Source organism: uncultured Bacteroides sp., from assembly GCF_958445495.1.
Lineage (GTDB): Bacteria > Bacteroidota > Bacteroidia > Bacteroidales > Bacteroidaceae > Bacteroides.
In genome coordinates, this window is sequence record NZ_CAUCSQ010000007.1 from 1 (window position 1) to 57671 (window position 57671).

The window sequence follows — 57671 nt, forward strand, 5'->3', positions numbered from 1 at the left end:
AGAGTTCTGCTGTCTGATACAAGAGGATAAATTGAATTGATAGAACTCACCTTTATATATATTGGAATTTCAATAGCCTTCCCGGAAATCACAGGACGATTTCCGGGGAGGCTGTTTTTTTTATATCTGAACACACCCTTTTCAATAACTCCTGTCATATTCTCCCGGTCTGTAAATATCCGGTCTTTCTAAAAGCTGCCCTCCGTTCCAATATGGAGGAGAGGAAATGCAATCTCCTCCCTCCCGTACAAAGTGTGAGAATTATCGTATTTTATGATATTAACCGTATATAAAAATAACCATAGATTTGTACCCTTGAAAGTACAATCCTGCAAAAATCTATTTGTGCGCAATAGGCCGGATATGAATGTTAGTAACAACCTGAATTACATTAGTAATAATAAAAAGAGAGAAATTATGGAACAGCAAGTAAAAGAAGATTATCAGTCTCCCATGATTGAAACAATCTGGATTAATCTGGAAAACGGATTTATGACAGGGTCTGTAGTCGAAAGACAGACTAATATTACGGAAGAAACCTGGGAAGATGGAAATAATGAAGAAAGTGATGACATATATACAGATATTTTATTTTAGAATAGAATTATGAAACCATACTTATTGAAGACAAATTTGCAGATACTACTGTTTATTTTTACAGTATTGTCAACTTTATCCTCATGTACAAACGAAGAAGGAGAGAAGTTCTCCGGTTCATTGCCGGGAGCCATTGATTTACAAGTGAGTTTGGGAAATTTTGACGTGCCTTCCACTAGTACGAGAGCAGAAACATCGGTTATAAGTTCGCAAACCGTAGAATTGGCGGAACAGCTTTATGCACAAGTCATCGTGTCTGAAGAGGATGGTCCGGCCACACGTGCAACTACGGATAATGTGTTGACGGAAAATATGAAATTCCGTATACAGGCTTATGAAGATGACATTCTGAAAACGAGCATTCTCTATCAGGTACTCGGTGAAGGAGCGGTGTCCATTATAGACGGACAAAATTACGACATTGAGCCGGAATACGGATATATAGAAACCGGAGGACATAAGTTTTTCCGTCTGGTACCAGGCAAGTCCTATAAATTAGTCGGTTATACGGACGGTACGGAGAATGATCCGGGAGCTGTCCCAGGAAACTTATTCACTTATACATGGCGAAAGAATTATATGCAATTCGTGAAGGATAACGTGACGATAAATAATGGAGATAATACTCTTGCCGCAGTTTTTAAACACATGAATGCCGCTATCCAGGTCATAGTTAATACGGATGATTTATCCGGTAATGTGGAAAATGCCCAAGCGGTTATATGGCAAGAGTCTTCCATGCCCTATATGAATTCATGGGACTTCCTCTCCTGCAGTTTTACGGATACGCCGCTAACGGTGGACGGAAGCACAGATAACGGAGTATTGATTGATTGGGATAATGTTGCAGCAGCCACAACGTTTAAAAGCAACCTTTCATATTTTGTTCCGGGGGAATACGGAGCGTTAAAAATTAAATTTAATTCGATAAGAGTAAACGGTTCTGATTTCTCCAATACCAATACCATCTCATTATCGTCAAATACCTTCAATACACTGTCGAGGAATAAAAAATACGTTGTGACGATTAAGTTCATACCTCCGGCAAAATTGGAGTATAACCAAGTTGATTTGTATTGGGGAAATGATGATACCAATGGGGATGGTATCGTTGACGTAAATGGAACCAATTACGTATTTAATGTACTGAATCAGATAACAGCCAATAAGTCCGATCTTTGGTTACGTTTGCCGGAAGGGATGTATTGGGCAGGAAATTCCGGGTTAAAGGTGAATGAAACTCCTGTTATAATAAAAGTTGCCGAAGGAACTACTGTCGATATTACCGTACAGATGAGTCCGTCCTTACGTGGCAGGAGTGTGGATGTAACGGTACATACGACTTTGGCGGACGCTATCGCAGGCGTACAGGCCAAACAGATAGTACCTGTTGCCTGGTATAACAGGCTTGGGCATCTTGCACAGAAAGTAGGAAGTGAAGAAAATAAGCAGTATTCTTATTCGAAGTATGTGAAAGGGGAGTCGGCAGGTACGAATACCTCATTGAGTTTTAGTAATGATAAGGGATATGTGGCTATCGGTAAAAATCCGGCGCAGCCTGAAGTAAATGCAGTCCTCACTAAAGTATTGCCGACTCGCGAAGGAATATTTTATTGTGAAGAACAAGATAAGCAAGGTAATACGAAAAAGACCAAAGTGTATGTACAACAGAATACTTTGGGATTTGTAGCCAGCGGAATTTTCGTTAGAGATGGAAAATATGTGATTACAGAAGATGGAAAAAAAGAAGAACGAGTCTTCTTCATGCCTGGATGTGATGTCGGCATACAAGGGTACAGTACAAATTCCAGCTTCTCTGCCGAAGGAGTCACCTGGCAGGCCTGGCGTCCCGTTGATTATTATTATACGGTAGATTCAGTTGGAAACCTGACCGCCCATAGCGGTCTGAGTCTGGCGGACTTTAGAAAAGGTGTTAATATTGACCATAGAGGAGACCCTTGCAGTAAAGTATCTCCCATGTATTCATATAGATATGCCACTGCCTCTGAGATAGATTATCTGATAAAAGGAGCTACACACTCTACAAAGTACATGACAAGGATATACATGCCGGTTCTCAAACAGTATTTATATTCCGAGGGAGCATGGAGAATTTCTATGAATTCGCAAAAGACCAATGGCTGTCTCAGTGAAGTAAGTGCAAGATGGAGTGGAAAAGGATGTGCAATTGATGGTTATGCCGGATCGGTAATAAGGCAGAATTCGTTTTATCATGCAGCCCGTGCCTTATGTGTCAGGAATTAGCGATTGAAAAAGAAACCGGAATATCCCGAATTTTATTTTGAGAGGAGCTTGATTTTATAGATTAAGGTCATTTAAAATCCCCTTGTTTTTAACTTATTGTAATCCAAGATTAAAAACAAGGGGATTATTACGTTTCAACATGCAGATTATTTATTAAATAAGCCTGCTTCATTTTCCTGTTTCGGAATATTGCTTTTGCAATTTAAACACCACCGGTTTTGTATCCGCATGATTTAAGAGGAACAGTTACAGTGAATTCCTCGCAGAAACAACCTCTTCCTGATAAGAATAATTATCAGGAAGAGTTCTATTATTTCATTTATTTGATTTACAGTACATTATTTTATAATGGTCCTTATCGTATTCCGATATTTGAACCGCTAAATTTCCGTCCAGGCTGGCCCATTTCCCTTTACCGAGCCCCCAGTATCGTTCAACAAAAAAGGTATATAACTTTTCCTCTGTCATTTTCTTTCTGTCCACGACCGAATATGAAGCGGAAAGCAGTCCGGTTTCTTCGTTGAAGAAATAATATTCACCTGTCGGTTCGGTTCCTCCATGCCTGTAATAGAACACATTCAAATCGGTTTGCAGTTCATAACCGTCTCCCTTCTGCCGAATCAATTCTTTTTTCGTCAAGTTAAAGTCGTGTAAAGGCTCCATAAATTCCGGACTCCTGGGGATAACCGTCACTTTTACTTTAATGCTCTTGGTGTCTCCCTGAACTATGACATAAGTAATGCCGGCACACATACCGAGCACCTCTCCTTTGGGAGTGACTTTTGCGATACGTTCATTTTCAGAAGTAAAAGATACCTGCCTTGTGCCAGAGACATTGATTCTCTGGCTTTGGGGCGGCCAATCCACATCCACCCACAATGTACTTAAAATAATATCGGACACATCTACCGTCATTTCAACCGGCTCATCTTCCCTATTGCTGCAAGAAGTGAATGAAACGAAAAGCAAGACAAATACACCTGCCATAAGCATCACAATAATTACTGCGGCATAAAATAAATTCTTCATAAACATACGAAAGTTTTAATTATATAATTCAGATTTAAATCGCTGGATACAAATGTACCGATAAAGAACTCATCGGAATATATCCAAAAGTCCGATAGCTTTCTCCTTTCATACGGCTGGCATAATTTATGAGAGAAAAAGGGAAGATTCACCTACTTGCCATGCCTTTATATCGTATGAATGGAAAGAAAGTAGGATTCTCGGCAGATATTTTGTATCACTGTTGATTACAAATCTTTTTCTCTTTCGTCTTATTATTGTATTTTTGAATTTACTATTCACAAAACCCAATAAAAATGAAGAAGAAACATGCACTTTTGGCAGCTTTTGCTGCAACAATGTTGGCTCCGAACGTTGTGTGGGCGCAATACCCGCAATTGACCGACGAAGCCAAAGAAAATTATAAAAAGATGATGACAGAAGAGCGGAAACGTTCGGATGAAGCATGGGCAAAAGCATTACCTATAATCCAGAAAGAAGCAAAAGAAGGACGTCCTTATATTCCTTGGGCCAGTCGTCCGTATGATTTACCCCAGGCAGACATTCCGGCATTTCCCGGTGCCGAAGGTGGCGGTATGTATAGTTTCGGCGGGCGTGGCGGTAAAGTGATTACCGTGACAAATCTGAACGACCGCGGGCCGGGTTCCTTCCGTGAAGCCTGCGAGACAGGCGGTGCGCGCATAATCGTGTTCAATGTTGCAGGTATCATCCATCTGGAATCTCCGATAATCGTCCGTGCTCCCTATGTCACTATTGCAGGACAGACAGCTCCCGGCGACGGAGTATGCATTGCCGGCGAATCCTTCTGGGTAGATACGCATGATGTAGTGGTGCGTCACATGCGTTTCCGTCGCGGGGAAACGAAAGTCTGGCATCGTGACGACTCTTTCGGAGGCAATCCGGTGGGCAATATCATGATAGACCATTGCTCTTGTACATGGGGGCTGGATGAGAATATCTCTTTCTACCGCCACATGTACGACCCCAGTGAAGGACAATATGAAAGCAAAGACCTGAAACTCCCGACTGTGAACGTAACCATTCAGAACACGATTTCCGCAAAAGCGCTGGATACCTACAACCACGCTTTCGGAAGCACGCTAGGAGGTGAGAACTGTGCATTCGTCCGTAACCTTTGGGCAAGCAATTCCGGACGTAATCCCTCCATCGGATGGAATGGAATTTTCAATTTCGTTAATAATGTCGTATTCAACTGGGTACACCGTTCTTCCGACGGCGGCGATTATACAGCCATGTTCAATATGATTAACAACTACTACAAACCCGGACCTGCCACGCCTAAAGATACGAACGTGGGACACCGCATCCTGAAACCGGAAGCCGGACGCAGCAAACTGGACCACAAAGTGTACGGACGTGTATATGCCGACGGCAATATCATGGAAGGGTATCCGGAAATAACCAAAGACAACTGGAATGGCGGCATACAGATTGAAAATCAATCGAATACAGACGGATATACGGAATATATGCGCAGCTATAAACCGTTTGAGATGCCGTATATCAATATTATGGGAGCGAACGACGCTTATGACTACGTATTGAAACATGCCGGCGCTAATATCCCATGTCGTGACATTGTAGACGAACGTGTGATCGAAGAAGTGAGAACCGGCATTCCCTACTATGAGAAGAAACTCCCGAAAGACGCTTACGGCGATCTTACCGGCCTGGCTCCGAAATCCATGGGCGAAGACGGACAGTTCAGATACCGCCGTCTGCCGAAAGATTCGTATAAACAAGGAATCATCACAGATATCCGCCAGATGGGAGGATATCCCGAATACAAAGGCACTCCGTACGTAGATACGGACGGTGACGGCATGCCGGACGAATGGGAAAAAGCCAACGGGCTGAATCCGAACGACCCGAGCGATGCCAATGAAGATTGTACGGGCGACGGATACACCAATATCGAAAAGTATATCAATGGCATCAGTACGAAACACAAGGTAGACTGGAGAGATTTGAAAAACAATTACGATACCCTGGCTGAAAAAGGAAAATTAATGTAGTTGGCAACAAAGATGCCGGAGAGGCAACCCCCCTTTGCCGGCATCTTGATAAAAAAAGCAAAATCAATGAAAAAGATTCTGATAGTATCACTTCTTTTTATTTCCGGTTGGATGTCTGCACAGACAGTCGGGCTGAACAAGGAAAACCGTGATTCGAAGTACGTGGAGTCCATTGTCAACCGGTCGCAAAAAATCGTTGACAAATTAGGGCTTACGGATGCGAAGGTCGCCGAAGATGTCCGTAATATCATCGCCAACCGTTATTTCGAGTTGAACGATATTTATGAAGTGCGTGATGCCAAAGTGAAAGAAGTAAAAGAGTCCGGATTGACGGGCGACGCTAAAAAAGAAGCCTTGAAAGCCGCCGAAAATGAAAAGGACGCAGCCCTGTACCGTTCCCACTTCGCTTTCCCCGCCAATCTGTCCCTCTTTCTGGATGAAAAACAGATTGAAGCGGTAAAAGACGGAATGACCTACGGAGTAGTCAAAGTGACCTACGACTCGCATCTCGACATGATTCCGACCTTGAAAGAAGAAGAGAAAGCGCAGATATACGCCTGGCTTTTGGAAGCCCGTGAATTTGCCCTGGACGCTGAAAATTCGAACAAGAAACATGCCGCCTTCGGCAAATATAAAGGACGCATCAATAATTATCTGGCAAAGCGCGGATATGATTTGAAAAAAGAACGTGAAGAATGGTACAAACGTGTAAAAGCACGCGGAGGTTCTCTCTGAATACAATAAGAGCGGAATTAATTCCCGAATTAAATGGTTAGTTTGTTTGATGGTGAAAAGGGTGGCTCGGAGAGTCGCCCTTTTTGGCGTGATAAAACCGGATTCTTATGAGTCCGTTTGAGTACAAACAGCCCTTTTCATCGTCTCCCTTGTAAAAGAGTGTAGTTTTTATAGAATAAAAGAATCATAGAGAAAAGAAATGGGAAAGTTAAGGAATACATTCATTGCGTTAAGCATCTTGTTTTTGGTTTCTTGTGGGGGAAACAAAGACTATTATATGTTCACTTCATTCCGCGAGCCTGCCGACGGAGGTCTGAAATATCTGTACAGTGAAGACGGAATCCATTGGGACAGCATACCCGGCACATGGCTGAAACCGGAACTGGGGCAGCACAAGCTGATGCGCGACCCCTCTATGGCACGCACCCCGGACGGAACCTACCATCTGGTATGGACAACCAGTTGGAAAGGAGATTTAGGTTTCGGATATGCACATTCCAAAGACCTGATTCATTGGTCGGAACAGCAGATGATTCCCGTGATGGCAGACGAACCGGCCACTGTCAACGTGTGGGCGCCGGAAATTTTCTACGATGACGAGAACGAACAGTTCATGGTAGTATGGGCGTCATGCATCCCCGGCCGTTTCGAAAAAGGAATAGAAGAAGAAACCAACAACCATCGCCTGTATTACATCACGACAAAAGACTTCAAGACCGTCTCGAAAGCCAAGCTGCTGTACGACCCCGGATTCAGCTCGATTGACGCCGTTATCGTGAAACGGGCGAAGAAAGACTATGTGATGGTGCTCAAAGACAACACGCGCCCCGAACGCAACCTGAAAGTAGCCTTTGCCGATTCTCCGGCAGGGCCTTATTCACCGGCGTCCCAGCCTTTTACCGAATCGTTTGTAGAAGGTCCTTCCGTGGTGAGGCTGGGAGACGATTACCTGATATATTTCGATGTGTATAAAAAGAAAATATATGGAGCCATGCGTACGAGAGACTTTCTGAATTTCACGGACGAAACAAAGAATGTCAGCGTGCCGGCGGGACATAAGCACGGAACCATTTTCAAAGCCCCGGAACCTGTCGTGAAAGCACTCCTGGAAGAAAGCAAGAAGAAATAAATTATAAAACCTGAATAAATCATGAACAACTCTGCCAAAATCCTATTTGTACTGGCTGCCGGGTGGCTGGCCGCTACGGCATCCGCCCAGGACAGAATACATTATACGGGAAAAGAATTGTCGAATCCCGCCTGCCATGACGGACAACTGTCTCCGGTGGTGGGAGTACACAACATACAACTGGTGCGTGCCAACCGTGAACATCCGGACGCATCGAACGGAAACGGGTGGACTTACAACCACCAGCCCATGTTAGCGTATTGGAACGGCCGGTTCTACTATCAATATCTGGCAGACCCTTCGGATGAGCATGTCCCGCCCTCACAGACCTTTTTGATGACCTCGGCAGACGGCTACCGATGGACCAATCCGGAAATCGTGTTCCCTCCATACCGGGTTCCGGACGGATATACCAAACAATCCCGTCCGGGCGTGCAGGCAAAAGATTTGTACGCCATCATGCACCAGCGCGTCGGTTTCTACGTCTCCAAGTCCGGCCGTCTGATAACGATGGGAAATTACGGAGTGGCCCTGGACAAAAAAGACGACCCGAATGACGGCAACGGCATTGGCCGGGTGGTACGCGAGATAAAGAAAGACGGTTCGTTCGGGCCGATTTACTTTATCTATTACAACCACGGATTCAGTGAGAAAAATACGGACTATCCCTATTTCAGGAAAAGCAAAGACCGTGAATTCGTGAAAGCATGCCAGGAAATCCTGGATAATCCGCTCTATATGATGCAATGGGTAGAAGAAGCCGACCGTGAAGACCCCATCATCCCGTTGAAAAAAGGCTATAAGGCATTCAACTGCTATACGCTGCCCGACGGACGCATCGCCAGCCTGTGGAAACACGCCTTGACTTCCATCAGTGAAGACGGAGGGCGTACATGGGCGGAACCCGTGCTTCGTGCAAAAGGCTTTGTCAACAGCAATGCGAAAATCTGGGGACAACGGTTGAGCGACGGCACTTATGCCACCGTATATAACCCGTCGGAATTCCGCTGGCCGCTGGCTATCTCTTTAAGTAAAGACGGATTGGAATATACGACGTTAAATCTGGTACACGGCGAGATAACCCCGATGCGTTACGGCGGAAACTATAAATCCTACGGTCCCCAATACCCCCGTGGCATCCAGGAAGGAAACGGCACGCCTGCCGACGGCGATTTGTGGGTTTCCTATAGCGTGAACAAAGAAGACATGTGGATTTCCCGCATTCCCGTTCCCGTAGAGACTAAAGCCGCTGCACATGCAGACGATGATTTCTCAAGATACAAGGCAATCTCCGGCCTGACGAGCTGGAATATCTATTCTCCGGTCTGGGCCCCCGTCTCTTTAGACGGGCAATGGCTGAAATTGCAAGACAAAGACCCCTTTGACTATGCCAAGGTGGAACGGAAGATTCCGGCTTCAAAAGCGCTGAAAGTATCGTTTGATTTGCTGGCGGGACAAAACGACAAAGGCACGCTCCAGATTGAATTCCTAGACGAAAACGGCATCGCCTGTTCCCGCATGGAACTGACGGATGAAGGCATTTTCCGTTTGAAAGGCGGTTCCCGGTTTGCGAACATGATGAAATATGAAGCGGGAAAAACCTACCGCGTGGAAGCAGTCCTTTCGGTTGCAGACCGCAATATACAAGTATATGTAGACGGTAAGAGAGTCGGATTGCGCATGTTCTACGCTCCCGTAGCCGCCATTGAACGAATCGCTTTCCGTACCGGTACGCCGCGTACCTTCCCGACAATGGATACTCCCGCCGACCAGACTTATGATTTGCCCGATGCAGGAGCGCAGGCCCCCTTGGCGGAATACCGCATAGCCAACGTAAAGACCTCCTCCGCTGATAAAGACGCCTCTTCCGCCTTTCTGAAATACGCGGATTTCAGTCATTATGCGGAATATTTCAACGGCATGGAAGACGAGAATATCGTGCAAGCCATTCCGAACGCCGAAGCTTCGGCATGGATGGAAGAAAATATCCCGTTGTTCGAATGCCCGCAGCGCAATTTCGAAGAAATGTACTATTACCGGTGGTGGTCGCTACGCAAGCACATCAAAAAAACGCCGGTGGGATATGGCATGACGGAGTTTCTGGTGCAGCGTTCGTATTCCGACAAATACAACCTGATTGCCTGCGCCGTCGGACATCACATCTATGAAAGCCGCTGGCTGCGTAACCCGGAATATCTGGACCAGATTATACATACCTGGTATCGCGGCAATGAAGGCGGGCCGATGAAGAAGATGAACAAATTCAGTTCGTGGAATGCGGATGCGGTGCTGGCGCGTTATCTGGTAGACGGTGACAAAGCTTTCCTGCTGGACATGACGAAAGATCTGGAGGCGGAATACCAGCGCTGGGAACGTACCAACCGCTTGAAGAACGGGTTGTACTGGCAGGGAGACGTCCAGGACGGCATGGAAGAATCAATCAGCGGCGGGCGCAGGAAAAAATACGCGCGTCCCACCATCAACAGCTATATGTACGGCAATGCCAAAGCCCTTTCGCTGATAGGGAGCCTTTCCGGCAATGAAGGAATGGCTATGAAATACGGCATGAAAGCCGATACGCTGAAAAACCTGGTAACGGGCAAACTGTGGAACACGCGCCATCAGTTCTTTGAAACCCTGCGTACCGACTCCTCGGCCAATGTGCGGGAGGCAATCGGATACATTCCCTGGTATTTCAATCTGCCGGATACGGCGAAAAAATATGAAACCGCCTGGAAAGAGATAATGGATGAAAAAGGATTCTCCGCCCCTTACGGGCTGACCACCGCCGAACGCCGTCATCCGGAGTTCCGTACCCACGGGGTAGGCAAATGCGAATGGGACGGAGCCGTCTGGCCGTTCGCTTCCGCACAGACATTGACCGCAATGGCAAACTTCATGAACAATTATCCGCAGACAGTCCTGTCCGACAGCGTTTATTTCCGTCAGATGGAGTTGTATGTCGAGTCTCAATATCATCGCGGCCGGCCGTATATCGGCGAGTATCTGGATGAAGTGACCGGCTATTGGCTGAAAGGCGACCAGGAACGCAGCCGTTACTATAACCATTCCACTTTCAATGATTTAATCATTACGGGACTGATAGGCCTGCGTCCGCGCCTGGACAATACGATAGAGGTGAACCCGCTGATTCCGGAGAACCAATGGGATTGGTTCTGCCTCGATAATGTGCTGTACCACGGCCATAACCTGACAATTCTCTGGGATAAGGACGGCGACCGTTATCACTGCGGAAAAGGATTGCGCATATTCGTTGACGGGAAAGAAGCGGGACATGCGGACACGTTGACAAAAATCATTTGCGAAGATGCGCTTCAATGACCTTTCCCTCTCTTTGTCGTTCACAGCAACTAAAAGACAATTGAAAAAAATGGACTTCTTGAAATATTTTCTCCTTCTCTGCCTGCCCTGTTTTGTACAGGCGAAGAATATAACGGTGACCCGCCTCACCTGTGAAATGCGGGAAGGCCTGGCAGTCGTCGAAGACAGTCCGCGTTTGGGATGGGCGATGGAATCGCCGGAAAACGGGACACGGCAGACCGCCTATGAAATAGACATTCGCGAAGCCTGCACGGGGCGTCCGGTATGGAATAGCGGCAAGGTAAAATCCTCCCGTAGCCAACTGGTCTCCGTCCGTGACGCGGAAGTCTGCCGCAATAACCCGTTCAGCTATGTCTGGCGTGTGCGTGTGTGGGATGAAACCGATACTCCTTCCGGATGGAGCCGTGAGGCGAAGTTCCGCATGGCTCCGGAAGGGTTTCCCGGAGCAAAGTGGATAGGGGCGATTACGCGGAAAGACGCACGCCTGCCGGAAGGACGGAAATTCCACGGGAGCGAATTGAAGAAACCCGAAGCGAAAGCCGCATGGGCGGCGGTGGATACGCTGGCAAAGAAAAGCATTTGTTTGCGGAAAAGCTTCCGGACAGACAAAAAAATCGCGGAAGCCACGGCGTATGTCTGCGGCCTGGGCTTTTATGAATTCTCCCTGAATGGAAAGAAAGTGGGCGACAGCGAATTTGCCCCCCTCTGGAGCGATTACGATAAAAGCGTCTATTACAATGCGTATGACGTGACAAAAGAGCTGCAGAAAGGGGAAAATGTAGCCGGAATCCTGCTTGGAAACGGATTTTACAATGTGCAGGGAGGACGTTACCGTAAATTGCAGATTAGTTTCGGGCCTCCGACCCTTCTATTCTCGCTGGTTGTCAATTATGAAGACGGAAGCCGGGAAACGATACAGTCGGACGAGACCTGGAAATACGACCTGAGCCCCGTAACTTTTAATTGCATTTACGGAGGAGAAGATTACGATGCGCGCCGCGAGCAGAAAGGCTGGAACCGGACGGGTTTCGATGACAGCCGATGGCGTCCGGCAGTTGTCCAGGAAGCGCCGAAAGGAATTCTCCGGGCGCAGATTGCCGCCCCGGTGAAGATAATGGAACGCTACGGCATCCGGAAAGTGACGAAACTGACCCCCGGACAAGTGGCGGCAGCCTGCAAATCCACCAAGAGAACGGTAGACCCTTCCGCCTTCGTATTGGATATGGGGCAGAACATGGCGGGCTTTCCGGAGATAACGGTACGCGGCAAGCGGGGACAAAAAGTAACCTTGCTGGTTGCCGAAGCTTTGACGGGCGAAGGAGCCTGCAACCAACGCCAGACAGGACGCCAGCACTATTATGAATATACCCTGAAAGGAGAGGGAGATGAAACCTGGCATCCCCGTTTCTCCTATTACGGTTTCCGGTACATACAAGTGGAAGGAGCCGTGCTGAAAGGGCAGGAAAATCCTCATAAACTGCCTGTCTTGAAAAACATCCAATCCTGTTTCGTCTATAACTCGGCAAAGAAAGTCTCTTCGTTCGAGTCCTCAAATCCCATATTCAATGCGGCCCACCGGCTGATAGAAAAGGCGGTCCGCAGCAATATGCAGTCGGTATTTACGGATTGCCCCCATCGGGAAAAGCTCGGTTGGCTGGAACAGGTACACCTCAACGGGCCCGGACTATTGTATAACTACGACCTGACAGCCTACGCCCCCCAGATAATGCAAAACATGGCGGATGCGCAGCATCCGGACGGAGCGATGCCGACCACCGCGCCGGAATACGTTGTCTTCGAAGGCCCCGGAATGGATGCGTTCGCAGAATCCCCGGAATGGGGCGGTTCGCTGGTAATCTTCCCGTTCATGTACTACGATGCTTACGGAGACGACTCGCTGATTCGGAAATATTACCGGAATATGCGCCGTTATGTGGATTACCTCTCGACCCGTGCAGACCGCCACATTCTCTCTTTCGGGTTGGGCGACTGGTATGACTACGGAAACTACCGTGCGGGCTTCTCCCGGAACACGCCCGTGCCGCTGGTAGCTACCGCACATTATTACATGACCGTGCAATATCTGGTGAGAGCCGCCGAAATGGTCGGAAACGATTACGACGTCCGCTATTACGGCTCTCTGGCGCGTCATATCTCGCAAGCGTTTAACGAACGCTTCTTCAACTCCCGGACGGCGCAATACGGTACGGGAAGCCAGTGCAGCAACGCTCTGCCGCTGTTCCTCGGCATGACGCGGGACGCCGGTGTCCTGGCAAACCTCATCAAAGACGTAAAAGCACACGGCAACCGCCTGACTACCGGAGACGTCGGTAACCGGTATCTGATTCAGACTTTGGCAGACAACGGAGCCAATGACCTCGTTTATGAAATGTTCAATCATGAAGAAGCGCCCGGATACGGCTTCCAATTGAAATTCGGGGCTACCACCCTGACAGAACAGTGGGACCCCCGCCAAGGCTCCTCCTGGAATCATTTCATGATGGGGCAGATTGACGAATGGTTCTTCAATTCGCTGGCGGGCATCCGCCCGTATGTCCCCTCGCTGCCGCAATCGGCCGGCAACGGGAAAGAACCGGAGCGGGGTTACCGGAAGTTCCTCATCGCCCCGAAGCCGGCGGGAGATTTGGAATATGTGAAAGCCTCCTGCGAGACGCTGTACGGTACGGTTGCCGTAGACTGGACCCGCCGGAACGGACGTTTCACCCTGAATATATCGGTTCCGGTCAATACGACGGCGGTGGTCTGCCTTCCGGGTGAAGAAGAGCCGAAAGAAGTGCAAAGCGGAACATATGAGTTCGTTTGCGCCGAATAAGAAAATATTTGCCTATCTTGCAGGCGTAAAAACAAAGTGCCCGTTGAAAAAGACACGGGGCATCATCAAAGGAAAGCACGGCAGTGATTGTAACCGGACGACAGGAAGGAAGAATCCGCCGGCATGATTTTCCAAACTAAGAATATGTATTTAATTTGACGATAAACTATGAACCTACGAACCGCTCTTTTGGTTTTTCTCTGCCTCTGCGCAGCCAATACCCTTCATGCCGAACGTGTGGATATGCTGAAGGCAGGCGCGAAGGCAAACGGCAAAACGCTCAATACGAAGTTAATCAATTCCACGATTGACCGCCTGAACCGTGCGGGCGGAGGCACTCTCTTTTTCCCCTCCGGGACCTACCTGACGGGAAGCATCCGCCTGAAAAGCAACATCACGCTGGAACTGGAAGCCGGCGCCACCTTGCTTTTCTCCGATAATTTCGACGACTATCTTCCCTTTGTGGAAGTCCGCCACGAAGGAGTGATGATGAAAAGTTTCCAACCCTTGATTTATGCGGTGGATGCGGAAAATATCACCATCAAGGGAGAAGGCACGCTCGACGGGCAAGGCAAGAAATGGTGGATGGAGTTTTTCCGCGTGATGGTCGATTTGAAAGACAACGGCATGCGGGACATCAATAAATACCAGCCCATGTGGGATGCGGAAAATGATACGGCGGCAATCTATGCCGAGACAAACAAGGATTATGTGAACACCCTGCAACGCCGTTTCTTCCGTCCTCCGTTCATTCAGCCCGTCCGCTGCAGGAATGTGAAGATTGAAGGAGTGAAGATTGTCAATTCCCCTTTCTGGACTGTCAATCCCGAATTCTGCGAGATTGTGTCGATAAAAGGAATTACGATTAATAATGTCCCTTCGCCGAATACGGACGGCATCAATCCCGAATCCTGCCGGAACGTGCATATCAGCGATTGCCATATTTCGGTCGGCGACGATTGCATAACGATTAAGTCCGGAAGGGATGCGCAGGCACGCCGTTTGGGAGCGCCGTGCGAGAATATCACCATAACCAACTGCACGATGCTCTCCGGACACGGCGGTGTCGTCATTGGCAGTGAGATGAGCGGGGGAGTGCGCAAAGTGACGATTTCCAATTGCGTATTTGACGGGACCGACCGCGGAATCCGCATCAAATCGACCCGCGGCAGGGGAGGAGTCGTAGAAGACATCCGTGTCAGCAATATCGTAATGAGCAACATCAAACAGGAAGCCGTCGTGCTGAACCTGAAATACAGCCGGATGCCGGCAGAGCCTAAGAGCGAACGCACTCCGGTATTCCGCAACATCCATATCAGCGGAATGACCGTGACGGACGTGAAAACCCCAATCCGAATCGCAGGACTGGAAGAAGCCCCGATAACCGACATCGTGTTGAGGGATATCCATATCCGGGGGGCGCGCCAGAAATGCGTTTTTGAAGATTGCGAACGTATCGTTACGGAAGATGTAACCGTCAACGGCGAGACGGTGCGGTGGCAACGGAAATAACTCGCGGGAGCATCAGGTCCCGCACTAGAACGAACAGACATATAAATATAAAATCAAATTATCAGGCTAATGAAACGGATTATTTTCTCCGTGCTTCTTGCCGCATCCCTTTCGGCGGAAGCGCAAACGCAAACATACGAGACGGAATTCGCCCGTCCCTTGAACGAAGTCCTGGCAGATATCCAGAAACGTTTCGGTATCCGTTTGAAGTATGATATCGATACGGTAGGAAAAGTATTGCCTTACGCCGACTTCCGGATTCGCCCCTATTCGGCGGAAGAGTCCCTGACAAATGTACTGGCTCCTTTCGACTACAAGTTCGTCAGGCAGAAAGGAAACATGTATAAGCTGAAAGCCTATGAATATCCCCGCCGTACGGATGCCGACGGCGAGAAGATGCTCGCCTATCTCAACACCCTTTACTCCGACAGGCAGTCTTTCGGGCTCCGCGCCGATTCGTTGAGAAAAGAAGTGCGCCGGCGTCTGGGAGTGGATACTCTGCTGGCGCAGTGCGTGAAGTCGGAACCGGTTCTTTCGAAAATCAGGAAATACGACGGTTATACGGTGCAGAACTTTGCGCTCGAAACCCTGCCCGGACTCTATGTCTGCGGTTCCGTCTACGCTCCCCGTTCGAAAGGCAGGCATGCGCTTATCATTTGCCCGAACGGGCATTTCGGCGGCGGCCGTTACCGGGAAGACCAGCAGCAACGCATGGGGACATTGGCGCGTATGGGAGCCGTGTGCGTGGATTACGACCTGTTCGGCTGGGGAGAGTCTGCCCTGCAGGTAGGGAGCGCGGCGCACCGCAGCAGTGCGGCGCATACCATCCAGGCAATGAACGGCCTGCTGATTCTGGACTATATGCTCGCCTCCCGCAAGGATATAGATTCCGCCCGTATCGGAGTGAACGGAGGTTCCGGCGGCGGCACGCAAACCGTTCTGTTGAGCGTGTTGGACAACCGTTTTACCGCTTCCGCTCCGGTAGTCAGCCTGGCTTCCCATTTTGACGGGGGATGCCCTTGCGAGAGCGGCATGCCGATTCAGTTGTCGGCGGGAGGTACTTGCAATGCGGAACTTGCCGCCTTGTTTGCTCCCCGTCCGCAATTGGTCGTATCCGACGGCGGAGACTGGACGGCAAGCGTGCCCACCCTTGAATTTCCCTATCTGCAACGTGTTTACGGATTCTACAATGCCGCGGACAAGGTTACCAATGTGCATCTTCCCGGAGAGAAACATGACTTCGGACCGAATAAGCGGAATGCAGTCTATGATTTCTTCGCGGACGTGTTTGGTCTGGACAGGGAAATGCTGGATGAAAGCAAAGTCACCGTCGAGCCGGAAGCTGCCATGTACAGCTTCGGGGAGAAAGGGGAGCTGCTGCCTGAAAATGCAATCCGTTCCTTTGACAAAGTGGCCGCTTTCATTGACAAGAAGGCCTTTGCCAAGCTGAAATCCGACGCTTCCCTTGAAAAGAAGGCGACAGACTGGGTTGCCTCCCTGAATCTGGACGACGAGAAAAAGGCGGGATTCGCCGTAACGACTATCTATAACCACCTGCGCCAGGTGCGCGACTGGCATAATGAGCATCCCTACACGACTATTCCCGCCGGTATCAATCCGCAGACGGGAAAAGCGTTGAGCAAGCTCGAACGTGAAATGATTGCAGATTCCGCCATGCCGAAAGAAGTCCATGAAAGACTGATGAAAGGCCTTCGCAGGGTGCTGACGGAAGAACAGGTCGAACAGATACTTGACAAGTACACGGTCGGCAAAGTCGCTTTCACCTTAAAAGGATACCAGGCAATTGTTCCGGACATGACGGAAGAGGAAACCGCATTCGTCTTGGAACAGTTGAAACTGGCACGGGAGCAGGCTGTCGATTATAAGAGCATGAAGCAGATTTCCGCGATTTTCGAAATCTATAAAACCCGGTGCGAACAGTATTTCAATGAACACGGGCGCAACTGGCGGCAGATGTTTAAGGACTATGTGAATAAGCGGAAAGCGGAAAAGAAAGCGCAGGGAAAGAAATGAAAAAGAACCGTTCTTTCCGGTAAGGTAATTCCGGTGAGGTAAAGACTGGTAATGCTCCGGGACAAACTCTGAAAATAGGAAATTCCTTTGTCCTTTTCCGTATGCATGGCAGCTTTTCTCTCCGCGTTTTGCCGATACCGTTATTGGGAGCGTACCGAAACTAAGATGAATGCTCGGAATAGTTACAGAATCTAACTGATAAACATAAGAATAGCCGTATCATTACTCACAAAATAGAGTTGATACGGCCTTTTTATTGCTGATGAAGAGTGCCAGGTTTCAAATGAGAAGTTTATTTCCTCTAAAATTGAATTTTGCCCTTCCCCTTTTTTATTACCGATAAAGAGTGTCGAGTTTCAGATGAAAAGTTCATTCCCTCTTGAAATTGAATTTTACTACCTTCTTTTATTACCGATGAAAAGTGTCGAGTTTCAGATAAAAAGCTCATTCCCTCTGAAATTGAATTTTACTACCTCCTTTTATTACCGATGGAGAGCGTCAAGTTTCAGATGGAAAGTTCGTTCCCTCTGAATTTGAATTTTACCATCTCCTTTTATTACCGATGAAGAGTGTCGAGTTTCAGATGAAAAGCTCATTTCCTCTGAAATTGAATTTTACTACCTCCTTTTATTACCGATGAAGAGCGTCAAGTTTCAGATGGAAAGTTCATTCCCTCTGAATTTGAATTTTACTACCTCCTTTTATTTACCGATGAAGAGCGTCAAGTTTCAGATAAAAAGTTCATTCCCTCTGAAATTGAATTTTGCCCCCTTTTTATTGCCGATGAAGAGTGTCAGGTTTCAGATAAAAAGTTTATTCCTTTTGAAATTAGGTATTGCCTTCCTTTTTCTTTTTATCCATTATTTTCCGGCAAGTTTTTTTTCAGTCAGCGGAAGCCTTTTTCTGCGGTCAGCAGGATTAATTAGGTTGAATTAATCATCTTTTACGAAGGAAAAGTGTTATTTTGCAAGTGGAATAACAGAATGATTATTGAGATGGGAAAACAAAAAGCAGCATTGGTACTTTCAATGGGAGGTGCGCGCGGCATTGCACATATCGGAGCCATTGAAGAGTTGTTACGTCGTGGTTTTGAAATAACCTCTATCGCCGGGAGTTCGATGGGGGCGATGGTAGGAGCCATGTATGCTTCGGGAAAGATGGAGGAATGCAAAGAATGGCTGTACAGTTGGGACAAACGTAAAATGTGGGAACTGGCGGACCTGACATTGAGCCGGGACGGATTGGTGAAAGGAGACCGTTTTATCAAAGAACTGAAACGGCTCATCCCTGATATGAATATCGAAGATTTGCCCGTTCCCTATGTCGCGATGGCTACGGACATTACCCGTGACCGGGAAGTGAGGTTTGACAGCGGCAGCCTGCATGAAGCCATACGCGCATCCATTTCCATCCCGATGCTTTTCCGTCCCTTGAGGAAAGACGGCATGGTGCTGATTGACGGAGGAATCCTGAATCCGCTTCCGCTGAACCACGTGCATCGTACGGAAGGAGACTGGCTGATAGCGGTCGATGTGAATGCCCCGGCAACCTGCGGGAAGAAAAAGAGAATGAGCCCCTACAACCTGCTGACGGAATCTTCAAGGATGATGATGCAGCAAATCACCCGCTACCAGATAGAACGCTGCCGTCCGGACCTGTTAATCCGGATGTCCGGCGATGCCTACGACATGCTCGAATTCCATCATGCGGCCTCCATTGTGGCGACCGGGGTGGAAGTCACGAAACAAGCCCTGTCCGCTTGTCACTTGGAGTCGGAAGACTGCGGCGGTTGAGCCTTTCCCGTTTTGCCGTGCGCCGTTTTCTTCTTGCCGTACTTTTTCATTTTGAGCCAGGCGGCTTTTCGGGCCTCATATTGCTCTTGTTGCCTTTCAATGTAATTGTCTGCCATCTTTTTCCTATTTGCCGGCAAATGTAAAATATAAAACGGATAAATGCAAAAAAACGACCGCTTGATTGGGTGGGAATGACCGCTCCTTCGGATGCAAACAACCGTATGATTACAATAAATCGACCGCTCGTTCCGACAAGAACGAGCGGTCGATTCGTTATCAATGACCGGGCAGATGCCTTACCGGAACTTCGCCGGGTCTATTTCCGCGTATTTGACCCGTTGGCGGCGCCAGGTATAGACAGCATGCAATTTGCCGTCTTTCCCTTGGATGATGCTCGGATAAGAATACTGGCTAATCGGGCTGTCCTCCAGGGTAAGCACGGGTTTCCAGTGAATCCCGTCTTCCGAAACCGCGATGCAGAGAGGAGTGCGGGGACCCTTCGGTGTGCCGGGCAACGTGGAAAAACGGTTGTAGATAAGCACATGGCGACCGTCGTCCAACGTAACGGCATCCGTCCCCGAATTGTTGTTCGGGACGTCCAGGAGCGTCACCTTGCTCCAGGTGTTTCCGTTGTCGTTGCTCCAGGCGGTGGCTATCTTCGCATTCCGCGTGCGGCAGAGCACTTGCAGCCTTCCGTCCTTATGTTTCAGGATACTCGGTTGTATTGCGTAGACAGGTTTTGCGCCCTCTCCCTCAATGGCCTCTCCGCCTTCCGGGTCGTCCGTATTGATTCCTCCCTTTTTACGGTTCTGGGTGGGAACGGACAGTTCCGCATCCAGCGGGCCCACCATCTTCCATGTTTTTCCCCGGTCGTCGGAAATCTCGAAATGAACGCGCCATCCCTTGCCGCCTTCCGTGCTGGAAGGGCAGATGATGCGCCCGTTGACGTATTCCGGCTTGTTTTTGATAGGGCCTAGGAAACCTTCGGGAAGCGGTTCGCGCTTGCTCCACGTCTTTCCCCCGTCGCGGGAACGGACAAGCCATCCCGACCAGTCGCTGACTTTCAGACCTATTTTATAGAACAGGAGCAGCTCTCCTCCCGGTATCTGGAAAAGCACCGGGTTCCAGCAAGCTTTCCGTCGGGCAATCAGCTTCCCTTTCGCATCCGTCACGGGAGTACTTGCCGAGTCAATGCCTGCCAAGGCAGCCTGCGGGTCTTTTAATGAAAATACGCCGTCGGCGGCAAGTTGGGGAGCGCTCCATTCCTTAGCCCCTTTAGGCTTGCGGCAGACCCAGATGCAACAGTCCGGATTGCGTTCTTTAGTACCGCCGAAAAAAGCGGCTACCAAATCACCGTTCTTTAATTCCGCGACCGTCGCCCCGTGGCATTCGGGGAAAGAAGCTTTCTCGTATAAAAACTCGTCGCTGAGAATTGCCGCGTCGCGGGTAGGGATGTCCACGCTGAAATGATGCTTGCCCGAACCGACCTTTTCTTTCCTTCCGTCGGGCAGATGTACTTCTCCTGTCGTATTGGCGGGAAGTTCGATGTCCCATTCCAGGTGCGTCGGAGTCTTGTTCCAACGGCTGCTTATCTTGCCGTAGATGCTGTTGTAAGATGCATCCACGCTGCTCAATTCCTGGATTTCGAAAGCCGGCTGGAAAACAATGTGCCTGTAGCCCGTTTTCCAACGGTCGGCGCGGATACCCGCCAGGTTATTGAAACACCAGGGGAGCAGGTCGCCTAACAGCATGACGTGATTGCCGCTGTTCATCTCCGGTCTGGCGGTGTCTCCGTTCCACAATTCCCAGATGGTGGTGGCTCCTTTTTCCACCATATATCCCCAGGAAGGATACGTCTTGTTGGTAGCCAGCAGGTAAGCCACATCCGCATGGCCGCGGCGGGTCAATTCGCGCAGCAGCCATTGTACCCCGATGACTCCCGTACTGATGTGCCCTTTGTTGGCGGTAATGATGGAAGCGACCGCATTCTTCGCTACTTCCTTGACGTAGTTCTTGGGAACGAGGCCGAAGGCGAGCGGCAGGATATTGGCGGTCACCGTATTGTTGCCGTAGAAAATGCTGTCCGGATACAAGGTATGCCCCGGCACGGGGGAAGTCCCCTCTTTCACGTGCAGGAAACGCGCATTGAATGCGTCTTTCATCCGGTGTTCCAAATCCTCCCATTCTTCCGCATCGGCTTTCAGCCCTTGCAGGCTGGCGAAGCGGTGCATCAGTTGCAGGATTTTCAGGTAATAGGCGGTAGCGATAAGAGTGCCGTCCGTTTTGCGGGCGGGGTCTTTGCTGTGTATCAGTTCCGGCGATTCGGGAGGCACGCACCAGTCACCGTATTTGTCTTTGGTGATGATATAATCCTCCGTCATATAATATTCACGGATATGGGACAGCCATTTCTTGATGGCCGGATAATTCTCCTTTATCGGACGGATGTCCCCGAAATGGGTGAAAAGCATGTCGCATGCCATCGGCAAGGCGGCCGGCCAGGTCACGTTGTCCGAATAATAATTCCAGAATGCCGGAGCCACATCGGGGATGCAGCCGTCTTCACGTTGCGATTCGCGGATGTCGCGCGTCCATTTGGCATACATCGCGTAATTGTCGAAAAGCATGCTTTCCCCCCAGCAGCCCATCGTGCGGTCGCCTAGCCAGGGCTGGCGTTCGTTGCGCTGCGGACAGTCTACCGGCATACCTTTATAATTGCTCCGGATTCCCCAGAAAGCGTTGCGGACAATCCGGTTCAGGGTTTCGTCGGAACACTTGAAAGAACCCGTGTGCTCCATCTCGTCTTCCACCACTTCGGCTGTGAAATCTTCCGCCTTCGCATCCGGATAGCCGCTGACCTCTACATAACGGAACCCGTGGTAAACGAAGCGCGGCGCCCAAGTAGCGTTTTCCGCCTCACGTCCGCTGACTACGTACACATCTGTCGAGCGGGCGTCGCGGAAGTTTCTGGTGTAAATCCCGCCGTCGGGCTCCAGCCCCTCCGCAAAACGGAGGCGGATGCTGTCTCCCGCCTGTCCTTTGATACGGAACCGTATCCACCCTGCCATGTTCTGGCCGATGTCCAGTATGTATTTGTCGCCGAGCTTCTTGACGGAAACGGGTTTGAGCGTCTCCGTAACCTTCATGCCGGGCATCATCTGTGCCCGCAAGGTTCCCGAAGGGATGCCGACACGTTGGGCGGGCATCCACTCTTTGTCGTCATATCCCGCCAGAGTCCAGTCGCCCAGTTCCTTGCGTGCGTCGTACTCCTCGCCGTCATACTCATTGTTGCTGCGTACGGGACCCTCGGTAGTCAGTTTCCAGGAAGTGTTCGAAACGATTGTTTCCCGGCTCCCGTCGGCATATTCGATAATCAGGTTCAGGCGCAGCTTGGGATAACCGAAGGTCGGTATCTTGTAGGGCTTGTAGTTCTGGCGCATCGTATAGAAACGGCCGTTTCCCAAAGTAACGCCGATTGCGTTCTCCTTCCGAAGCATCGGGGTTACGTCGTAAGTGTTGTACAAGATTGTTTTCCGATAGTCGGTAGGGGCGGGCGCCAATACCTGGGCGCCGATGCGCTGCCCGTTGACGAACAGCTCGTACAGCCCCATTCCGGCAATATGCACGGTGGCGCGTTCCACCTTCTTCGCCAAGGTAAACTCTTTCCGCAGGTAACGGGCGGCAAGGCGGCTCCATTGTGTCTCGCTGTCGCCGGGAGCGGCGCGGTCCAGACCTATCCATTGCCCTTGCCAGTCCGCTTCGTTAAACAGTCCCGTGCTCCAGGAAGCTGGGCTGCTCCAGTCCGTTTCGCCTTTGTTGGTGTACACTTTCACTTTCCAATAATAGGGAGTGTTCCGTTTCAGGGCTTTTCCCCCGTAAGCAATCCATTGGGAGTCGCCGGTTTCCGTTTTTCCCGAATCCCAGCAGTCTCCTTTCCCTTGCGCCAATAGCTCCGGGGAAGATGCGACAAGAATGTGGTACGCCGTCTGCACCACATCCTGCTCGTCCGATTCGATGCGCCAGCCCAGCCGGGGTTGGCGTACGTCGATACCCGACGGATTCTTCAACCGCTCCGTCCGCAGGTCGGTGATGCCTGTTGCCGCATGCAACGGACCCGCAAGAAGCAGGAGGGAGAAGAATGACAATGCCAGTATTTTTTTATTCATGAACGTCATTTTGATAAAAAGGTGACAATTTAACGGGAAGGTAACTCTGTCCAGTCTTTGTTTATATACTCTTTGCTGCTGTCCACCACAATCAGGACGTGGTCGTTCCCGCTGCTGTAACCGCTGTCATGCTGGAATTTGTGCACGCCGTTGCCGAACTCCCCGATGTACTCCAGTTTGCCGTCTTTGGTCGTGTACCACCAGGCGTTTTTCTTCTCGCCGCTGATTTTGTTGAAGTCGATTTCCATCGGTCGTCCGGTATAGTTGTACACCAGGAGGTAATCGTTGCCGCGTGTCGCGATGGCGCGGTCATAACGTTCGCCGTTCTGCCCCGCGATGATTGACTGATCGGGCACACGCTCGAAAAACGGAAAGGCCAGCATCAGGTTTTTCAGGTATTTCATCTGGTTGTAGCCCGGAGCATCCAGAGCCTCATACCAGGGCTTTTTAGCCCCGTAGGCGCCGCCCACTCCCGGTTTGATGAACTGCATGATGGAGTTATGGCCGTAAGTATGCCCGAAAGAGCCGGCAAATACGGACCAGTACGCATATCGGCGCACATCGTAATCTTTCCAGAGCAATTCGTTCTCATCATGCAGCCCGTGGGGGATTTCTTCGTAAACGGGTTCGCCGTCTATGACAGGCTTCATCGGTTTCATTGCCAGGCTGCGTTCTACGAAACGCCAGTTGTCTTCTTCCGTATTTTCCTCGATGGGGTAGTCGCCGTCGCCGAAACGTTGCCCGTAACGGCGGTGTCCGCTTTGGAACATGTTAAAGTCCAGCCAGGAAGCATCGTTGAACCAAGTGGCGGAGGTTGTCCTTCCGCGCGGGTGGAACGTCATCAGGTGATTCTTGTCGATTGCCTTGATGGAAGTGGCCAGCGCTTCCCATTCCGCCGTTTTCACATCCCCGCGGATGTCGCCGCCGATGAACCAGATAATGTTCGGGTCGTCCTTGTAACGCTCCGCCAGGAATTTGCCGTACAGCTTCGCCTGCTCCACGGTCATCTCGCCGCGGCTCACCGGGCTTCCCCAGATGCAGACCATACCGATGTATATTCCTTTCTTGGCTGCCGTGCGGATGATGTAATCCATGTGGTCCCAATAACCGTAGACTCCTTTCCGGTCGATGTTTTTGAAGTTATATCCGTCAATCATCGAATACTGCCCGTAAATATTCATGGAGGGGACATTGTTCAGCGTCTGCACTTGAACCACATTATATCCGCGGCGTTTGCACTGCTCCAGGTAATATTCGGCTTCGTCCCGATTGAGGCGTTCGGGCAGCAGCCATCCGGTTTCTCCCAACCAGAAAAAAGGAGTGCCGTTTTCGTGTTTCAGATAACGTCCCTCTTCGGAAACGACGAGTTTGCCGTTGTCCCAGGGGATGTATGTCTTTTGTTTTTTCTGCGCCGTCGCCGGAACGGTCAGTGCGAGCGACAGCAACAGAAGAGGAAGAATTTTGAATGTTCTCATTGTACTTTATCGTTTTTTTAATTGGTTATCCGTAGTTTAATCCGGGAAATATCGTGCGGAAGGCATCCTCATTCCGCCGTCATCTTCTCATATTCGATGGCGGCGAGGATAAATGAACCTACCGACTTGGGGTCGTTCTCAATGACCGGTTCGCTGACGTAATATTCAAACGAGCCGTCGCGGTATCTCTTGGAATCTCCGCCCAGACCGGCAACCGCGCAACAATTGGTAATCGTGTAACTGCCGTCTTCCTCAGGGCGGATGAATGTCTTAATCATCCCGTCAAAGGCTTTCCGGACGTATGCGGCGTATTCGTTGCCGATGTATCCCTTGTTGACGGCTTTGGCAAGCGTATAGACAAACAAGGCGGTCGCCGAAGACTCCGGATAGTTCCCTTCACGCGCTCCTTGGTCGGTCACCTGATACCATGTGCCCGACCGGGGGTCCTGGTATTTCATCAATGTCTCTGCCAGATTCCGGAGAATCCGGATTACGCTGTCGCGTCCGGCGGTCTCTTGGGGGAGAAAATCCAGCACGTCTACAATGGCGGCTCCGTACCAGCCGATGCTGCGGCTCCAGAAATTGGGAGAACAGCCCGTTTCGGGATTCGCCCATTTCTGTTTGCGGCTTTCGTCCCAGCCGTGGTAATAAAGTCCCGTTTCTGGATGATAAGTCTTGCTCTTTATCAGGAGAATCTGCTTTACGGCTTCGTCAAACAGAGCCGGCTCGTTGAAAACCGCTCCGTATTGCGCCAGATACGGGGAAGCCATGAAAATCCCGTCCAACCACATCTGGTGGGGATATCTCAGTTTGTGCCAGAATCCCCCTTCGCTCGTGCGGGGCTGTTCCGCCATTTGTTTGCGCAAGGTATCCATCGCGGTCTTGTAACGCCGGTCTCCCGTCTGCGCGTAGAGGTCGAAAAGAATCTTGCCGGCGTTGACGTTGTCGATATTGAACGACAGGTATTTCATGGTCTTGATACGCCCGTCCGCATCAATCAGGCTGTCGGCGTAGATTTTGGCGTAACCGTAATACGTGCTGTCTCCGGTATGTTTCCATTCTTCCAGCATGGATTTCACCACGAGCCCGTGCGTGTATCCCCAGCGGGGCTTCTTGGCTTTTTCAATCATCCAGGGTTCGGGGAAGCGTTTCATCTCGGAACGCGCCATGCGTTCGCTCCATTTTTCTGTCTCTGTCTTTTGAGGGGCCGTGCAGGAGAAAAGGCAGGCAGCCCAGCAGCAGACAATCGTCTTGAGTAAATTTCTGTTCATATATCGTCGGGTTATTATTTTCCGGTCAACACATATTCATGTCCTGCCTGGGTGGGCAGGTCGTATAAGTAAGTATCCGCGATTTCCGCCTTATCCGGGCGCGTTTCCCCGTTAACCAACGGTTCGGGGACGGCGGGAACCGCATAAAGAGGATTCGGGTTCATGCCTTTGGCGGGTTTCAGCCTTTTCCCCTTCAATGGGGTGAGCGAACGCAGGCGGCAGTTTCCGCCTTTGCGGGATTTTACGACCAGGCGGCTCACTTTCCCGTCTTTCCAGCTCAAATCGAGCTCGAACCCTCCGCGGGCAACGATTCCTTTGACGGAACCCTCTTTCCATACGGCGGGCAGTGCCGGCAACAGGTAAATGAAACCGTCATGGCTCTGCATCAGCATCTCGACGATTCCCGCCGTGCAGCCGAAGTTCCCGTCAATCTGGAAAGGCGGGTGCGCGTCGAACAGGTTCGGATAAGTCCCGCCTTTTTTCTTTTCGTTGCGTACGAGGGTCAGTTGGTCGGTTATCAGTTTGTAGGCGTGGTCTCCGTCGAGCAGCCGTGCCCAGAGGCACACTTTCCATCCCATGCTCCATCCCGTGGATGGGTCGCCCCGGTGAATCAGGGACGTGCGCGCGGCGTCGAACAGTTCGGGCGTGCGGTAAGGGGAAATCTGGTTACTTGGGAATAGGCCGTACAGATGCGAGACGTGGCGGTGCGTATCGTCCGGATTGTCCCAGTCGAACATCCATTCCTGCAGTTGTCCCCAGCGGCCTACCTGCATGGGAGCCATTTCTTTGAGGCGTTGTTCCAGGCGGGCGGCGAATTCCTTGTCCGTGTCCAGAATCCGGGAAGCGGAGATGACGGATGTCCACAAGTCGAAAATCAGTTGGTTGTCCATCGTGCATCCGGCAGCCGTAGTCGCTTTCCCGTTGCTGCCCGAATGCACGTTTTCCGGCGAATTGCTCGGACAGACTACCAGCCAGCCGTGTACGGGCTCTTTCACCATAATCTCGTCGAAGAAACGTCCCGCCTCCTTTAATATCGGGTAAACCTCCCGCAGGAACTCTTTATCCCCAGTGTACAGATAACGTTCCCAGAGATGGCGGCAAAGCCACGCCCCTCCGCTCGGCCACATGCCGGAAGGAGCCTTGTCCACCGCCCCTGTGATGCGCCATATATCCGTATTGTGGTGCAGCACCCATCCGTTGGCGCCGTACATGATTCCGGCCGTTTCCTTCCCTGTCTCGCTGACCTCCTTTATCAACCGGAAAAGAGGCTCGTTCAGTTCGCTCAGGTTCGTGACTTCCGAAGGCCAGTAATTCATTTCCAGATTGATGTTGCAGGTATATTTGCTGTCCCACGATGGGAACAGCTTGTCGTTCCAGATGCCCTGCAGGTTGGCGGGTTGCCCGCCCGGCTGGGAAGAACAGATGAGCAGGTAACGCCCGAACTGGAAATAAGTGGCGACCAGGTATGCGTCGCCGGTATTCTTGAAATTTTCGATGCGTTTGTCGGTCGGCACGTCTTTATACCGGTCTTCCCCCAAATCCAGGGAGACCCTGGTCAGATATTTCCGGTAGAAAGCCGTATGTTCTTTCCTGGCTTCTTCAAACGGGCGCGCCATTGCTTTAGCCAGGAATGCTTCGGCGCGTTCTTTCTGGTTGCCGGTGATATCCCGGTAATTGTTGAAGTTGGTGGCGATAGACACATAAAGGATTGCCTCGTCCGCTTTCTCGACGGAAAGAACTCCGTCGGTACATGAAATCCTGCCTCCGATGTTCTTGGCGCTCAGCTTTCCTTGGAATTCGACTTTCCCTTTCAGTCCCTCATGCAAGGAGGAGACTCCGGAAAGGGTCACGCGGTTCCCCTCTTCGGAAGCGACCGTCACGTCCTGGTGGGGAGAGGTGAGCTGGGCGTTGAACGTGATTTGTCCGGGACGGCTGGCAGTCAGCCGGACTATCACCGCCTGGTCGGTGAATGAGGTGATTGTCTCGCGCCGGTACTGCACGCCGTCCACTTCATAACGGACGATGGCACGTGCCGAATCCAGGCTCAGCTCCCGGTAATAACCGGAATAACGGGTGTGTCCGGGAAAAGCGATTCGCAAATCGCCGAACGTCTGGTAGGGCATGCCCGAATTCGTCTTCGCCATGACCTTTTCCGTAGCGAGGTCTTGCGCTTCCCGGTATTTCCCGGCAAATACGAGTTCCCGCACTTTCGGGATGTATTCCCGTGCGTCCGGGTTGGCGTTGTTGTTGGGACGCCCCGCCCAGATGGTTTCTTCGTTCAGTTGGATTTGTTCCGTACCCGGTGTCCCGTACACCATAGCCCCCAGGCGGCCGTTTCCCAAAGGCAGAGCCTCTGTCCACACCTGTGCGGGGCGGTCGTACCACAGCTTGTATTCCTGTGCGGGTACATTCTCCCCCTGCGCATGAATACAGCCCGCAGATACCATTACAAACAGATATCCGATTAATCTTCTTTTATTCATCTTGTCCAAATTGCTTTTATACTTTTGTAAAAGGACGGTTGAAGGTGATTTTTGTACCCATTGTACGGCCGGCAAGAAACGGGGAATAATTAAAAGTTATCGGGCATAAAAAAAACGAACTTCCATATCCGCCGGAAAAGGGCTTACTTTGTGCGTGCGAATCGGTACGCGCTGAAACGATACAGGCGGGCGCCCCTTGGCACGGATTCATTTGATTACTAACTAAACAGACAATCGGATATGTATAATTCAATCATTAAACCCTTGTTGTTCCGCATAGAGCCGGAAAAAGCGCACCGGATACTTGTCGGCTGGCTGAAATTTTACCGTCACCTGCTTCCGGTACGGGCCTGCGTCCGGAGCTTCTGCAAAGTTCCTGAACCGTTCCGGTTCGGAGACCTCCGGTTCGGGAACCGAATCGGGCTGTCTGCCGGATTCGACAAGAATGCGGACGTTTTTGACGAGCTGGCGGATTTCGGGTTCGGCTTTCTGGAACTGGGTACGGTGACCCCCGACTGCCAGGCGGGAAATCCTTCGCCCCGCATTTTCAGGCTGGTGGAAGACGAATCGCTGATTTCGCGTACCGGTTTCAACAATTCAGGCGTAGACGCTGTTCTGGAACGCATCAGGAAGTATCGGAAACACTCCTACGTGCTGGGAGTGAATATCAACAGGAATCCTCATTCCGCAGGAGCACAGATTACCAGAGATTTTGAGCTGGTCTTCACCCGTTTGTACGATTGGGTCGATTATTTTACTTTAAACTGGGGCAGCATAGAGCCGGAAGCCTTTGAGGAAGTGTTGGAGAGCCTGACGGATATCCGTCGGGCGGCGGACAGGAAACGCAGCATTTTCATCAAGCTGCCGGCAGATATCGAAGAAAAAACGCTGGATACGGTGATTGCCCTTGCCCGCCGATATTCCATAGAAGGGTTTATCGCTACCGGACCCACGACGGAACGTACGGAGTTGCGCCGCACGGGAGCGGAACGGTTGGCGCAAATCGGCAGCGGCGGCGTCAGCGGACGGGGAATCGGCAAGAAATCCCTCAAAGCGGTACGTTACCTGTCCGAGCATGCCGGCAGCCGCTTTCTGATTATCGGGGCGGGCGGGGTGATGACCGTCGAGGATGCCGCCGATATGATTTCACAGGGAGCGAATCTGGTGCAAATCTATTCGGCGTTCATCTATTCCGGCCCGTCCGTCGTCCGCAAAATGGGAAAGGAATTGAAAAAGAATGCCGTCCTGCCGGGAAGCCGGACGGGACGGTGACGGCCGCTGAAATAACAAATAATTTTAAAATTCACCGTGGGGCGGTCTTGTCCGGTGAACAAATCGCCGGTGAAATTGGTTGGGGAGAAGAGCGTTTGTGCCGTCACGGAAGTTTCCCGGTACAAATGTTTCTCATTTCAGGAATCGCTGTTTCTTGTAAATTGAAATTTATGAAGTATATTTGCCATCCGAATAATAAACAAAAAGGCATTATGGAAAAATTAAAGGCCACATCTGTGTGGATTGTGTTTTTGTTCTTGTGCGTGGCGGGGATACGGGCGCAAAGTGTTACTCCCAGCAAGAAGTATGTCACAAAGGAAGTGAAGGACATCGGTAATTTCAATGCTGTCAGCGTATTGGGCAGTACGGATGTGGAATATCGCCAGAGCGGAAGTTCCGGCAATTGCTCTGTCTCCGTTTACGGTTCGGACAACCTGGTGGATTTGACGGAAATAACAGTGGCGGACGGAGTGCTCCAGGTGAAAATGAAAAGTGGTGTCAGGATAAAGGGCGGCGAACGCAGGTTGAAAGTCATGGCATCCTCTCCGGCATTGAACCGGGTGGAAATCAAAGGCTCGGCGGACGTATCCCTGAAAGGCTCTCTCAAGGGGACTGATTTGCTGTTGAATGTGAGAGGTTCGGGAGATATTGACGCAGACTGCCTGGAATATGAGGAACTCTCCGCCCGGATAAAAGGAAGCGGCGATATCAGCCTGAAAAATGTGAAAGCGGCGGACGTGGACGTAAATGTGAAAGGTTCCGGCGACGTAAGTATAAAAGGAAGCGCCCGGAATGCGGCGTTGGCAGTGAGCGGTTCCGGAGACATCGAGGCGGAAAAGCTGGTTGCCGCAAAAGTGACCGCTACCGTGGCGGGTTCGGGCGACATAAGCTGTTACGCTTCCGAACGGCTGGATGCGAAAGCCGGCGGTAGCGGAGACATCGAGTATAAGGGAAATCCGCCTGTCGTAAACAAGTCGGGCAGGGAAAAACAGATTTCCGGCAAATAAATTTCGTATCAGGCAATGATTCCCGGACAGCATCTTCTCAGGGTGTTATCCGGGGATTGGATTTATTATAGAACAAACCCGAATAAATATGAAGACAAAAGAAATTCCGGTACTGCTCCTGACCGGTTATCTGGGCAGTGGAAAAACAACTCTGGTAAACCATATCCTGTCTAATGAACGCGGCATTAAGTTTGCCGTCATAGTCAATGACATCGGCGAAGTCAATATTGACGCCGACCTCATCCAGAAAGGCGGTATTGTCGGCAAGAAAGACGAGAGCCTGGTCGCTCTTCAGAACGGTTGCATCTGCTGTACGCTGAAAATGGATTTGATAGAACAAATCTTTGATTTGATGAAGATGGAGCATTTTGACTATATCGTCATTGAAGCCAGCGGCATTTGCGAGCCGGAACCCATCGCACAGACCATTTGTTCCATTCCCCGGATGGGAGGCGCCTATACGAAGTACGGCATTTGCCGTCTGGACAGCATCGTTACCGTTGTGGACGCCTTGCGTTTGCAGAGCGAGTTCGCCTGCGGCGACGACCTGGCCCGCAAGAATATCGGCGAGGAAGATATCGAGAACCTCATTATCCAGCAGATTGAGTTTTGCAACATCATCCTGCTGAACAAGGCGGCGGAGGTGAAACCGGAAGAACTGGAACGTATCAAACGGATTGTCCGCACCTTGCAGCCCGGAGCCGAAATCATAGAATGCAATTATGCCGATGTGGATTTGGACAAGATAATCCACACCGGAATGTTCAATTTCGAACGTGTCGCCACTTCCGCCGGATGGGTCCGCGGGATAGAGCGGCAGGTAACCGATGAGGAAGAGAAAGAAGCGAAGGCGCGTCACCTCCATGACGAAGACGAAAAAGACGGGCATAAGCATGAACACGGGCACGAGTGCGAACACCACCGTGAACACGAGCACGAGCATAATCACGAGCATGAACATGAACACGAACATGAGCATGAACACCATCACCACCATCATCACCATGAAGGCGGAGAAGTGGAAGAATACGGCATCGGGACCTTCGTTTATTATCGCCGCCCGGCTTTTGACATTCATAAATTCGACCGGTTCGTCGCTACCAAATGGCCCCGCAACATCATTCGCGCCAAAGGAGTCTGCTATTTCAGCCATAACCGCGACATGTCATACCTCTTCGAGCAGGCAGGCATGCAAAAGCAACTGAGGGAAGCCGGCCTGTGGTATGCTACGGCGCCCGAAGAAGATTTGGCGGAACTCATGCGGCAGGAACCGGGATTAATGAGAGACTGGGACGAGCAATACGGAGACCGCATGCAGAAAATAGTTTTTATCGGACAACATTTGGATAAGGAACAACTGATTCGCGACCTCGACGAGTGTTTGGAATAAGGAGTTCCGGACAGGATATGCAAGAGAGCGCCGGGATTAAACCGGGCACTCGGAAAAGTTACGGAGTGTAACAACAGGTAAACGGAATAGAACCGTATCATTACTCAAATGAAGTGCACCCCAAAAGTTTTGTGTCCAACTTTTGGGGTGCACTTCAAACGGAGTGTGATGCGGTTTTTTTTATGGCTGACGGGGATATAGCCGACTCCCGGACTGGAAATTCATCTTCTCCGGAATGAAATTCCACACCCTCTTTTTGATATTCCGGAGTAATGAAAAGCAATCAGTATGTCAATTTTTTTATTTTATCGGACGGGCAGGGTGACACCCGGTCGGAAGAAAGTGTCTATTTAATGAACATAATTTACAATAATCTGTTTGTCAAAGAAGGATATAACTTTATGGACACGCTTTTGATTTTTGTGTAATAAGTGCTATTGTTGCTGCTTTTGATAAAAAACACCCATTGTTTTTGTTGAATATCACCTCTCTTGTGATTATTGAAAAGTTTATACTTGTACCGGATTTCAGAGCGTTAAATAATCATTTAACGTATCTTGTAAAAATGTAAATATTAATCAAATCCGATATTTAGTATGACCAATTACCTCCTGAGTGTATTATTTAGTTTTCAGGCTTTACTTCCTTTAGAAGCTGAAGCCGTCCTGGCGGACAGTGAACAGGCTGTTGATGTAATTTTGTCCGATATGTCATTGCTGGGATATGCGGTTCCCGTAGAAAGTTTCAGTATTGGGCTGTTCATCTTTCTGTTCACTTATTTCTGGGCGGAATATGCCGGCCGTCTGCAATCCAGAGAAAAATTTAAAATCGCCATGAACATGCTTCATACGATAGATACGCCGTTGTCGTTGTTGCGCAACCAACTGGAAGACCTCAAAGACGTCAGCCTTCCCGAATCCGTTTCCCGAAAAGTAGAAGAAGCGTTGAGATATACCGAATGTATCATAGACTGCAACCGGAACGTCGTGACGCTCGACAGGGTTGACGATAAGCTGAACTCCAAGGCATCGACGGTCCATCTGGAACTGTCTTCCTATATCAATTCCGTCGTCAACCAGTGTAAGGCGTACGCCAGTGCCCGCCGGATACGCCTGGCAGTCTGCCAGTGTCCGGAATGCGTGAGCTGCAAAATCAATGAGAATATAATGACTGCGGCGCTCCAGCATCTTCTGAACAGGATGATTCTGATTACCGATTCGGGATGTTCGATATCAATCGACATCATGCATGCCGCGGATTCCTGGAAACTGCGTATAAGCAATCACGGGGCGGCAGGGGAGAAGCCCGGAAAAAAGTTCCCGCTCATACCTGTCATGTTTCCCGTGTACGGTTACGGGAATTTATGGACCGTGCGGAAGATAATTCGTTTGCACGGCGGTAAAATCACCGGCCACCGGCATGGCAAAGCTGTCACCTTCCAGATTGCCATACCGGCGGACCGCCGTTGCGGAAACCGTTCGTGTCCCGTCAATAAACGGGCAGAGGCGTCAGCGGCGGAACACGCCGGCAAATCCTTCCGGATTCGTAAAGGCGGGGAACAGCCGTCCGCAATGAAAGACGTTCCCCATCTCCTGCTGGTAATGGCGGACGAGCTGTTCAGCGGTTATCTGAAGAAATCCCTGTCGAGGTATTTCCGGATTTCAACTCTCGAAAATCCCGATTTGCTGTTAACCACCGTTATCCGCCAGAATCCCGATGCGGTTATCATTGACGATACGGTGAACGGCATAAGCGGCGATTCGCTCTGTTTCCAAATCAAAGCCGATAAAGCGGCGGGAGATATGCCGACAGTTCTTCTGATAAGGTCCGCCGACAATGAAAGTTACCTGTCCCATCTTGGAAGCGGGGCAGACCGGCTGGAGTTGAGGACGGAAAGCATCTGCAAATTCAGGGCGGACATACGCATGCTTATCGAAAACCACGCCTTCCTGAGAGAACGGATAAAAATATTCCTGTCAGACGCCATTTCCCCGGTGATACCGGTAAAGGAAGAAAATGAGAACGAAGGCCGGGCGTTTCTCGAAAAAGTCAATGAAATGCTGGAAACGAACCTCACGACCGACAAATACACGATACGGAAATTGAGTGCGGATGTCGGAATGAGCCGCACTTCCTTTTACAGCAAAATGAGGGAAGTCACCGGGAAATCTCCGGAAGACTACATCTATTCGTTTAAAATGGACAAGGCGTTGAAACTGCTGGCTTCCCGGCAGTTCAGCATTTCCGAGATTGCAACCATGCTGGGATATTGCGACGCCAAGTATTTCGGGAAGAAATTCAAGGATTTCTACCGCGTATGTCCGACGGACTACATCAAGAGCATCATCGGTTGAAGTAGCCGGAATGCTCTTGCCGGGCTTTATTGAGTACAAAATACGGATAATCACGTCTTTTCATAAAGATATCGTGTAATTTAAAATTATCCATATTAATGAAACAGATAAAGCTGTTACTACTTTTGGCTTCCGCTTCCGTTGCGGGAGCGTTCGCTCAAAGCAACGGGCTGACGGACATGAGCCGGAGCCGTTTTGCGAAAATGGCGAATACGGGAATTGACGCCGTGCGCTGGACCGGCGGTTTTTGGGGAGAACGGTTTGACGTATTTAGCCGTACCTCCTTGCAAAGCATGTGGAATACCTGGAACACTCCGGAAATCTCCCACGGTTTCCGTAACTTCGAGATTGCCGCCGGCTTGTGCAAAGGCGAACATTGGGGTCCCCCGTTCCATGACGGAGACATGTATAAATGGATGGAAGGCGTAGCCTCCGTTTACGCCGTCAATAAAGACCCCGGACTGGACGAGCTGATGGACCGTTTTATCTCCTGTGTCGTAAAAGCCCAGCGGGCGGACGGTTACATACATACACCCGTCATCATAGAGGAACTCAACAAGGGGATTGACAGCCATGCGCCGGAGGGCACGCAGAAACAGACCGTGATTGGCACGAAAGTGGGCGGTGAAGATGAAAAAGGAGCTTTTGCCAACCGCCTGAATTTTGAGACCTATAATCTGGGACACCTGATGATGGCGGGTATCGTCCACCGTCGGGCCACCGGGAAAACCACCCTTTTCGACGCTGCCGTGAAAGCGGCGGATTTTCTCTGCCATTTTTATGAGACCGCTTCCGCGGAGCTGGCCCGTAACGCCATCTGCCCTTCCCATTACATGGGAGTGGTGGAGATGTACCGTGCCACGGGAAATCCCCGTTACCTGGAGTTGTCGAAAAACCTGATTGACATCCGCGGAATGGTGGAGAACGGTACGGACGACAACCAGGACCGCATCCCCTTCCGTGAGCAGTACCGCGCTATGGGACATGCGGTACGCGCCAACTACCTCTATGCGGGAGTGGCGGACGTGTATGCGGAAACCGGCGAACAGCAGTTGATGAAAAACCTGACAAGCATCTGGAATGACATCGTGACCAGAAAGATGTATGTGACCGGTGCTTGCGGCGCCCTCTACGACGGCACTTCCCCGGACGGAACGTGTTATGAGCCGGACAGCATCCAGAAAGTGCACCAAAGCTACGGGCGCCCCTATCAGTTGCCGAACAGCACGGCGCATAACGAAACATGTGCCAATATCGGCAATATGCTTTTCAACTGGCGTATGCTGGAGGTGACCGGAGACGCCAAATATGCCGACCTCGTGGAAACCTGCCTCTACAACAGCATATTGAGCGGTATCAGCCTGGACGGGAAGAAATATTTCTATACCAATCCGCTCCGTATCAGCGCCGACCTGCCCTATACGCTCCGCTGGCCGAAAGAACGGACGGAATATATCAGTTGTTTCTGTTGCCCGCCCAATACGCTGCGTACGCTTTGCCAGGCACAGAATTATGCCTACACATTGAGCCCGGAAGGAATCTACTGCAACCTGTACGGTGCAAATACGCTGGCAACGGATTGGGAAGGCAAAGGAGAGATAGCCCTGACACAGGAGACGGACTATCCCTGGGAAGGCGGCGTGCGGCTGACATTGGATAAAGTCCCCCGCAAAGCGGGTACGTTCTCCCTGTTCCTACGCATTCCGGAATGGTGTGAAAAAGCGGAGCTGAAAGTAAACGGCGTTCCGGTGCAGGTGCATGCCCGCCCCAATACATATACGGAGATAAACCGCGCCTGGAAAAAGGGGGATACGGTGGAGCTGGAGATGGACATGCCCGTCCGTTTGCTTGAGGCGCATCCGCTGGCGGAAGAGATACGCAATCAGGTAGCGGTGAAACGGGGGCCGTTGGTCTACTGCCTGGAAAGTATGGATATCGCGAACGGGGAGAAGATAGACAATGTGCTGATTCCCGCCGATATCAAGCTCACCCCTAAGAAAATGACGGTCGGAGGCAGCTCCGTCGTAGCCCTTGAAGGGCAAGCCCGCCTGGCGTCCTCCGCGTCTTGGGAAGGAGTGCTCTACCGTCCGGTGGCGCAAGCCGGAAAAACGGTGGATATCCGCCTGATTCCCTATTATGCGTGGGGAAACAGGGGAAAAGGAGAAATGACAGTCTGGATGCCGTTAACGAGATGAGAGGTATGGTGGGAAAACGTTTGATGATAGTTTGCTCGCTGTTTGCCGTAAACTCTATCCTTGCGGCAAGCGAGTTATGGGTTTCCCCAAGAGGGAACGACTTTAATGACGGTACGCGGCAATCGCCCAAAGCCACCCTGGCTTCCGCTTTGCGGCAGGCGAGGGAATGGCGCCGGACGGGAGACGAACGTGTCCGGGGAGGTATCACCGTCTATCTGGAAGGAGGAGTGTATGCGTTGTACGAGCCGGTCTTTATCCGTCCGGAAGACAGCGGGAGCGAGGATTCGCCTACGGTGATTCGTCCGGTTCCCGGTGAAGAGGCGGTGTTGAGCGGAGGCGTACGCATCAGGGGATGGAAAAAGAACGGAAAACTCTGGGTGGCGGATGTCCCGCTGTTCAACGGGCGCCCGCTGGATTTCCGGCAACTGTGGATAAACGGGAGGAAAGCCGTCCGCGCCCGTGATGTAGAAGATTTCGAGAAGATGAACCGTATTTGCAGCGTGGACGAGAGGAACGAGATTCTTTACGTCCCTGCCGAAGCGGTGCGTCCGCTTGTAAATAATAAGGGGGGCCTCAAGGCGGGATATGCCGAGATGGTGCTCCATCAGATGTGGTGTGTGGCGAATCTGCGTATCCGTTCTGTCGAGATTCGGGGAGATAGCGCGGCGGTGCGTTTCCACCGGCCGGAAAGCCGGATTCAATTCGAGCGTCCCTGGCCGCGCCCGATGGTGACGGCGGACGGGCACAACTCCGCTTTCTATCTGACAAACGCCCGTGAACTGCTGGATGTTCCGGGAGAGTGGTATCATGACCTGAATACGCGGAAACTCTACTATTACCCAAGGGAAGGAGAGGACATGCGTTCCGATGATACGGAAGCCGTCGTTCCGGCTGTCGAAACGCTGGTAGAGGTGAAAGGCACGCCGGACCGCCCTGTCTCCGACATCCGTTTTGAGGAAATCACTTTCTCCCACACTACCTGGATGCGTCCTTCCGAAAAAGGACACGTGCCGCTCCAGGCAGGCATGTACCTCACGGACGGCTACCGGATAGAGCCCAAGATGCAGAGAAACTACCTGAACCATCCGCTGGACAATCAGGGCTGGTTGGGACGTCCCGCGGCAGCCGTCCGGATTGTTGCCGCCAACCGGATTGACTTTGAAGGTTGCCGGTTCGAACATTTGGGCTCTACCGGGCTGGATTACGAAGAAGCGGCGCTGGGCGGCACGGTCCGCGGTTGCCTGTTCCGGGACATTGCCGGCAACGGGCTGCTGGTAGGCAGTTTTTCCCCGGCCGCCCATGAGACGCATCTGCCCTACGAACCCGCCGACCGCCGGGAAGTCTGTTCGCACCAGCGAATCGGCAACTGCTATTTTACCGGAGTCGGCAACGAAGACTGGGGATGCCTCGCCATAGCGGCAGGCTATGTGAGCGACATAACCATAGAACATAATGAAATCTGCGAAGTGCCTTATAGCGGCATCAGCCTCGGTTGGGGATGGACGCAGACGGTGAATTGCATGCGCAATAACAGGGTGCATGCCAATCTGGTCCATCATTATGCGAAACACATGTATGACGTGGCGGGGATTTATACGCTCGGTTCCCAGCCCAAAAGCTATGTCACGGAAAATTGCGTGCACAGCATTTACAGGCCGGGATACGCGCACGACCCGAACCACTGGTTTTACCTTTATACCGACGAAGGCTCTTCTTTCATTACCGTGCGTGACAACTGGACGGAAGGACGGAAATTCCTGCAGAATGCCAACGGGCCCGGAAACGTATGGGAAAACAACGGCCCGGAAGTGGACGCCGCCGTTCGTGAGCGTGCGGGACTGGAAGCGGAATATAAGCATCTGCGGGACATCCGGTAGTAACAGACAGATAACTTGACTGCGGTGCGCGGTTCGTTCCACAGATATGGAACGAAAGGATAACAATTGTGGAACGGAAGGGAAACAGATGTGGAACGCAACGACAACATCTGTGGAACGGATTAATCCTTGCAACGCAGTTTCTTAACAACAGGAAGAACAATGAAAAAGAAATATATGATATTACTCGGCGCCCTGTCATTGGCAGGGAGCGCTCTCGCCCAGACCTGGATATGGTATCCGGGAGATTATGAAATCTGGTTGGGTAACCGGATGAACAACCGGCGTACGGAACGCGGCGCGTTTTTTCCGCCTTTCTGGAAGACCGACAGCCATTATGTCGTCGTGGAATTCAGCAAACAACTGAATCTTTCCGAACCGGAAGAGATTTTTATCGCCGCCGAAGGGAAATACAATGTCAAGCTGGACGGAAAACTCCAGTTCGGCATGCCGGAAACCGTGCGACTTCCGGCGGGGAAACACAACCTGAATATCAAAGTGTGGAACCAGGCCACCCCTCCCGCGATTTATGTGAAAGGAAAGACCGTCTGCTCCGACTCTTCCTGGCGTGTGACTTACGAAGACAAGGAATGGATTGACGAGAGCGGCAAGGCGAGCGACACATCCGCCACCGTCTATGCGGACGCCGGATGCTGGAACTTCAACGAAGCCAGCCAACTCCCTTCCCGGTTCAGGCTGATGCGCAAGCCGCAGCAACCCGTCTCCGGGACAGTGCAGCCCGAAGGAGGAACGCTCTACGATTTCGGGAAAGAGACATTCGGGTTTATCACGCTGAAAAATCTTTCGGGAAAAGGGGCGATTGACATTTATTACGGGGAAAGCCCGGAAGAAGCCAGGGATAAGGCGTATTGCGAAACGTTGGACAAGCTGCTGTTGGAGCCGGGACAGGTGACGGACTTGGCTGTACGCCGCACTTCTCCCCTGGAAGGTCCCGATAATGAATATACCCTGGAGAACAGCAAGGCGTTCCGCTATGTCTACATCACCCATGAACCGGGCGTGCGGATGGGAGAGGTGTCCATGCAATACGAGTATCTTCCCGAAGAATACCGCGGCAGTTTCCGTTGTAATGACGAAGAGCTGAACCGTATCTGGGAAGTCGGCGCCTATACCATGCATCTCACCACCCGCGAGTTTTTCATTGACGGCATCAAACGTGACCGTTGGGTGTGGAGCGGCGACGCCATTCAGAGCTATCTGATGAATTATTACCTTTTCTTCGACAGCGAGTCCGTGAAACGCACTATCTGGCTGCTTCGGGGGAAAGACCCCGTAACCAGCCACAGCAATACGATTATGGATTACACCTTCTATTGGTTCCTTAGCGTATATGACTATTATATGTACACCGGCGACCGCCGCTTCGTCCGCCAACTGTATCCCCGCATGCAGACCATGATGGACTATGTGCTGGGACGTACGAACAAGAACGGCATGGTGGAAGGAATGAGCGGCGACTGGGTATTTGTGGACTGGGCGGACGGTTATCTGGACAAGAAAGGCGAACTCTCTTTCGAGCAGGTCTTATTCTGCAGGAGCCTGGAGACGATGGCACTGTGCGCGGAACTGGTCGATGACGCGGACGGCAGGAAGAAGTACGAACGCCTTGCCGCCGCCTTGAAAGCGAAGCTGGAGCCGGTTTTCTGGAATGACCGGAAACAGGCGTTCGTGCATAATCGCGTGGACGGCAAGCAGAGCGAGGCAGTGACCCGCTACGCGAACATGTTTTCCGTGTTCTTCCAATATCTGGACGCGGACAAACGGCAGGCAATCAAACGGTCGGTCCTTCTGAACGACAGTATCCTGAAAATCACGACTCCCTACATGCGTTTCTATGAATTGGAGGCGCTTTGCGCTCTGGGCGAACAGGAAGCCGTGATGAAAGAGATGAAAGCCTATTGGGGAGGAATGCTGAAAGAAGGCGCCACTTCTTTCTGGGAGAAATACAACCCGGAAGAAAGCGGGACGCAACATCTTGCCATGTACGGGCGTCCTTACGGAAAAAGCTTGTGCCATGCGTGGGGAGCAAGTCCTATCTACCTGCTGGGCAAGTATTACCTGGGAGTAAAACCGGTGAAGGAAGGCTATAAGGAATTCGCCGTCAGTCCGGTACTGGGCGGGTTGAAGTGGATGGAAGGCAGCGTACCCACCCCGAACGGCGACATCCGCGTTTACATGGATAAGAAAACAATCCGGGTGAAAGCCACGGAAGGCAAAGGCTATCTTACTTTCCGAAGCCGCCGGCGGCCCGAAGCGAATATCGGGACTCCCGAAAAGGTTTCGGAAGGAGTGTGGCGGCTCTGGATTGACTCGCCCGAAGAAAGGACGGTCTCTTACCGGTTGTAATCCGGGACGTTTCATCCGCCCGCATCGAGGTTTATGCGGTAGAGTACATGCCGGCGCAACGGATGTCCGGGAGAAACCTGCGGATGGTCGAATTCTTCCAGGCGAGTCATTCCGATTTTCTGCATGACCCGTTCCGAACGCCGGTTCGGCAAAGAGGTGAACGAATACAGCTCTTTCATATTCAAATGCCGGCGGGCATACTCCAGGCAGGCTGCCGCAGCTTCGGGGGCATAACCGTTTCCCCAGTATTCATGTGACAGCCTCCAGCCTATTTCTATGCCCGGCGTGAAATCCGCGTCAAACGCAATCCGGTGCAGTCCCGTATAACCCATAAAGGCATGGTCTTCTTTGCGTTCTACCGCATACAGCCCGAAACCGCATTCCCGGAACTCGTCTTGAATGCGGCGGTAAAAGGCCGACGACTCTTCCGCGGTCAACGGGCGGAGAAAAAATTCCATCACGCGGGGGTCGGCGTTGATATGGGCGAATACGGGTTCGTCTTCTTCTTTCCAATCGCGAAGAAGCAGCCGGGGAGTCTCTATGTAAATTTGCATCATCATTGAAAATAAGGGTGGATAATCGGCAAAGGTACGACATTTTATTTGAAATGCCGCTTGTCCGTATCCGGCGGCTGAAAAAAAGGCGGGCATGAGTACAAACAAGCCCTCATTCCGTCTTCTTTCTGTAAAAGAATGGAATTACACAACTTATTTATATCATATTTATCAGAAGAATGAAAAATACCAGATTGTTCATGTTTGCGGCATGCGCACTTCTATTATCGGCGTGCGGCAGGCAAACCGTGAAAATTATGACTCCGCCGGACGCTTCAAACCGCGTTCAGTTCGGTGCGGAACAGTTACAGGCAACTTTGGATAAGGCGGGTTATCAGGTCGTGATGCAACAGGGGGATACGACGTTCTCCGATTCGGGGATAAAGACAATCCTGCTGGCGGAAGCGAACGACACGACCTTGAAGAAAGAAGGCTTTCATATCACGACCGCCGGCAACCTGACACGGGTGACCGGCAGAGACGGCAGCGGCGTCATTTACGGATGCCGTGAGCTGATAGACCGCGTAAACGGTTCGGAAGGCGGGCTGGATTTTCCGGCAGACCTGAAAGACGGGCCGGAGATGGTGCTCCGCGGCGCGTGCGTGGGATTGCAGAAAATGACTTACCTGCCGGGACACGGCGTTTACGAATATCCTTATACTCCGGAAAGCTTTCCTTGGTTCTATGACAAGGAACAGTGGATTAAGTACCTGGACATGCTGGTTGCCAACCGCATGAACTCCTTGTACCTCTGGAACGGGCATCCGTTTGCGTCGCTGGTGAAATTGGAAGACTACCCTTTTGCGCTGGAAGTGGACGAAGAGACGTTCAGGAAAAACGAAGAGATGTTTTCTTTCCTTACGGAAGAAGCGGACAAACGCGGTATCTTCGTGATACAGATGTTTTATAATATCATCCTTTCCAAGCCTTTTGCGGAACATTACGGGTTGAAGACGCAAGACCGTAACCGTCCCATCACTCCGCTGATTGCCGACTACACCCGCAAGAGCATCGCCGCTTTCATCGAAAAATATCCGAATGTAGGGTTGCTCGTCTGCCTGGGTGAAGCGATGTGCACGGTGGAGGATGATGTGGAATGGTTTACAAAAACGATTATTCCGGGCGTGAAGGACGGATTGAAGGCATTGGGACGCACGGACGAGCCGCCCCTTCTGCTGCGTGCGCACGATACGGATTGCAAGCTGGTGATGGACGCTGCCTTGCCGCTGTACAAGAACCTCTATACGATGCACAAATATAACGGCGAGTCGCTGACTACTTACGAACCGCGCGGCCCTTGGGCGAAAATCCATACGGATTTGAGCTCGCTGGGGTCTATCCATATCAGCAACGTGCATATCCTGGCGAATCTGGAACCGTTCCGTTGGGGGTCTCCGGACTTCGTACAGAAGGCGGTGACTGCAATGCACAACGTACACGGGGCAAACGCTCTCCATCTCTATCCGCAGGCTTCTTATTGGGACTGGCCCTATACCGCCGACAAATTGCCGGAGGGCAAACGCGAGTATCAGTTGGACCGCGACTGGATTTGGTATCAGACATGGGGACGTTACGCCTGGAATTGCCATCGCGACCGTGCGGATGAGATAGATTACTGGAACCGGCAGTTGGCGAAATACTACGGTGTTTCCGACGAGGATGCCGCCAATATCCGCATCGCTTATGAGGAGAGCGGGGAGATTGCCCCGAAATTGCTCCGCCGTTTCGGTATCACGGAAGGAAACCGCCAGACATTGTTGCTGGGCATGTTCATGAGCCAGCTTGTCAATCCCTATAAATATACCATTTATCCGGGATTCTATGAAAGCTGCGGGCCGGAAGGCGAGAAACTGATTGAATATGTGGAAAAAGAATGGAAGAAGCAACCCCATACGGGCGAGATGCCTCTGGACATCATCGCCCAGGTGACAGCGCACGGGGATAAGGCGGTAGCGGCTATCGACAAGGTTTCCGCCGCCGTTACCTCCAACAAGGACGAGTTCGGCCGCTTGCGGAATGACATGCATTGTTACCGGGAATTCGCGTATGCGTTCAACCTGAAAGTGAAAGCGGCGAAACGGGTGTTGGACTATCAGTGGGGAAAAGATATCAAGAACCTGGAAGAGGCCGTTCCCCTGATGGAACAAAGCCTGGAACATTACCGCAAACTGGTGGAATTGACGGACGGGCATTATTGGTATGCCAACAGCATGCAGACCGCCCAACGCCGCATTCCCATCGGCGGGGACGACGGCAAGAACAAGACTTGGAAAGAATTGCTGGTGCATTACGAAAACGAACTGGCCAATTTCAAGGCTAACCTCGCCCTGTTGAAAGGAAAACAGAAAGAAGGCGCCGTAGCCGAAACCGCCGAGATTGCCGCCTGGGCTCCGGCGGACGTCAAGCTGGCATCGGATTATCCGACGGTGAAAATGGACGACGGCGTTTCCCTGTTCGTCGACCTTCCGGGCAAGGTGGAAGCGGTAGCCCCTGAACTGAAAGGGCTGAAAGCCTTCCGTTTCAACGGGAATGAACAAAGGGAGAAAGGTACGAGCATCGCTTTTGAGACGGAAGTTCCGGTCAAATTGCTGGTGGCTTATTTCAAGGACGACCAGAAAAAATACGCGAAAGCCCCGAAACTGGAAATCGATGCGTCCGCCAACGATTACGGCCAGGCGGAACCCGTGCTGACAAATGCGGTGCGCATCGGCGGAATGCCGTTGGCAAACGTTCACGCCTACAGCTTCCCGGCGGGCAAGCATACGTTGATGCTGCCTAAGGGGTATCTCCAGGTACTGGGATTCACCGCGGCGGACATGAAGTCCCGCAACGCCGGGCTTGCCGGAGACGAAGAAACGATGGACTGGCTCTTTTATTAATATCGGATTATTCGGATAATGAAAAGAATACTACTGACAATTTCCTGTATGGCGGCCGCCCTGTCCGTTCCTGCCCAACGTGAAGTTCCGCAGGAACGGATGGAACGGATTTATGAGGAAGTGAAAACTCCTTATAAGTACGGGCTCGCCATCGCTCCGGCGGACAACCGGCACAAGATAGACTGTCCCACCGTCTTTCGCTGGGGAGAGAAATGGCTGATGACTTATGTCGTCTACAACGGCAAAGGCGGAACGGACGGCCGCGGATACGAGACTTGGATAGCGGAAAGCGACAACCTGCTTGAGTGGCGCACATTGGGACGTGTCCTTTCTTACCGGGACGGCACATGGGACTGCAACCAGCGCGGAGGGTTTCCCGCATTGCCGGATATGGAGTGGGGCGGGAGTTATGAGCTCCAGACCTACAAAGGCCGCCACTGGATGACTTATATCGGCGGCGAGGGAACCGGTTACGAGGCTGTGAAGGCACCGCTCCATATCGGACTGGCATCGACGAAAGGGGATATCGGCGTTGCCCACGAATGGGAATCTTTGGACAAGCCCATCCTGAGCATCCATGATAAAGACGCCCAATGGTGGGAAAAGCTGACTCAATATAAGAGTACCGTTTACCGGGACAAGGACAAGACGCTGGGAGCTCCGTTCGTGATGTTCTACAATGCCGGCGGCCGCCATCCGGAAACGGGCTTGAAAGGGGAACGTGTCGGCATCGCCCTTTCCGATGATATGAAGGCCTGGCGGCGGTATCCCGGCAATCCGGTCTTCGCACACGAGGCGGACGGTACAATCACGGGAGACGCGCATATCCAGAAGATGGGAGACGTGTACGTGATGTTCTATTTCTCCGCATTCGACCCTTCGCGCAAATACAAGGCGTTCAATACGTTTGCCGCCAGTTATGATTTGGTGAACTGGACGGACTGGAAAGGGGCGGACCTGATAGTCCCTTCCAAGAATTATGACGAACTTTTCGCCCACAAGAGTTATGTGGTGAAACATGACGGAGTGGTCTATCACTTCTATTGTGCGGTAAACAATGCGGAACAACGTGGCATCGCCGTTGCCACCAGCAAACCGATGGGGCGTTCGGCGGTTCGTTTTCCGCTTCTGGAAACCAAGAGCCGCCGGCTCGTCACGGTACTGGACAAAGGCTGGAAAACCTGGATTACAGAAGCTACCCATCTGAAAGGCGGTTCCGGAATGCCTGCCCGGATGGTGGATATTCCCCACAACTGGGATGATTATTACGGATACCGCCAACTGACGCACGGGAACCTGCACGGGACCGCCATGTATGTGAAAGATTTTACCGCGGACATCCAATCCGGGAAACGTTATTTCCTCCGTTTTGAAGGAGTCGGCACGTATGCTTCCGTCCGGGTGAACGGACGTGATTTCGGACGGCATCCCGTCGGGCGCACCACGCTGACCCTGGATGTCACGGACGCGCTGAAACCGGGGACGAACCGCCTGGAAGTGAAGGCGGAACATCCGGAAATGATTGCCGATATGCCGTGGGTATGCGGCGGTTGCTCTTCGGAATGGGGATTCAGCGAAGGTTCCCAGCCGTTGGGCATCTTCCGTCCCGTCGTACTGGAAGTGACGGACGAGGTCCGCATAGAGCCTTTCGGCGTACATATCTGGAATGACGATAAGGCGGCGAACGTATTTGTCGAGACGGAAGTCAGGAACTACGGCAAGACGGCGGAGACGGTAGAGGTTGTCAACAAACTGAGCGACGCCGACGGCAAACAGGTTTTCCGCCTGGTGGAGAAAATCACCCTGGGACCGGGGGAAATGAAGACGGTCCGCCAGCAGTCGCCTGTCAAGAATCCGGTTTTGTGGGATACGGAAAATCCTTATTTGTATAAACTGGCGAGCATGGTCAAGCGTGACGCAAAGACGACGGATGAAATCTCCACCCCGTTCGGCATCCGCACCGTTAGCTGGCCGGTCAAGCGGCAAGACGGCGACCGGCGTTTTTACCTGAACGGGAAACCCGTATTCATCAATGGTGTATGCGAATACGAACATCAGTTCGGGCAGAGCCACGCCTTTAGCGGTGAGCAGGTGGCGGCGAGGGTGAAACAGATACGCGCCGCCGGTTTCAACGCTTTCCGTGATGCCCACCAGCCCCACCATCTCGATTACCAGAAGTATTGGGATAAAGAGGGAGTCTTGTGTTGGACGCAGTTCTCCGCTCATGTGTGGTACGATACGCCGGAGTTCCGCGGGAATTTCAAGGAACTGCTTCGCCGGTGGGTGAAGGAACGCCGCAATTCCCCGTCGGTAGTGATGTGGGGATTGCAGAATGAAAGTACCCTGCCCCGCGAGTTCGCGCAGGAATGCAGTGAAATCATCCGCGAGATGGACCCGACCGCACGCACCATGCGTGTCATTACCACCTGCAACGGCGGGGAGGGGACAGACTGGAACGTGATTCAGAACTGGAGCGGTACGTACGGAGGCGACATCGCCCGGTACGGCGACGAACTTTCCAGCCCCAACCAGTTGTTGAACGGGGAATACGGGGCGTGGAGAAGCATTGATTTGCATACGGAACCGGGAGAGTTCCAAGTGAACGGGGTATGGAGCGAGGACCGCATGTGCCGGTTGATGGAAACCAAAATCCGTTTGGCGGAACAGGCGAAAGACAGTGTTTGCGGGCAGTTCCAGTGGATATACAGCAGCCATGACAATCCCGGACGCCGCCAGCCGGACGAGGCGTACCGCAAGATAGACAAGGTGGGGCCTTTCAATTATAAAGGATTGGTTACTCCGTGGGAAGAGCCGCTGGACGTATATTATATGTATCGCGCCAACTATGTTCCGGCTGCCAAAGACCCGATGGTCTATCTGGTGTCTCATACGTGGAACCGCCGTTTTGAAAAAGGACGTCGCCGCGCCACTGTGGAAGCTTACAGCAATTGCGATTCCGTGTTGCTCTATAATGACATGGGAGACGGGAAAACCACATTTCTCGGACGTAAGAAGAACAATGGAAGGGGCACTCATTTTACATGGGAAAACAGGGATATCCGCTACAATGTGCTCCGTGCCGTGGGATATTACAAAGGTAAACCGATGGCGGAAGATTTGATTGTGCTCGATGGGCTGGAGCAGGCTCCCGGTTTCGAGCTTCTTTACCGGGACGTGAAACCGGTGTTGAAAGGGGAGCCGGGATACAACTACCTGTATCGTCTCAACTGCGGAGGGGATGATTATACGGACAGCTTCGGTCAAGTGTGGCTACAGGATGACACCTGCTATTCCCGTTCATGGGCGGAGGATTTCAAAGGCCTGAACCCGTATCTTGCGAGCCAGCGTACGACGGGCGACCCGATTCGCGGCACTCGCGACTGGAAGCTGTTCCAGTGTTTCCGTTTCGGACGGCATCGGCTGGAGTACCGTTTCCCCGTGGCGGACGGGACTTACCGCATTGAGCTGTATTTCACAGAGCCGTGGCACGGCACGGGAGGAAGTGCTTTTACCGATTGTGAGGGATTGCGCATATTCGATGTCGCCGTGAATGATTCCGTCGTGCTGGACGATTTGGATATCTGGGCTGAAAGCGGACACGACGGTGTATGCAAGAAAGTCGTATATGCTACTGTGAAAGGGGGAGTGCTGAGAGTGCATTTCCCGGAAGTAAAAGCGGGACAAGCCCTGATTTCGGGCATCGCCGTCGCTTCTGCGGACATGGGATTGAAACCGGCGGTGTTCCCTGCCTCCGGCTGGAGCTGGGAAACCGCCGGCAAGGAGCTGGAGGAGAAAACGAAAGCGGAGTCGCTTCCTGAAGACAAGAATGCCCGTAAGAGTGTGTCATACGAAGCGGAAGACGCTGTCCTGAAAGGCAGGTACGAAAAGAAGGAACATCGCAAACAGGTAGGGGTGTTCTTCGGCAAAGGAAAAGAAAACCGCATTGAATGGAACATCTCTACGGGGCTGGCGCAAGTGTACGCGCTCCGTTTCAAATATATCAATGTGACGGGAAAGCCGATGCCTGTGCTGATGAGGTTCATTGACGCCAAAGGGGTTGTCCTGAAAGAGGATGTCCTGACTTTCCCGGACACGCCGGATAAGTGGAAAATGGTAAGTACCACTACCGGGACGTTTATCAACGCCGGGCATTATAAGGTGGTGCTTTCGGCGGAAAATACGGAAGGGTTGGCATTGGATGCGTTGGATGTCCAGTAATTCCTCTTCACCGGACGGGGGAGTGTGTCGAAACTAAGATGAACGCCCGGAACAGTTACAGATTCTAACTGATAAACATAAAAATAGCCGTATCATTACTCAAAATGAAGTGTACCCCAAAAGTTAGACACAAAACTTTTGGGGTGCATTATGTATAGACATCACAATTTTGAAGAACGTTTACATGTAGTAAGTCGGCTCCTTTCTGGCGAACCAATGAAATCAGTCTGCGGAACTCTTTCACTTGACATAGATATGGTTAAGCAATGGTATCTCTGTTATAAGACATATGGAGAAGAAGGATTAAGAGGCACTGGGTCATATCATTATTCAGCAAAAGAAAAGGCAAAGATAGTAAAAGAATATGCAGAAAAAGATATAACTTTACACGACTTATGTCTCCGCTATAATTTGAATCGATCCACAGTCAAGTGTTGGATAAGGAAAGTCCGTGAGGGCTTATCGCTTGAGAACAAGCGACGGGGACGTCCACCCAAAAAACTCACAATGGCAAGACCGATGAAGAAAGAACCACAGACAGAACTTGAAAAGCTTCAGGCGGAGAACCTCCGTCTGAGAGCAGAGAACGCCCTGCTAAAAAAAAGTGAAGGCCTTAGTCGAGAAACAGGAAGCCCGAGCACTGCTCAATGGACAGAAGCCATCGAGGGACTAAGGTCTGTATATCCACTTGACTTATTATTAAAGTTAAGAAAGATGGCCCGTTCAGTGTTTTATTACCTCTTAAACATCTGAATAGTAAAGACAAATATGAGAATGAAAGAAAATCTATCAGATTAATCTTCCATGAGCATAAGGGGCGTTATGGCTATAGGCGTGTGACCGCTGAGATGCGTAACAGGGGTTATGAAATCAATCATAAGACCGTGCAGCGACTTATGAATGAGATGGGATTACAGTGTAAGATCCGCAAGGTCAGATATCGCTCGTATAAGGGTGAAGTCGGAAAGATAGCGCCCAATATCATTGAACGGAACTTTATTGCTACAGCGCCTAACCGTAAATGGGCTACCGATGTGACACAGATAAACGTGGGTGCGGTCAAACTGTATCTATCCCCCATAGTGGATATGTTCAATGGTGAGATTGTCTCATACAATATCTCTACAAGTCCCAATTTGGAGCAAATCTATGACATGCTGGACAAGGCTTTTGCCAAGTATGATTGTCTTGATGGCCTCATACTCCATTCCGATCAAGGCTGGCAGTATCAGCATTATGGCTATCGTAAACGTTTGGAAGAACATCATATAATTCAAAGCATGTCGCGTGAGGGAAACTGTTTGGACAATGCTGTCGCCGAGAATTTCTTTGGAATTATGAAATCTGAATTGCTTTACGCAGAGAAGTTCGAAACACCGGAAGCCTTCATGAAGGCTTTGGAAGAATAGACAGTAGTTATGGTTATATTACAAAAAAATGTATCCAAGGTATTTATTTGCATTTGAACAATGACTTCACTTGCTAAAAAAATGATAACGACTTCAAGTGCACAATATAATGTAAAATATTATATATCAATTGATTATATTTTTACTTGAATTAGAGTAAAAGAAAAAGCAAAAAGAGTAAATATATAAATATTTAATAATATTAATTTTGTGATAATTTTAAATCAAACTTTTACAAAGCTGTTTAAAATCAGATAAGCACATGTATAATTAATGCCTGCTGTATAAACAATATAACCTTAATTAATTATTTTTTATTATGAAAAGAAAAGCATCACTGTTTTCTAAGGAATGGATTTTATGTTGTGCTTTTTGCACATTGACAAGCACCAGTATGTTTGCGGGACTTGTGGATAGTAATGTTCTTCTCGGTGTCGATGCGGTACGGATAGTGGCACAAAATGGTAAGACTGTGCGAGGAGTGGTGAAAGACAATTTAGGTCCCATTGCAGGGGCTAATATCTTAGTGAAGGGAACAAGCAACGGTGTAATAACCGATGTGGATGGTAATTTCGTATTGACCAACGTTCCGGAGAATGCTGTACTACAGATATCTTTTATCGGTTACGTACCCCGCGAGGTTAAGGTTGCTGGCAAGTCATCTTTTGATATCTTTTTGAGTGAAGACTCCAAAGCGTTGGACGAGGTGGTCGTTGTAGGTTATGGTTCTCAAAAGAAGGTGAACCTGACAGGGGCTATCGGTCAAATTGATTCTAAAGTATTGGAGTCGCGTCCCATCACAAGCACCACGAGTGCCTTGCAAGGAACAATCCCCAATTTGCAAATTACAAATACCAGTGGTGAGCCGGGACAGAGTGCATCACTGAATATACGCGGTACCACTTCCATCAATGGCGGTAGCCCGTTGGTACTAGTAGATGGCGTAGAGATGAGTCTCGACTTGGTAAACCCCAACGACATTGCGAATGTCACGGTGTTGAAGGATGCTGCAGCCTCTGCCATCTATGGTGTACGTGCTGCATTCGGCGTGATATTGGTGACGACCAAATCACCCAATAAAGCCGAGAAAGTAACTGTGAGTTATAGCGGAAATTTCTCTTTTGCCAAGCCTTCCATCATGCCGGAGTTCGTCACTAGCCAGTCGCAGTATGCTGAATGGATGAATGAAGCTTGCGTGAACGGTAGTGTGGCAACCAAGTTCAAGACGGAGACAATTGGGAAGATGAAGGCTTACGAAGCTGATCCCCGAAATAACCCCGAGTATGAAGTTATCGACGGTACATTGTATTATTATGGATACTCCGATTTCAAGGAGCTGATGGTGAAGAATGTCACACCAACACAACGCCATAATCTGAACATTTCCGGTGGAAATGAGAAGACCCGTTTCTATACTTCCGTCGGTTATTTGAACCAAGACGGCCTTTATAAAGTGGGTGATGACAATTACAAGCAACTGAACACACGCCTCAATGTAGAAAACCAAACGACTAAATGGTTGAAACTGGGATTCAAGGCGTTGTATAATTACAGTACTAAAGACAAGCCTTTCACTTACGACAGTAAAGATGTATGGAAGCGTGTAGTCTATTCAACTCCTACGGAGTTCATCTCTGCTTGGCAAAAAGATATTCGTTATCCGGAGTTAGACAAATTCGAGGGTTTGTATATGGAAAACAATGCTTATGCGTTGCTAAAGGATGGAGGAAGAAATAAATACGACGAACATGATATATGGCTGACCGCTAGTGCTGACCTTAACTTCCTAAAAGGATGGAACGCGCATGTGGATTTCAATTACAATCTGAATTACCAAAAAGCTTCAGAACATTCTAAGCCCATCAAGTTCTTCGACAGCTCTTTCAACGAAACCTATGGCCGCACAAGTACTAACTACTATAAGATGACTAATTACAATACCAGTTATTACTCGTTCAATGTATATACGGATTATGAAAATACGTTTGCCGAAAAGCATTACCTGAAGGCGATGATTGGGTTCAACCAAGAACTGACTAAGTATTCCACTTTCAGTGGACAGCGTAATGATATCCTGAACGAGAACCTGCCTTCTTTGAGTTTGGGCTCGGGTACGCATACCGTGGCTCAAGATGGTTATGAATGGGCCTTGCGTGGTGCTTTCTTCCGATTGAACTACATTTATAATGACCGTTACTTATTCGAACTGAACGGACGTTACGACGGTACCTCGCGTTTCCCGTCCGATAACCGTTTCGTGTTTCTGCCTTCATTCTCGGGTGCATGGCGCATCAGTGAAGAATCTTTCATGAAAGATACCCGTTCTTGGCTGGATAACTTGAAGTTACGTGCTACATATGGTATTCTGGGTAACCAGATGATTTCATCGAGTGACTGGAGCGGAAACACCAAATACTATCCTTATATTCCTTTCATGAGTAACGGTACTTCCCAATACTGGCTTTTCGGCGATGAATATGCAACAACCATCAATCCCGGTAACTTGGTAAGTTCGGATCTGACTTGGGAAAAGGTGACAACGGTCAATGTCGGATTGGATGCTTCTTTCTTCAAGCAACGCCTCAATATAAGTTACGACTACTACGTGCGTACCACATCAGATATGTTGATTAAAGCTACTTATCCTGACGTGCTGGGAACTACCGCTCCTCCAGCCAATTCGGCAGAGCTGAAGACTCGCGGCTGGGAACTTTCTATCAATTGGAAAGACCGTATAGGAAAAGATTTCGGCTATGAACTGGGGTTTGTGCTCTCTGACTCCCAAGCTGAAATAACCAAGTACAACAACCCAACGGGCGATATCAGTACCTATTATGTAGGGCATAAGATAGGCGAGATGTGGGGATATGAAACAGAAGGATTGTTTCAAAGCGATGAGGAAGCAGCTTCTTGGTATGATCAAAGCGACATTAAAAACGTCACATGGGAGGCCGGTGACATTAAGTTCAAGAACCAGAACGGTGACGAGAAGATTGATGACGGCAATGGAACTTTGGACAACCATGGTGACATGGTAATCATTGGCAATACGACTCCCCGTTACCAATATGGTATTACTGCCAATTTGACTTACAAGGATTTCTATCTGAATCTCTTCATGCAAGGAGTGGGTAAGCGTGACTTCTGGCCCAGTGATGAGTCTTTCTGGCCAGCAGCCACCCAATATTACAATGCACAGAAATGGCATGTAGAGGATTCGTGGACACTGGAGAATCCCAATGCCTATTTCCCCATTGCACGTGCCACCGATTCACGCAACAGAGGAGTGAAGACAGACCGATACTTACAGGACGCATCTTATCTGCGAATGAAAAATGTAACATTCGGGTGGAACCTGCCCAAGCAATGGATTAACAAGCTGTATCTGGCCAATGCTTCCATATATGTCAGCGGCGAGAACCTGTTCGAATTCACCAAAATCAAGGGTCCGTATGACCCTGAAGCTGCCCGTGGAAACGGAACAATGCTCTATCCTTTCATGAGAACTTATTCGTTTGGTATCAATCTAACCTTTTAAACCATAGTGGAAAATGAAAAATTTTAGCTTTATACAAAAATATTCACTGTTGAGTACGATTGTTTTGTCGGTATCAGCCTGTAATGATTCTTTTTTGGATCGTACACCGACCAATGACCTGAATGACGAGGCCTATTGGAATACCTCTTCCGACTTGGAAGCTTATACAAACGGCATTTACAACGAAGCCGCAAGCAACGGCACCTATAAATTCATGGTGGGATTCCATAGCGACGCCTATTCAGTGAAGGTAGTGGGACCTTACAGTATGGAAGCCATGTCGGACAATTTTGCCACCATGGATGCATCTCAGACTTGGGCCAGTGCAGTTGCGGCAGGTATTGAGAACCAGCCGAGTGGCAATCCCAACTATGGCAGTTGGTCTTGGACCTTACTACGCCGTATCAATGTGTTTCTGGCCAATTACGAGCGGGCGACGGGGGTTACGGAGATTGTGAGGAATCGTTATGCCGGCGAGGCACTTTTCTTCCGTGCCTGGTTCTACCTCTACATGGTGCAGACCTACGGAGATGTTCCTCTGATTATCAAACCACTGGAAACCAACTCCGAAGAACTTTATGGAGCACGTACTCCACGTAAAGAGGTAATGCAGCAAGTACTGACCGACATTAATGCCGCCTGTTCCTACCTACCGGAAGAAAACTGGGGCGAGAACCGCTTGACAAAGGCGGCTGCATTAGCTTTAAAAGCCCGTATCAGCTTGTATGAAGGTACTTACCGCAAGTATCACAATTTGGGTGATGAAACCGAGTTCCTAAATGCTTGCGTGAGTGCGTGTGAGGAGCTGATGGGCATGGGATACAGTATTTACAATACCGGAAATCCTCAAAGCGATTATACCGCCTTGTTTACTACGGATGATTTATCTACCAACAGTGAAGTGATATTCTACCGTAAGTATGCCGAGGGCTTGAAGAGGCACCGTATGTGCGGTTATACGGTCAACCTGAGAAATGGCGGGACAAAAGACTTTGTGGATGATTTTCTCTGCATTGACCATGACGGAGTGGCGCGACCGGTGGCATTGAGCTTGGATTACAGCAACGATACGCCTGAACAGGAATTTGCCAACCGAGACCCGCGTCTGGGACAGACCTTCCTGGCACCGGGAAACGATGCCGCAAAGGCTTTATTCATAGATGCCGCTAATGCCAACCGTACTTTTCCACGTATCGGCAATATGGAAGGATGGCCTACATTGACCGGTTACCATGCCATCAAATACTACATTCGTGAACAAGACAAAAAGGGCTTTAATGCCGAGACGCAAGACTATCCTCTATTCCGCTATGCCGAAGTGCTGCTGAACTATGCCGAGGCGAAGGCTGAACTAGGACAGTGCGACCAAGCTATACTCGACAAGACCATCAACCTGCTACGTGACCGTGCCGGTATGCCCCACTTAAATGCCAATCCGGAGATGGACCCCAAATATGCGAATTATGGTATTTCATCTTTGTTGGTTGAGATTCGCCGTGAACGTCGCGTCGAGCTTAGCTTCGAATATCTGCGTTATCAGGATTTGATGCGTTGGGCATGGGGTGAGAAACTGAAAGAGCGGGTACTGGGTATGCGTCTAGAAGATGCCGATTTCAATGATGCCCGTTACGAAGGTGGCATTACGAAAGGTGGTTCGGCAGATGCTGGACAGAACCCCGTGTATGTTTTCAAGGCTTCAGACGGAAAGCAGTACATCGATGCTTATGAGAACACGAATTATGCGACTGCTCGCCGTTCATTCGATCCCAAGAAAGACTACCTTCGCCCCCTTCCGTCTTCTGCTATCAGCAAGAACACGAATCTTGAACAAAATTACGGCTGGACTACAGGACTTGCCGATGACAAGTGATGCTTGCATATACCCTGCCGGGATTTCGCAGGTTCTTCCCTTATGGGATACCCTTCGGACCCGTGCAGGGTTTCGCATATAATAAAATGACAACATTCATCTCCCATAAACTTGAATTGATAAATGAACAGACATTATTTTTGGAGCACTTCGCTACTGGCTGCCACCGGAACAATGGCATCCAATTTACAGACGTTGGCACAGCAACAGCCACACATTATCTTAATCATGTCCGACCAGCATCGTGGCGACGCCATGCATTGCATGGGGAATCCCTCTGTGATAACCCCGAATATGGATGCTCTGGCAGCAGAAGGTACCTTATTTATGAATGCCTATTCCTCGACACCGAGCAGCACACCCGCACGCGCGGGATTGTTGACAGGACTCTCTCCGTGGCATCACGGTATGTTAGGGTATGGCCGGATAGGTAGCGATTATCGTTACGAGATGCCGCAGATGTTACGCGATTTGGGCTACTATACTTTCGGCATCGGAAAGATGCACTGGTTTCCGCAAAAGGCGCTTCATGGTTTTCACGGCACTTTGGTCGATGAAAGCGGTCGGGTGGAGAGTTCAGATTTCATCAGTGATTACCGGCTGTGGTTCCAGATACATGCCCCTGGCCTGAATCCGGATTCCACGGGTATCGGTTGGAATGCACACGGAGCTACCCTCTACAAACTACCGGAGGCGCTGCACCCCACCGCTTGGACCGGTGAAACTGCCTGTGAATTGATTCGTAATTACAAGAAAGGCAATGGGAAGCCCCTATTCTTGAAAGTTTCTTTTGCGCGGCCACACAGTCCTTACGATCCATCTCGGCGTTTGATGGGCTTATACAAGGGCAGGGATGTACCTGCGCCCTACGTAGGTGAATGGTGCAAGGATAAAGATTATGCCACCTATCGAGATGCCGCCAACGCCGATTCGGACGCAGCATTCGGAAATTTCGGTGATGAATATGCCAAAAATTCGCGTCGCCATTATTATGCCAACATAACTTTTGTGGACGAAGAAATTGGCAAGGTGATACAAACACTGAAAGAACAAGGCATGTACGACAATGCACTGATTTGTTATATTTCGGATCATGGTGACATGCTGGGTGACCATTATCATTGGCGCAAGACGTATCCTTATGAAGGTTCAGTACATGTGCCATGTATAGTGAAGTGGCCTGCCGGCTACGCTTTCGAGAAGGGGAGCAAGCGGCAGGAACCGGTGGAGTTGCGCGACCTGTTGCCCACATTCATTGATATGGCTGGCGGTACGGTTCCCAATGATATGGACGGACAGTCTTTGGCAGATTTGATGAAAGATGGTGTCGCGAATTGGCGCAAATACATCGATCTGGAACATGCCACCTGCTACAGCGCAGACAATTATTGGTGTGCATTGACAGACGGAAAGATAAAGTATATCTGGCGTTTCCATACAGGCGAGGAAGAACTGTTCGATTTGACAAAAGATCCTCATGAGTTACGCAATGTAGCGGATGAAAAGAAATATCGTTCACAACTCCTTACCATGCGTGAGGTTATGGTAAAACATTTATCTGAGCGGGGTGAAGAATTCGTGAAGGACGGTCAACTTCAGGTTTTGAAGCGCACGGTGCTTTACAGTCCCTTCTTCCCAGACAACCTCCCCATAGATACGGGTATTTGAGGCCTATAGTCTTTCATTTATGCCAATGAAATCGACATGCTAAGTGTGGCAGTGTTTGGGAGGTACTGGAAAATAGTAATATGAGCACAACCTATTGGACGCTTTTGTCGTTCACAACATAAGCGTCCGCACGCTATAGGGCGAATGCAAAAACTATTTATTTTGTGGTAATCATGACGCTGCAGAAGACGCTGTGGTACTCTACTCGTTCTTCGGTTGCTGTAAATCTGCCGGTGTAGACTTCCGTACATGGCTGTTCTACTTTCTCATATCCATGATTATGACTACTCAACAGACTTGGCGGAACTACTACCGGATAATCTGAAAGCTTCCAATAGGTTTTAAATGCCAACCTTTCAAATGCAATGTTGTC

The 57671-nt window shown here is 50.4% G+C and carries 30 protein-coding genes and 2 pseudogenes; 25 read left to right on the plus strand and 7 right to left on the minus strand.

The window, feature by feature from the left end; all coding sequences use genetic code 11:
- Positions 1 to 417: 417 nt before the first annotated feature.
- Both Q5076_RS03830 and Q5076_RS03835 read left to right on the plus strand, forming a co-directional pair.
- On the plus strand, positions 418 to 597 hold the full coding sequence (locus Q5076_RS03830; protein ID WP_303010966.1) for a hypothetical protein: 180 nt from the start codon (positions 418 to 420) through the stop codon (positions 595 to 597).
- 9 nt (positions 598 to 606) lie between these two features.
- On the plus strand, positions 607 to 2862 hold the full coding sequence (locus Q5076_RS03835; RefSeq protein ID WP_303010967.1) for a hypothetical protein: 2256 nt from the start codon (positions 607 to 609) through the stop codon (positions 2860 to 2862).
- A gap of 315 nt (positions 2863 to 3177) precedes the next feature.
- Here Q5076_RS03835 and Q5076_RS03840 read toward each other — a convergent pair whose 3' ends face one another.
- Positions 3178 to 3891, minus strand: coding sequence for a hypothetical protein (locus tag Q5076_RS03840; RefSeq protein ID WP_303010968.1), 714 nt, complete (start codon positions 3889 to 3891; stop codon positions 3178 to 3180).
- A 296-nt stretch (positions 3892 to 4187) separates the two neighbouring features.
- On the opposite strand from Q5076_RS03840, the gene Q5076_RS03845 reads away from it, so the two are divergent.
- The 8 genes from Q5076_RS03845 (at position 4188) to Q5076_RS03880 (ending at position 19305) form a co-directional block, all read left to right on the plus strand.
- Positions 4188 to 5927 (plus strand): thrombospondin type 3 repeat-containing protein, encoded by a 1740-nt coding sequence (locus tag Q5076_RS03845; protein ID WP_303010969.1) that lies wholly within the window; start codon positions 4188 to 4190, stop codon positions 5925 to 5927.
- Between the two features lie 66 nt (positions 5928 to 5993).
- Positions 5994 to 6662 (plus strand): DUF3826 domain-containing protein, encoded by a 669-nt coding sequence (locus tag Q5076_RS03850; RefSeq protein ID WP_303010970.1) that lies wholly within the window; start codon positions 5994 to 5996, stop codon positions 6660 to 6662.
- A gap of 199 nt (positions 6663 to 6861) precedes the next feature.
- On the plus strand, positions 6862 to 7791 hold the full coding sequence (locus Q5076_RS03855; RefSeq protein ID WP_303010972.1) for a glycoside hydrolase family 43 protein: 930 nt from the start codon (positions 6862 to 6864) through the stop codon (positions 7789 to 7791).
- A gap of 21 nt (positions 7792 to 7812) precedes the next feature.
- Entirely contained in the window at positions 7813 to 11133 is a 3321-nt protein-coding gene (locus tag Q5076_RS03860; protein WP_303010973.1) for a glycosyl hydrolase family 65 protein, read from the plus strand.
- A 49-nt stretch (positions 11134 to 11182) separates the two neighbouring features.
- Positions 11183 to 13966, plus strand: coding sequence for a glycoside hydrolase family 78 protein (locus Q5076_RS03865; RefSeq protein WP_303010975.1), 2784 nt, complete (start codon positions 11183 to 11185; stop codon positions 13964 to 13966).
- 168 nt (positions 13967 to 14134) lie between these two features.
- Positions 14135 to 15478 (plus strand): glycoside hydrolase family 28 protein, encoded by a 1344-nt coding sequence (locus tag Q5076_RS03870; RefSeq protein WP_303010976.1) that lies wholly within the window; start codon positions 14135 to 14137, stop codon positions 15476 to 15478.
- A gap of 69 nt (positions 15479 to 15547) precedes the next feature.
- Complete coding sequence (locus Q5076_RS03875) at positions 15548 to 17512, plus strand: DUF3826 domain-containing protein (protein ID WP_303010978.1); 1965 nt, start codon at positions 15548 to 15550, stop codon at positions 17510 to 17512.
- 995 nt (positions 17513 to 18507) lie between these two features.
- Positions 18508 to 19305, plus strand: a complete 798-nt coding sequence (locus Q5076_RS03880; RefSeq protein ID WP_303010980.1) for a patatin-like phospholipase family protein — start codon at positions 18508 to 18510, stop codon at positions 19303 to 19305.
- 20 nt (positions 19306 to 19325) lie between these two features.
- Here Q5076_RS03880 and Q5076_RS03885 read toward each other — a convergent pair.
- From Q5076_RS03885 to Q5076_RS03905, 5 genes and pseudogenes are all read right to left on the minus strand, one after another.
- A pseudogene (locus tag Q5076_RS03885) lies at positions 19326 to 19421 on the minus strand (oxidoreductase); the annotation flags it as partial.
- A 180-nt stretch (positions 19422 to 19601) separates the two neighbouring features.
- Positions 19602 to 23471, minus strand: a complete 3870-nt coding sequence (locus tag Q5076_RS03890) for a family 78 glycoside hydrolase catalytic domain (protein WP_303010982.1) — start codon at positions 23469 to 23471, stop codon at positions 19602 to 19604.
- A gap of 29 nt (positions 23472 to 23500) precedes the next feature.
- A complete protein-coding gene (locus Q5076_RS03895; protein WP_303010984.1) occupies positions 23501 to 24946 on the minus strand; it encodes a glycoside hydrolase family 140 protein in 1446 nt (481 codons plus the stop codon).
- Between the two features lie 68 nt (positions 24947 to 25014).
- Positions 25015 to 26217, minus strand: a complete 1203-nt coding sequence (locus Q5076_RS03900; RefSeq protein ID WP_303010986.1) for a glycoside hydrolase family 105 protein — start codon at positions 26215 to 26217, stop codon at positions 25015 to 25017.
- A 14-nt stretch (positions 26218 to 26231) separates the two neighbouring features.
- The gene (locus tag Q5076_RS03905; protein WP_303010988.1) at positions 26232 to 28700 is read right to left on the minus strand and encodes a glycoside hydrolase N-terminal domain-containing protein; all 2469 of its coding nucleotides are present in this window, start codon (positions 28698 to 28700) and stop codon (positions 26232 to 26234) included.
- 240 nt (positions 28701 to 28940) lie between these two features.
- On the opposite strand from Q5076_RS03905, the gene Q5076_RS03910 reads away from it, so the two are divergent.
- From Q5076_RS03910 to Q5076_RS03940, 7 genes are all read left to right on the plus strand, one after another.
- Entirely contained in the window at positions 28941 to 29972 is a 1032-nt protein-coding gene (locus Q5076_RS03910; protein WP_303010989.1) for a quinone-dependent dihydroorotate dehydrogenase, read from the plus strand.
- 212 nt (positions 29973 to 30184) lie between these two features.
- Positions 30185 to 30979: a head GIN domain-containing protein gene (locus Q5076_RS03915; protein WP_303010990.1), complete on the plus strand. Its 795-nt coding sequence runs from the start codon at positions 30185 to 30187 to the stop codon at positions 30977 to 30979.
- Positions 30980 to 31067: 88 nt separating this feature from the next.
- Positions 31068 to 32369 (plus strand): GTP-binding protein, encoded by a 1302-nt coding sequence (locus tag Q5076_RS03920; protein ID WP_303010992.1) that lies wholly within the window; start codon positions 31068 to 31070, stop codon positions 32367 to 32369.
- Positions 32370 to 32965: 596 nt separating this feature from the next.
- Positions 32966 to 34723, plus strand: coding sequence for a helix-turn-helix domain-containing protein (locus Q5076_RS03925; protein WP_303010993.1), 1758 nt, complete (start codon positions 32966 to 32968; stop codon positions 34721 to 34723).
- Positions 34724 to 34821: 98 nt separating this feature from the next.
- Entirely contained in the window at positions 34822 to 36918 is a 2097-nt protein-coding gene (locus tag Q5076_RS03930; RefSeq protein ID WP_303010996.1) for a glycoside hydrolase family 127 protein, read from the plus strand.
- Positions 36919 to 36941: 23 nt separating this feature from the next.
- Positions 36942 to 38795, plus strand: a complete 1854-nt coding sequence (locus tag Q5076_RS03935; RefSeq protein ID WP_303011087.1) for a right-handed parallel beta-helix repeat-containing protein — start codon at positions 36942 to 36944, stop codon at positions 38793 to 38795.
- A 162-nt stretch (positions 38796 to 38957) separates the two neighbouring features.
- Entirely contained in the window at positions 38958 to 41162 is a 2205-nt protein-coding gene (locus tag Q5076_RS03940) for an alpha-L-rhamnosidase C-terminal domain-containing protein (RefSeq protein ID WP_303010998.1), read from the plus strand.
- Between the two features lie 11 nt (positions 41163 to 41173).
- Here Q5076_RS03940 and Q5076_RS03945 read toward each other — a convergent pair whose 3' ends face one another.
- Positions 41174 to 41716 (minus strand): GNAT family N-acetyltransferase, encoded by a 543-nt coding sequence (locus Q5076_RS03945; protein WP_303011089.1) that lies wholly within the window; start codon positions 41714 to 41716, stop codon positions 41174 to 41176.
- Positions 41717 to 41895: 179 nt separating this feature from the next.
- Here Q5076_RS03945 and Q5076_RS03950 point away from each other — a divergent pair, with 179 nt between their 5' ends.
- The 8 genes and pseudogenes from Q5076_RS03950 to Q5076_RS03985 all read left to right on the plus strand — a co-directional run.
- Positions 41896 to 44595 carry a glycoside hydrolase family 20 zincin-like fold domain-containing protein gene (locus Q5076_RS03950; protein WP_303011000.1) on the plus strand — a complete coding sequence of 900 codons (2700 nt, stop codon included), beginning with the start codon at positions 41896 to 41898 and terminating at the stop codon, positions 44593 to 44595.
- Positions 44596 to 44613: 18 nt separating this feature from the next.
- Positions 44614 to 48813 (plus strand): malectin domain-containing carbohydrate-binding protein, encoded by a 4200-nt coding sequence (locus Q5076_RS03955; protein WP_303011001.1) that lies wholly within the window; start codon positions 44614 to 44616, stop codon positions 48811 to 48813.
- A gap of 216 nt (positions 48814 to 49029) precedes the next feature.
- A complete protein-coding gene (locus Q5076_RS03960) occupies positions 49030 to 49566 on the plus strand; it encodes a helix-turn-helix domain-containing protein (protein ID WP_303011002.1) in 537 nt (178 codons plus the stop codon).
- Complete coding sequence (locus Q5076_RS03965; RefSeq protein WP_303011091.1) at positions 49563 to 50222, plus strand: IS3 family transposase; 660 nt, start codon at positions 49563 to 49565, stop codon at positions 50220 to 50222. The genes Q5076_RS03960 and Q5076_RS03965 overlap by 4 nt, the downstream gene beginning before the upstream one ends.
- A gap of 319 nt (positions 50223 to 50541) precedes the next feature.
- Positions 50542 to 53760, plus strand: coding sequence for a TonB-dependent receptor (locus tag Q5076_RS03970; protein WP_303011005.1), 3219 nt, complete (start codon positions 50542 to 50544; stop codon positions 53758 to 53760).
- 13 nt (positions 53761 to 53773) lie between these two features.
- Positions 53774 to 55630, plus strand: coding sequence for a RagB/SusD family nutrient uptake outer membrane protein (locus Q5076_RS03975; protein ID WP_303011007.1), 1857 nt, complete (start codon positions 53774 to 53776; stop codon positions 55628 to 55630).
- A gap of 174 nt (positions 55631 to 55804) precedes the next feature.
- Positions 55805 to 57298 carry an arylsulfatase gene (locus Q5076_RS03980; RefSeq protein WP_303011093.1) on the plus strand — a complete coding sequence of 498 codons (1494 nt, stop codon included), beginning with the start codon at positions 55805 to 55807 and terminating at the stop codon, positions 57296 to 57298.
- Positions 57299 to 57421: 123 nt separating this feature from the next.
- A pseudogene (locus tag Q5076_RS03985) lies at positions 57422 to 57643 on the plus strand (IS66 family transposase); the annotation flags it as partial.
- Between the last annotated feature and the right edge of the window lie 28 nt (positions 57644 to 57671).

Coding starts and splice junctions, on each gene's coding strand:
- Q5076_RS03920 (WP_303010992.1), top strand. CDS start 31,068: ATGAAGACAAAAGAAATTCCGGTACTGCTCCTGACCGGTTATCTGGGC.
- Q5076_RS03855 (WP_303010972.1), top strand. CDS start 6,862: ATGGGAAAGTTAAGGAATACATTCATTGCGTTAAGCATCTTGTTTTTG.
- Q5076_RS03895 (WP_303010984.1), bottom strand. CDS start 24,946: ATGAGAACATTCAAAATTCTTCCTCTTCTGTTGCTGTCGCTCGCACTG.
- Q5076_RS03875 (WP_303010978.1), top strand. CDS start 15,548: ATGAAACGGATTATTTTCTCCGTGCTTCTTGCCGCATCCCTTTCGGCG.
- Q5076_RS03900 (WP_303010986.1), bottom strand. CDS start 26,217: ATGAACAGAAATTTACTCAAGACGATTGTCTGCTGCTGGGCTGCCTGC.
- Q5076_RS03840 (WP_303010968.1), bottom strand. CDS start 3,891: ATGAAGAATTTATTTTATGCCGCAGTAATTATTGTGATGCTTATGGCA.
- Q5076_RS03970 (WP_303011005.1), top strand. CDS start 50,542: ATGAAAAGAAAAGCATCACTGTTTTCTAAGGAATGGATTTTATGTTGT.
- Q5076_RS03980 (WP_303011093.1), top strand. CDS start 55,805: ATGGCATCCAATTTACAGACGTTGGCACAGCAACAGCCACACATTATC.
- Q5076_RS03960 (WP_303011002.1), top strand. CDS start 49,030: ATGAAATCAGTCTGCGGAACTCTTTCACTTGACATAGATATGGTTAAG.
- Q5076_RS03845 (WP_303010969.1), top strand. CDS start 4,188: ATGAAGAAGAAACATGCACTTTTGGCAGCTTTTGCTGCAACAATGTTG.
- Q5076_RS03910 (WP_303010989.1), top strand. CDS start 28,941: ATGTATAATTCAATCATTAAACCCTTGTTGTTCCGCATAGAGCCGGAA.
- Q5076_RS03945 (WP_303011089.1), bottom strand. CDS start 41,716: ATGCAAATTTACATAGAGACTCCCCGGCTGCTTCTTCGCGATTGGAAA.
- Q5076_RS03940 (WP_303010998.1), top strand. CDS start 38,958: ATGAAAAAGAAATATATGATATTACTCGGCGCCCTGTCATTGGCAGGG.
- Q5076_RS03925 (WP_303010993.1), top strand. CDS start 32,966: ATGACCAATTACCTCCTGAGTGTATTATTTAGTTTTCAGGCTTTACTT.
- Q5076_RS03880 (WP_303010980.1), top strand. CDS start 18,508: ATGGGAAAACAAAAAGCAGCATTGGTACTTTCAATGGGAGGTGCGCGC.
- Q5076_RS03930 (WP_303010996.1), top strand. CDS start 34,822: ATGAAACAGATAAAGCTGTTACTACTTTTGGCTTCCGCTTCCGTTGCG.
- Q5076_RS03860 (WP_303010973.1), top strand. CDS start 7,813: ATGAACAACTCTGCCAAAATCCTATTTGTACTGGCTGCCGGGTGGCTG.
- Q5076_RS03975 (WP_303011007.1), top strand. CDS start 53,774: ATGAAAAATTTTAGCTTTATACAAAAATATTCACTGTTGAGTACGATT.
- Q5076_RS03850 (WP_303010970.1), top strand. CDS start 5,994: ATGAAAAAGATTCTGATAGTATCACTTCTTTTTATTTCCGGTTGGATG.
- Q5076_RS03865 (WP_303010975.1), top strand. CDS start 11,183: ATGGACTTCTTGAAATATTTTCTCCTTCTCTGCCTGCCCTGTTTTGTA.
- Q5076_RS03950 (WP_303011000.1), top strand. CDS start 41,896: ATGAAAAATACCAGATTGTTCATGTTTGCGGCATGCGCACTTCTATTA.
- Q5076_RS03935 (WP_303011087.1), top strand. CDS start 36,942: ATGATAGTTTGCTCGCTGTTTGCCGTAAACTCTATCCTTGCGGCAAGC.
- Q5076_RS03915 (WP_303010990.1), top strand. CDS start 30,185: ATGGAAAAATTAAAGGCCACATCTGTGTGGATTGTGTTTTTGTTCTTG.
- Q5076_RS03870 (WP_303010976.1), top strand. CDS start 14,135: ATGAACCTACGAACCGCTCTTTTGGTTTTTCTCTGCCTCTGCGCAGCC.
- Q5076_RS03905 (WP_303010988.1), bottom strand. CDS start 28,700: ATGAATAAAAGAAGATTAATCGGATATCTGTTTGTAATGGTATCTGCG.
- Q5076_RS03890 (WP_303010982.1), bottom strand. CDS start 23,471: ATGAATAAAAAAATACTGGCATTGTCATTCTTCTCCCTCCTGCTTCTT.
- Q5076_RS03955 (WP_303011001.1), top strand. CDS start 44,614: ATGAAAAGAATACTACTGACAATTTCCTGTATGGCGGCCGCCCTGTCC.
- Q5076_RS03830 (WP_303010966.1), top strand. CDS start 418: ATGGAACAGCAAGTAAAAGAAGATTATCAGTCTCCCATGATTGAAACA.
- Q5076_RS03835 (WP_303010967.1), top strand. CDS start 607: ATGAAACCATACTTATTGAAGACAAATTTGCAGATACTACTGTTTATT.